Below are 56,018 nucleotides of genomic sequence, written 5' to 3'. Positions count from 1 at the left end.
AATGTCATGGCGAGACTCAACACGAGCCGCGCGTCCGTCGTGGTGCGCGCCCTGGAAATCAGAACGACCAAGAAGGGAATGCGTACGAACAGCGTTCCCGGGAGGAGTCGGTCGTGAAGAAGGAATCCGCTCCCGGCGGCATACCGGACACGGCCGGACAGCTCCGGCTCCAGCGCGTCGCCTCCGAGATGGACGACGAACTGGTCGTGCAGATCTATCAATACGCCCTGGCGCACGAGCCCGTCACCATCTCCCAGGTGGCGATCGCGCAGCGGATACCACCGACCGACGTCGAGCAGGCCATGAGCCTGCTGCGCAACCTGCGGCTGCTCCGTTACTCCGAAGACTCGGACAGCTACCGGGCCATCTGCCCGGAAGCCGCGCAGAACGAACTGGTCATCCCTCTGCAACGGGCGGTCAACGACAAAAGACGTGAACTTGCCAGCATCCACGAGCGATTGCACACGCTCTCGGGTATTTTCAGCAGCCTGCGCCACACACAGCGGCACAATGACAAAGTGGTCACCCTGCTCGACCCTCAGCAGGCATGGCTCCACCTGACCGATTCCCTGCGGAACTGCACCTCGGAAGTCCTGGCCATGCAGCTCTTCGACGGCGGGCCGAGCCAGACCTTTCCCCCGTTCGAGCTGCCCATGCCGTCGAGCGGCGTACCGATCCGGCTGGTGTGCCCGCACTCCGCACGGGCCAGGACGACCACCAGGGCCCGACTGCGCCAGATGATCGACTCGGGTGCCCAGGTCCGTACGACCAACCACATCTTCGACAACGTGGTCCTGGTCGGCTCCGAGGTGGCGTTCGTGGCCCACCAGGAGTCCGAGGAGGACGTCCCCAGCGTCATCGCCGTCTACGAGCCGCTGATCATCTCCCTGCTGCACCGCCTGTACGAGTTCGCCTGGCAGGCCGGCACGGACTTCGACGCCGATGCCGTCTCCTACGGGGAGACCCTGACCGATCTCAACGCCGGCATCCTCAACCTGATGGCCCAGGGCCTCAAGGACGAGGTCGTCGCCCGCCGCATCGGCGTGGGCTCCCGGACCTTCCGCCGCCACATCTCCAGCATCATGGACAGGCTGGGCGCCTCGACCCGGTTCCAGGCCGGGGTCGTCGCGGCCCGGGCCGGACTCATCGACGGCAGACCCGTCACAGCCCCGGCGCAGGCCCCCCAACGACCCCCGCAGGCCGTGGAAGAGCGCCGCCGGCCGAGATTCGCGGACCGGGGCGCGGAGGCCTAGCTCCGGCCCACCGACCCGCAGAGCACCCGGTCCGGCCGGACCGGTACCCTGCGGCCCGCGAACCCCGGAAACCCCACACGGACACGGTCCCGCGTGGACGCCGCCGGCACACCTGGACCCGGCCCTGCCCCGACAGTTCCCGCGCCACCCTGAAGCCCCGGCTCCTCCCGGCTCGGTGCCACCGCCGAGCCGGGGGACCGGCGTCGGGCCACGACGTCGTACGGCGTGCGAACCCGTCGGCGTTCCGGACCGGTCGGTGCTCCGGGGCATCCTGTGCTGCCGCACACCGGGATCGCCTGGGCGCAGTCCCGGGACAGGAACGACTGACGTCGACGGCCCCGTGGCCGGCCTCAGGCCGGCTTGCGCCACACGGAGATGTGCTGGGCGGAGTCCTGGGTGAACGGTGCCCCGTGCCAGTCCGCGACACGACGTTCCGGCTCGAGCCCGGCGATCCGCGCCATCAGATCGAGCTCCGCCGGCCAGGCGTACCGGTGCCGGGAGTCGCCGCGGCGGTAGTGGCCGTCGTCGCCGTCGCGGGTGAAGTGGTGCGAGACGAGGATCTGCTCGACCAGGTCGAAGGTGTCGAAGCCGAGATGCCGCTCAGAGACGTCGAACGGCACCGCGACCTGGCCGGGCGGGAGGAGCCGCAGCGGCGGCACGCCCAGCTCGATGACGAAACGGCCGCCGGGTCCCAGATGACGTGCGGCGTTGCGGAAGCACTCGATCTGCTCGTCCTGCGTGAGCAGGTTCGTGATGGTGTTGTAGACGAGATAGACCAGGGTGAACTCGCCGGGGACGACGGTCGTGGCCATGTCCCCGATGACCACCGGGAGCGTGTCCTCGTCGATCTTGCGCCGCAGGACCGCGGCCATGTGCTCGGAGAGTTCGATACCCACCACCGGCACGCCGCGTTCCCGGAGGGGGACGCCCACGCGTCCGGTTCCGATGGCGAACTCCAGTGCCGGGCCGTCTCCGGCCAGCTCGGCGAGGAAGGCGAGAGTCGGTCCGAGAACAGCAGCCGAGGACATCTCGCTCTCCTCGGCGTCGTAGCGGTCGGCGGTCGCACGGGTCCACAGCTCACTGCTCGTCACGGGCGGCCACTCTGCCGGTGGCGGAGGGTCGCTGTCGACGCATTTACCGCCGTGCCCGCTGATGGTCGGGGGCGCCTTGGCCCGGCTGCACCGGGGCGAGCGGCTACGCGTCCGCCACGAACGACGCGCCGGCCGCCACCGGGGCCTGCTATGCGTCCGGGTCCCAGGCCAGGAGCTGGTCGAAGAGGTGTCGGTCGCCGTCGAGCTTCAGGGAGTCCACCGGAACGCGCCCGTACAGGGCCAGAACCAGGTCACTGGCCGTGCCCCGGAGGGAGGCGTCGGCCGGGTCCGGGTCCTGGCCGGCCGCCGTGGCGGGCAGCGTGCCGGACGTGGGAAGACGGGTGCTCCGTACACCGTCGGCGGAGAGCGTGAGGCGCCAGGAGCGGCCCTCGGTGGCGTGGTAGTCGACGACAGAGGGCTTGTGCGGCCAGGCGTACGGCCCTGCGCAGGAGGTGGACAGGAACTCGTCGACACCGTCCAGTGCCGCCTGGTCCGGCAGCGGCTGCGGGGCCCCCAGGGCGAGCCGGGCGTCGTAGGTGTGCACCGCGACCTCAAGGACGAGGGTGATGGCCGGGGCCGGGTATCTCGCCGCTCGCGTCACGGGTTGCGGGCGCGCAGCGCCGCGGAGCCGCCAGGCGGTCGGAGCGGCGTGCTGTGGACGGTGGGTCACGGCGGGGTGCGGCGATGGGTGGTCACTCGGCGTCCCGCGGACGGTGTTCATGTCAGCGTGCGGTGGAGCTTCACGGGATGAGCGGGATGACGGAGCGGGCGTGCCGCCAGACGCCGTGGAGCTGCTCGAAGGGACGCTGCTGTTCGCCGTGCAGGGCGTTGAGCACGACGAGGCTTCCGGTGAGGGCCGGTACCACCCACTGGACGCAGGCGAGGTGCCGCGCGGCCTTCTCCTCGTCCTGCGGGTCGGGGGAGGCGGCCAGCTCGGTCTTCTTGCCGAGGACGCGCGCGTAGGCGGTCGCGGCCAGCGCCGCCGCGGTGACGATCGTCTTGGCGGTGGTGGAGGCGGCCACACCCTGCTGCGTGGTGACCCGGTGGGCGTTCGCGGCGAGCAGTCCGCCGCCGCCGAAGAGGTGGGCGCCGATGGCCGCGGCGTTGACGGGGGTCCACTTCGCCCAGCCGGAAGAGGAGATCCGTGCGGTCGACGTGTCTGTGGTGCCCTCGTCCTTGGCGGCCCCGTCGAGGCCGACCGCGCCCATGAGTGAGCCGCCGAACCACGCTGCGAGGCCCACGTCGTGCAGGCTGCGGACAAGGGTGTTGCGTCCGGACATGGGCGTGCTCCTTCGTGCGCGGGCGTGGGGTGGGCCGACAAGAGGCCCCGCCATCACTGCTGACCCGGACAGGCCTACGGCCGGGGCCGGGGCCGGCCGACGAAGGCCGGCAGCTCAGGGCGGCGCCGAGGTGGGGCGTCGGCTGCCTCGCGTTCCACCGACGGTGCGCGATGCGGTGAGCGGGGAAAGGGGCGCCCGCGGCCCCGGCCTCATGGCTGCGCCTGCTTCGGCAAGGTGAGGATCTCGGCTCCCTCGTCGGTGATGGCGATCGTGTGCTCGGTGTGTGCTGTCCGGCAGCCTGTCGCGCTCCGGAGCGTCCACCCGTCCGCGTCGGTGACGAGTTCGGCGGTGTCCGCCATGACCCACGGTTCCAGTGCCAGCAGCAGCCCGGGGCGCAGTTTGTATCCCCGGCCGGGCCGTCCGGTGTTCGGGACGTGCGGGTCCTGGTGCATCGTCGAGCCGATGCCATGACCTCCGAACTCGGTGTTGATCGGGTATCCCGCCTCGCTGAGGACCGTGCCGATGGCGTGGGAGATGTCGCCGATGCGAGCCCCGGGCCCTGCGGCGGCGATCCCCGCGGCGAGCGCGCGTTCGGTCGCACTGATCATCGCGACGCTCTCCGGGTGCTTCGCGTCGCCCACGATGAAGCTGAGGGCGGCGTCCGCGGCGACTCCGCCCCTGGAGACGGCGAGGTCGAGTGTCAGCAGATCGCCGTCGGCGAGCGCGTAGTCGTACGGTCGTCCGTGGAGCACGGCGTCGTTGACGGCCGTGCAGATGTAGTGGCCGAACGGGCCGCGTCCGAAGGACGGCTCGTAGTCGACGTAACAGGACTGCGCTCCCGCCTCGACGATCATGGCCTTGGCCCACCGGTCGATGTCCAGCAGGTTCGTGCCGATCACGCTACGGCTCTTCAGCGTCTGCAGGATGTCGGCGACCAGTGCGCCCGTGTCTCTCGCCCGGGCCAGCAGGGTGGGATTCAGGATCTCGATCATGCGGCGTCCTTATCGCGCGAACCAATAACTATACCGGCCATACTATACCGGTACTAGAATCGGAGCCATGGTCAGGTTGCCGCTCACTCCCGCAGAGGTCGAACGCGGACAGCGCCTCGGCGCTCTGCTACGTCGGGCCAGGGGAGAGCGCTCGATGCTCGAGACCGCGCTCGACGCACGTGTCTCACCGGAGACCCTCCGGAAGATCGAGTCGGGCCGCGTGGCCACCCCCGCCTTCCCGACCGTCGCGGCGATCGCCGATGTCCTCGGCCTCTCCCTCGACGCGGTGTGGGCCGAGATCAGCCGGCCCGAACGCGGCGTCGGACCGACCGACTCCGGTCACCGCGCACGTGAGCAGTTGACCTTGTGAGTCGTGATCCGGAGCAGGCGGCCCCATCGTGTCGACGGGACACGACAGGGCGGTACCCGCGGTAACGGCCGGGACGGCGAGGTCAGCGCGGCCGGCCGGTCTCCGCCGTGGGGGACGGGGTGGCGGCCAGGCTGGCCAGGAGCCTGAGGCGGTCCGCGGAGGTGCTGCCGGGCTCGGCGGTGTAGAGGGTCAGGTCGTGCACGGCCCGGTTGTGTCCAGCCGACGAAGAAGTCCCGGGCACCGGGATCGAGGAAGATGTAGCGGGCCACGTCGGGGCGGCCGTGCTTGTCGATGGTGTCGCTGTCGGACAACGGTGCGTGCCGGGCCCTGGCGAGGGCCTGGGCGACACCCGCCCGCACGCGACGACGATCGTCGCCGCCGCGGGAGCCACCCTCCTGCTCCTGGCGATCTGCCTGTTCGCCACGCCGCTGTCACCGGGGTCCTGGTCACCCTGCTGGGATTCTTCCGCCGTCGGCTCCTGGATCGCCGGCCTCACCCTGGGCTCGTCCCTGGGCACCACCGGGCCCGCCGTGGTCGGCACCCTCATCGCGGCGCTGACCGTGGTCATCAACCTCGCCCTCACCCTCGTCCGCCGCCGCTCCACGGCCTTCACCGGCCAGGCCCCCGAAGATGCCGCGGATGCCGTGGGCACGCAGGCTTGAGGACGACGGGCCTCAGTACCACGTCCCTTCGGCGTGCGTCCGAGACAACCACACCCGATCTGGAGAACCCCTGATGCGTGCAACGCTCATGTACGGTGCCGGCGACGTCCGTGTCGAGAACGTCCCCGACCCCGTCATCAAGCACCCCACCGACGCTCTGGTCCGCATCACCGCCTCCTGTGTGTGCGGCAGCGACCTGCACCCCTACGGCCAGATGAAGCCGCAGGACGGCCCGGCCCGCATGGGGCACGAGTTCATCGGCGTCGTCGAGGACACCGGCCCCGAGGTGACCACCGTCAAGCGCGGCGACCTGGTCGTGGCCCCGTTCGCGATCTCCGACAACACCTGCGTGTTCTGCCGCGAGGGCCTGCACACCTCCTGCAGCCACCCGCAGGCCAACTTCTGGGACGGCGAGCCCGAGGAAGGCGGCCAGGCCGAAGCCGTCCGCGTCCCCCTCGCCGACGGCACTCTCGTCAAGCTCCCCGTCGCACCGGACTCCGCGCTCGTCCCGTCGCTGCTGACGCTGTCCGACGTGTTCGGCACCGGGTACCACGCCGCCGTGTCCGGCGGCGTCAACGAGCGCACCGGCGTCACGGTCATCGGCGACGGCGCCGTGGGCCTGCTCGCGGTGCTGTCGGCCAAGCGGCTCGGCGCGGAGCAGATCATCCTGATGGGCCGCCATCGGGCGCGCACCGACCTGGGCCGTGAGTTCGGTGCCACCGACGTCGTCCCCGCCCGTGGCGAGGAAGGCATCGCCGCGGTCCGTGACCTGACCGGCGGACAAGGCACTCACGTGGTCCTGGAGGCGGTCGGCCACATGCCCGCCTACGAGCAGGCCGTCGGCATCCTCCGTCCCGGCGGCGTCATCAGTCGCGTCGGCGTCCCGCAGTACGAAGAGGCACCGATCGGTTTCGGCAGCCTCTTCCGTCACAACCTGCGCCTGGCCGGCGGCCCCGCACCGGTCCGTGCCCACATCGAGGAGCTGATGCCCGACATCCTCGACGGCGCCATCGACCCGGGCAAGGTCTTCGACGCCACCACCGACCTCGATGGTGTCCCGGCCGCCTACCAGGACATGGCCGACCGCAAGAGCCTCAAGGTGCTCATCAAGCCCTGAGTCGGGCAGCCGCCCCCTGCGCCGGCCACCACCGACGTGGGCGGCCTAGCCGAAGGGGAAGTCGGCCTGGAGGTCACTGGCGGGCGAGGTGCGCCGGGGCTCATCGCCGGCTCCGCCGTGGAAGGGTGGGGAGGTTCCAGGTGTGCACGGGGTCGGCTCCCTCGGCGAGCCGTGCGTAGCGCACCGTCAACTCCCGCAAGCCGCTGTCAGGCCGACCGGTGCCGACGGCGCGTGCGTCCGTCGTACCGGTCCGCTCGGCCTGTCCGTCCGGCCGTACCCCGGTGGTGCTCTCCCGTCCGGGCGGGATCATCCCGCGTTCCGGTGGTGTGGCGGTCGGGCCGGTCGTCTCCCGGCTCTCGTGCTGCGCGCGCCGCCCTCGCCGGCGCAGCACCTCCAGCGTCCGCTGCTGCCACCACGCTCCGGTACGGCCCGACGCGACCCGGCGGTCGACCAGGTCCAGCATGGTGTCCGCCTCGGCGGCGTCCACCCCGGCCGTGACCAGTCCCTCCCGGGCCCGCGGCAGCAACTCTTCGACCAGGGCGCCGGCCTCGTACTCCCGTGGCGCGGACCCGGGCGAGGGCCACCACAGGGTTGCCCGCAGACCGTCGCGCGCGGCCCGGTAGAAGTTCTCCCTGGCGTGGGCGAACGGCAGCTCCCGCGCCACGTCGCGTCCCTCGGCCGCCAGGGACAGGGTGAGACCGACCAGGAAGGCCGTGTTCGCCGCCATGTCCAGCGGTGTCGGTCCGGAGGGGAGCGCCCTGAACTCGATCCGCACGTGCCCGAGCGGGTCGTACACCGGACGGTTCCACGGCCACACGGTGCTCAGGTGCAGGCGCAACTCCTCCAGCGCCGGCCAGCCGTCGAGCGGGCCGTCGTCCTCCTCGGCCGGAGAAGTCGCCGGAAGCAGGATGTCGTAGCGGTGTACGGCTTCCTCGAAGGCGGCGAGCGGACCACCGTGCAGCCAGGCGTGCCCGAAACCGACCCGCGGCCGTGAGGTCCCGCGGCCGGGCGCGCCACCCTCGCCGAAACCCTGTTCGTACAGCGGAATCCGGGCCTCCTGCCATCCGTACCGGCCCAGCGGGAAGGGCGAGTTGCCTGCGGCGGCCAGGGCCGGTCCGGTGGCGAGCTGGGCGGCGTTGTAGGTGGGGCAGAAGAGGTCCGGGGCCACCGTCAGGTGCACCTGCCAGGAGCAGGCCGCCCCCTGGACGGCCACGGACTCGGCTCGGAAGAGTCCCTGCTCCCCCTCCCCCGCGCGCAGGGGGAACGGCGTGGGGCGCCGGCGGGCCCAGGCGCGTTCCAGCGCGTGGTAGCGCGGCAGGTCGGTCAGCGCCCGCGCCGTCAGGTCTGCCGGTGTCAGCGTGGGCAGCGTCCCGATCGGCACCGCCCGGGCCCCGTGGTGCGGCAGCGACCACGCGGTGATCTGCGTCAGTGCCCGAGAGGCCTGCCCGGCCAGCTCCGTGAACGGGCGTCCCCGAACGGGAACCGGTTCCAAGTTGGCCTCAAGGTTGAATCGAGCCACTTCCAGGGTGAGACGGTCGTCGCCCAGCCCCTCGCGAACGGCCGCGTTCACCGGGACGGGACGACCGTCCGGCCCGACGAGTGACACCTCCAACTCCGCGCCCAATGTGCTCGGCACCTGTCCGAACCCGGACTGGGTCACCACCTTCCCCAGCATGGAGAGGCAGTGCGTCAGGCGAGCGTGGAACCGTGCGTACTCCTCTTCCGTGAACGTCACCCGTCCGACGCCGCGGCCCATATCCGCTCCCTCCCGTACGTGACCTCACCCGGCTCTGCTCCCCGGCCGCTCTCACCCGGGCGTGGCGACCGCAGGCCACCAGAACCGCAGCGCCGGCTCCATCCGCACCGCACCGCGGGTGCTCCTCTCATCCGGTTCATGGACCGCCCGGCCGTATTCGATGACGTCCGGCACGCCGTCCGCCACCTCCGGGGGGTTCTGGCGGTAGGCGCTGATGTACTCGACCGCGGCCTCGGACACCTGCTCGGCCTCGTCCAGCCCGTCGGCCGGAACGGCGCAGGTCTTGCACCACAGAGTGAAGTCGCTGCGTGCCACAAGGGCCGCTTCCGCCGCTCCGGCGTGCAGAGCGGTCCAGGAGATGAACTCGGTGAAGCGCCGCACCGGTTCCAGGCGAGGCGCACGGCGCATATCGTCGGGCGACATGCCCGGCGTCGGCGCGAGACCGTGGACCATCCGGTGCCCGGCCCGCATCAGTTCGTGTGCGACGGAGAACAACCCGCCGGGCACCTCGTGCGAATACCGGGCGCCCGGCCGTAATCCGTGTACACGGCCTTCTGTGCCTGGAACTCGGCGAGAACGAAACTCCGCGGGCGCTTTTCCTCGATCGTCCCCTCGCGGGCCTGGGGCGGGAACTCGTCGGCACTGAGATGGCCGGGGAATCCGATCCCCATGGTGTCGAGGAACTCAGTGGCAGGCATGGAGAAGCCTCCTTGGATCAGGAAATGTCGTGACCGGCATCAGCCGCACCGCGGCGAACTGTGCGGACACGGGGGACGCCAGGCGGTGAGCTCGCCCCCGACGCGGCCCTCGAGGCGCTCGACTCGCGTAAATACTGGAGTACCCGTCGAGCAGGCGTTAGGCAAACCGATGCCACGGCCACGGCGGGGGACTTCGCTCGCCGCGGCCATTACCCAGCGCGGTGCACTGCCCGCTTTACGCCCGTGACCTGCACGTGTCCGGATCACCTTCCCTCCGGCACGGCTACCTGTGGCCGAACTGGAAAGCGGACGGAACATGACCGGATCGTGCACGGCACAACCCGATGACGAGGACTCCGGTGCCCCTCCGCGTGTTTCCCTCACCTCCGGAAACAGGGAACACCCTGCATTCCGGCCGATTTAGGCGACCGGCGGCCTTGTTCGGTAAGTCTGCGGCAGCAGTCCGCCCGAGGGCGGCTCCCGTGGCCCGGCCGCGTCGAACGGAGGGGACGGATGAGGCGGGTGAGGCCCAGGTCAGTGGGGGGGGAGCCGTGATCCGGCGCCGGCATGCCGGGGCGAGCTGCCGGACGTCACCCTTCTTCCTGAGACCTCGCACCCGAGTCGATCAAATATCTGTTTCCGTGGGATGAGAGTTCGATGGACCGGGCCGTGCGTTTTTTTGCCGTAATGAGTGGAGCGATATTCTTCAGCGTGCGCAGGCCGTTCCAGCGTGCTACTGTCGATCTCAGTTGCAGTTGTGGTTCCCGAAACTTCAAGTGCCCTCACCAGGCTTCTCCCGGTGGGAGCACTTTTGTATTTCCGGTCATTTTCCGGGCGGGGTGATCATCGCGGCGACACGGCGCCCGCACAGTGCGGGTTCCGGTGCACTGCCCCAAAGGAGATATGACATGGCTGCTGGTACCGTGAAGTGGTTCAACGCGGAAAAGGGCTTCGGCTTCATCGAGCAGGACGGTGGCGGCGCCGACGTGTTCGCCCACTACTCGAACATCGCCGCGCAGGGCTTCCGCGAGCTGCTCGAAGGCCAGAAGGTGACCTTCGACATCGCGCAGGGCCAGAAGGGCCCGACGGCCGAGAACATCGTTCCGGCCTGACGCTGACGCGCACCGTGTGGCTGGGGCCCGCATCCTTCGGGATGCGGGCCCCAGCCACATGCGTCTCCCGCAGTGGGTCACCCGGGGGGCGACGGCGGAGCAGCCGCAGCCGTCCGGCTCGCTGTCGGCGGTCTTCTGTACAGCGCGGGCGCCGTCGCCCACGCCCCACAGCGGCCCACCCCTCACCCCGCCGGTTCGGCGGTGTGCCTCGTCCGCGACGGGGCGGAGGCGTCGGCGAGGTCGGCGCCGGTGTCGGCGTCCCGCAGGGAGTGGTCGGTGCCGTGCCAGTCCAGGCACATGACGGTCGCGTCGTCCTGCAGGTGACCCTGGTTGGCGTCGACGACCGCCGCGATGAGGGTGCGAGCGGCCTCACGGGGATGCAGCGCACGGGTGCGCACGATCAGGTCCGACAGATCGAGACTGCCTGCGTTGCGCTCCAGCATGCCGTCGGTCAGCATCACCAGCCGGTCGCCCGGACGCAGGTCCAGCGACTGGACCCGGTAGCTGTGAGGGACACGGAAGCCGAACGGCATATCGACCTGCGGGGTGATCTCCCGCACCTGGCCGTCCCGCATCCGCAGCGGCCAGGGGTGCCCGGCGTTGACGAACTCGGTCTTGCCGTCGATCAGGCTGATACGCAGGAGCTGGCCGGTGACATAGCTCTGGCGGCCGTGCTCGCGCATGGCCTGGCGGGCCTGTTCGGCGAGGTCGGCACCGGCGCGCCGGGCCCGGCGCAGGGCGCCCACCGCGAGGGTGGCCAGCAGCGCGGCGTCGACATTGTGACCCATGGCGTCGGTGACGGAGAGCTGGACGGTGTCCCGGTCGATCGCGTAGTCGAAGGTGTCACCGCCGACGTGGTCGGCCGGCTCCAGCGCCCCGGCCACCGCGAACTGCGCCGCCTCGCACGCCAGCGACGCCGGCAGCAGCCGGTGCTGGATCTCCGCGGCCAGGCTCAGCGGGACGGTGCGCCGTCCCCACTGGTACACGTCGGTGTAGGACCGGTTGGCGATGACGATGTACGCCAGGGCGTGCGCGGTCTCGCCGATCGCCCGCATCACCTCCGCGTCCGGCGCCGCGGGCAGGAACAGTTCGAGGAGCCCGATGGCGTCCCCGCGGTTGGTCACCGGGGCGACGACCCGCACCAGTTCGCCCTCGCCCTTGCCCTCCACGCCCGGCCGCTGGGTGCGGATCACGTCGTCGTACAGGGTGCCCCGCAGCGTGATGCGCCGGGCGGGTTCATCGGTGTCGACGCTGCCCGCCGCCCCCAGCCGTACGACGGAACTGCCGGTGAAGTCGGTGATCAGGAACGACACCGACACGGCCCCGAGGTGCTCCTGGAGCATGTGCGCGATCACGTCGAGCGACTCCACGGGCGCCGCGGTCTCCGCCGCCGCCAGCGTCCCCGCCAAGGTCATCGCCCTGCCCCGGCCGTCCCCGTCCTCCGGAGTACGAGCGGTCGGCCCACCGTCCCCGTCAGGCCCGCATACGCTCACAGTGACTCCTCGCCGCTCGCTGGTGGTCAGGGGTGCGCCCCGGGTGCGCGAGGAGCCCGTGCCGAGCCCGGTGCCGGGCAGATGCTATGGCACCGCAGAACCCGTGAAGGGTATCCACTCGGCCGAGCCCCCGTGCCCCTCTCGTCGGCTGCTTGCTGGATCCGGTCGATGAGGTGGTGCTGTGACGCCGTCGGCGAACGTGGTCGCCTCGGTCGTGTCCGGTTGCCTTGTCGCGGGTGAAGGCCGCCTGCGGGTGGGCGAGGTCCCGCACGCCCTCGCCTGGCCCGAGCCGGCCGGTCCGGATACTCCGGAGGCTGTCCCCAAGATAGTAAGACCCCCGTTGAACTGCACGTTTTCGCGCCACCAGTCCTCGGGACGTGTTCCCGACGACTCACCATGTGGGATGCGTTGCCACCCCGGCCTTCTCGGGCCGCTGCTGACGCCCGTGCCCGGCCTCGATGCCCCCCCGGGACCGCGACCGGAACCGGGGGGCCGTGCTGCCGGGCTGTGGCTCAGGCGTCGATGATGACGGGGATGATGAGGGGCTTGCGGCGGTGGGTGCGGAACGCCCAGTTCGCCACGGCGCGGGCGAGGAGCTGTTCGAGTTGATGCGCGTCCCCGACGCCTTCCTCGGCCGCGGTGGCCAGGGTCTTCTCGATGACGGGGACGACCGACTCGAACGTGGTGTCGTCGTGAACGAAGCCGCGGGCCAGGAAGTCGGGGGCCTCGGCGAGGGCGCCGGTGTCCGCGTCGACGATCGCCACCACCGTGACCACGCCTTCGGCAGCGAGGGTGAGGCGGTCCTTGAGGGACGCCTCGGTCGCGCCACCGACTTCCATGCCGTCCACGTAGACGTTGCCGGCGGGGACCTTGCCGGTGATTGACGCGCGTCCGTCGACAAGGTCGACGACGACGCCGTCCTCGGCGATGACGACCCGGTCGGGGTCGACACCCGTACGGATGGCGAGGTCGCCGTTGGCCCGCAGGTGGCGCCATTCGCCGTGCACCGGCATGACGTTGCGGGGTTTGACGATGTTGTAGCAGTAGACGAGTTCGCCGGCGCTGGCGTGCCCGGAGACGTGCACCTTGGCGTTGCCCTTGTGGACCACATGGGCGCCCCACCGGGTGAGTCCGTTGATCACCCGGTAGATGGCGTTCTCGTTGCCGGGGATGAGGGAGCTGGCGAGCAGGACGGTGTCGCCCTTGCCGATGCGGATCATGTGGTCGCGGTTGGCCATCCGTGACAGCGCGGCCATCGGTTCGCCCTGGGAGCCGGTGCACACCAGAGTGATCTTGTGGTCCGGGAGCTTCTCCAGCTCCTTCGTGTTCACGACCAGACCGGACGGAACCTTCAGATAGCCCAGGTCACGGGCGATGCCCATGTTGCGGACCATCGACCGGCCGACGAAGGCGACCTTGCGGCCGTGCTGGTGGGCGGCGTCCAGGACCTGCTGGATGCGGTGCACATGGCTGGCGAAGCTGGAGACGATGACCCGGCGCGGCGCGGTGCGCATCACCTGCTCGATCGCCGGGTTCAGCTCACGCTCGGAGGTGGTGAAACCGGGTACTTCCGCGTTGGTGGAGTCGGTGAGGAACAGGTCCACGCCCTCCTCGCCGAGGCGGGCGAAGGCGCGCAGATCGGTGATGCGGTCGTCGAGAGGGAACTGGTCCATCTTGAAGTCGCCGGTGTGCAGCACCATCCCGGCGGCTGTGCGGATCGCGACCGCGAGGCTGTCGGGGATGGAGTGGTTGACCGCCACGAACTCGCAGTCGAAGGGCCCGAAGCCGCGCCGGTCGCCCTCCCGCACCCGCACCGTGCGCGGCCGGATGCCGTGTTCCTTGAGCTTGGCCTCCAGGAACGCCAGCGTCAGCTTGGAGCCGACGACGGGAATGTCGGACCGCTCACGCAGCAGGTAGGGGACGCCGCCGATGTGGTCCTCGTGGCCATGGGTGAGTACCACCGCCACGATGTCGTCCAGCCGGTCCCGGATCGAGGTGAAGTCCGGCAGGATCACGTCCACGCCGGGCTGGGTCTCCTCGGGGAACAGCACGCCACAGTCGACGATGAGCAGTTTGCCGGCGTGCTCGAAGACGGTCATGTTGCGGCCGATCTCACCCAGGCCGCCCAGGGCGATGACCCGCAGCCCTCCTTCGGGAAGGGGCGGGGCGGCTTTCAGTTCAGGGTGCGGATGGCTCATACCTTGACGTTACCCGGAGAGCGGGCCTGGTTGATCCATCGCCTGTGTGATCTCTTCGACGGGGCGGAGCCACCCGCGGTGGGTGCCCCGGAGCGATCGGATCACGCCGGCGCCGGGACAGGGAGTGGTGCGGGCGGTACGCCGGCGTGGCTGAACCGTGCTCCGCGCGGGCCCGGTGGAGGGCGCCCTCGGAGGAGTCGACGCCGGTGAAGTCCCTTCAGGCCCGCGGCAGCTTCGACAGACTGCTCCACAGGGTCGACGGCGTCGCGAATGCTTCCATCACCAGCATCTCGTCCGGCAGTTCCACCGAGAACCTGTCCTCCAGCTCCACAACCAGTCCGAGCAGCGTCAGCGAGTCCAGGCCCAGTTCCGTCAGACTCGTGTCCGCGTCGATGGGCGTCTCCTCGTCGAGGAAGGGCAGTGCCTGCCGGAGCGCGCCTTCGAAGTCGCTGTAGGAAAGGTCGTTCACGGGCTGCTCCTCGATGCTGTGGGCCTGCGGGCGACGGCGGCGCACCCGTGCGGGTCAGCGTAGTCCGTACACGATCAAGGAGGGGAGCCGTTGATGGCACAACGAGTTCATTTTCGGCCGACAGTTTCCGCAGCCACGTATACGACATGACGGTCATCAGGCAGGCGATTCACCGGGGCTCATCCACACTTCTGAAGTCGGTCTACGGCACATTCGATCCGGTCCGGACCTCACTGGATGCGCATTCTTCATCACCGATGAGGAACTCGTTGTCGACCGTTTCTCGGCCCTGGAGAAAGGCGTCGCGTTGCGGGTCCTCGGAGACCCCGTCCAGTCCGGGCACATACGCCTCGGCGACGGCCTGACCGCCGGCTCCGTCCGGACCCAGCCGTGTTGCCGAGGTGTCCCCAGGTGCCCTTGGCAGGAACACAACGCACCCGCCCACCCCTGCCCGGAATTTTACAGTTGTGTGGCGTGACCGCTTTGACGAGGGGTTTCTCCCTGCGCCGCGGGTAGCGTCGACAGGGTTCGAACGTCTTCTCCGAGGCAGGTCATGACGGTGACATCCCATGGGCCGGATCAGGGTCTTCCCCTCTCCTCACGCCAGGAATGGTGCTGGGAGTGGGAGAGGTGTTACGACGAGCCCTACCCCAAGGCCGTGTCCCTCGACTGCTCCACCGCTCTCCGCATGCGAGGCCACCTGGACGTGGGCGCGTTACGCGACGCACTCGCCGACGTCGCCTTACGCCATGACGCGTTGCGTCTGCGGCTGCTCGACACCGGGACGCCGATCGAACAGGTGGTCCGGCCGCGGCAGGCCCTGCGTCCGGAGCCGTTCCCCCTGGAGACGGTGAACCTGGGCGACGCGCTGCGCCGACGGGAACTGCACGAGATCCTCCTCGACCTGACCACGCGGCCTTTCGACGTCACCGACCGGCTCTCCCGGGCCACCCTGCTGCGGCTGGCCGCCGACGATCACGTCCTGCTGACGAGCTTCCACCACCTGGTCTTCGACGCGCCGAGCCATCAGGTGTACCTGCGCGACCTCGCCGACTTCTACAACCGCCGCGTGGCCGCCCCCGTCGCCGGCGAAGGCCGACCAGCCTTCTCCTACGTGGACTTCGTCCGCGCCGAGAACACCCCTCGGGCCCGCCTCGACACCGGGTCCCGCCTGGCGGACTGGGCGGACCGGCTGCGCGCCCACGGATCCGGGGACCTCCTGCCCGGCCGCGACACCGGGTTCCTCTCGCTCCAGCACCACTACGACACCGTTCCCGTGAACCTGTCGGCCGAGGAATCCCGGCTGCTGCTGCGCGCGGCCCGCAGCGAGCGGGTCTCCCTGTACGCGCTGCTCGCGGCGGCACTGGCCGGGACACTCGGCGGCTTCTACGACCGCGAGCGGCTGATCCTCTCCACGCCCTCGCACGGCCGCCTGCACCCCGGGACCCGCTCCGCCCTGGGCCTGTTCTCCAACATGATCCAGGTGCCGGTGAACCTGAGGCAGTCCTCGCCGAGCGGACTGTTCCGGCAGGTCGACGGAGTCCTCAGGGACGCTTCGGCGGCGGCCGACCTGCCGTTCGGCCGGCTCGCCGAGGCCGTACTGGGCCGTCAGGGCGACGCGGCCTTCTTCCGCCACGCCCTGGCGCACGCGGAGTTGCGCCTGTACGGGGTGACCGGCTGGATCGTCGAGCGACAGGAACACGAGCTAACGATGCACGGCCTGCGCACCGCCCTCAGCCCCTACCACCAGGACTTCTCCCGGCTCAAATACGCGACACGGCAGTCCTCCCTGGCCGGCGCGGCCACGCTGTCGGTCGGCCTGACCATGGAGATGGGCCGGCTGACCGGCACCCTGCGCTACGAGACGACGTATCACGGACGCCGTACGGCCGAAACCCTGGCGAACGGCTTCCGCGAACGGCTGACGGACCTGGCGCGGCTCGGGAGCAGACAACTGTGAATCCGCGTCATGCACGGCTCGCGTCCGGGTCGGGTCCGCCGGTGTGCGTCAGGCCGAGTCATCCGTGGGTTCGGATGAAGCACGGGGATGCTGAGCGACCCGACGGGATTCGGCGGTGACGCGGGCCCGGCCGGCCTCGGTCAGGACGGCCGCCCGCCGAACTGCCAGTTGTGCACCTCGATGGCGGCGTACCGGTCCGGGGTCAGGATGGCGCGTGCCGTGTCCGTGTCCGGCGCCCGCAGAAGCGCCGCCGTGCCCAGCCAGGTGGCGCCGTCGTCGGTCAGCAGCGGCCCGTAGGCGATCAACTCGTCGCGGTCGGGCGGCACCGCGAGGTCGGCGGCGTGCCCGGTGCCGAGGCCGAGCACCAGATACCGGTTGCCGCCGGTCCGGCCGCCGGGGAAGTCCCACATGGTGCGCCCGAGCGTGTTGCGCCACCGTCGCAGCAGCACGTCCCGGTAGGCGCCGGCCTGGTAGTTCGGCTCGTCGAAGGCGAACGCGCGGGCAGCGGCGGGATCGGTGAGGTCCAGGATGTGCACGCTCCCGGTGGGGGTGTCGTCGTCGGCGAAGGTCGGGCCCCGGGCGATCATCTCCTTCGCGTACCGATCCATGCAGGACCAGTGCTCGTGCAGCAGCTCGTCGCATTCGATTGTCGCTTTCCGGCTCACGTTGGTCTCGGACACCTCGGTAGACGTCGCCATGATCTTGCGGGACGTCATGATGCCGCTGCCCATGCGACCGGACTGGGGCGAGGAGATGGAGTGGGCCTACCCCGGGGTCCCCGGCAGCGTGATCGCGGAGTTCACTGACGGCAAGGTAGCCGGGCTGCCGTTCTTCGCCACGGAGACCGTGACCACCGACCATGGCTCGGTGTACAAGAATCACCACCTGATCGAGGTTCAGCGGGTGATCGGCGCGACGATCCGGCCGAGTCGGGTGCTTCGGCCGACCGACAAGCAGGCGGTGGAGCGGGCTTTCGGCGCGATCCAGTCCCTGCTTTTCCGGATTCTTCCGGGCTACCAGGGCATCGACAGCTCAGATCTTTCCAGTACGAGAAGAGCATCAGTCCGGCGTTGTTGACGAGGACGTCGATACGCCCGTAGGTGTCGACGGTGAAGTCGGCCAGCGCCTGCATGTCCGCGGCGTCGGTGACGTCGGTGAGCCGGGCGGTTGCGGTGCCGCCGGCCTTCTTGATGTCGGCGACCAGCTGGTCGAGGTCTTCCTGGCCGCGGGCGGCGGCGACGGTGATGACGATGACCTTGTGCTGCAGGTGGTTCACGGGGATCTCCCTGTGCGGTGGTTCAGCGCGTCTTCACTGGTGAGGGCAGAGCGGCGGAGGCTGTAAGGGGTGGGGGGCAGCGCTTGCGGCGCTGGACGACGTAGGCGTACTGGTCCGGCCAGGTCGGCTCGGCGTCGAGTGCGAGCGCGGCGTGCTGGGCCCAGTAGGCGTTGCGGAGCAGTTCGCGGCCGAGGAAGACGGCGTCGGCCCGCCCGCTGGTGAGGATCTCCTCCGCCTGCCGCGGTTCGGTGATGATGCCGACGGCTGCGGTGGGGATGCCGGTGGCTTGGCGGGCCTGGGTGGCGAAGGGGACCTGGTAGTTCGGTCCGGCGACGATCTTGGCGTCGCGGACCATGCCGCCGGTGGACACGTCAAGCAGATCGACGCCGCGGGCCTGGAGTTCCTTGGCCAGGCGCACGGTGTCGTCCCCGGTCCAGCCCTCGCGGGTGTCCTCGGGGTTCTCGGTCAGCCAGTCGGTGGCCGAGGTACGGAAGAACACCGGCAGGTCCTCGGGCCACACCGCGCGGACCGCGTCGACGACCTCCAGGGCGAAGCGGATCCGGTTCTCGAAACTGCCGCCGTAGGCGTCGGTGCGGTGGTTGGAGGCCGGGGAGAGGAAGGAGTTGATCAGGTAGCCGTGGGCGCCGTGCACCTCAACCACCTGGAACCCGGCGGCCAGCGCGCGCCGCGCGGAGTCGGCGAAGTCGCGTACGAGCTGCTGGATCTCGTCCACGGTCAGCTCGCGGGGGACAGCAAGGCCGTCGTAGGCGATCGCGCTGGGGGCGACGGGCTGCCAGCCGCCCTCGGACTCGGTCAGGTAGCGGTCGGACAGCCAGGGCTTGTCCACCGATGCCTTGCGCCCGGCGTGCGCGAGCTGGATGGCCGGGACGGCACCGTGCGCCTTGATGGCCTCGGTGATGCGGGTGAACGCCTCCTGCTGGCGGTCGTTCCACAGGCCCAGGTCCCAGGGGCTGATGCGCCCGTCGGGCCGGACGCCGGTGGCCTCGGCCATGACCAGGCCCGCTCCGCCGACGGCGCGGGAGGCCAGGTGGGTGAGGTGGAAGTCGGTGGGCGCACCGGTGTCCGGGCCCTCGGGGGCTGCGGAGTACATGCACATCGGGGACATCCAGACCCGGTTGGGTATCTCAAGGGAGCGCAGGGTGAGGGAGGTGAACAGGGAACTCATGCGCAGCAGGTCCGTGGTCACCTGCTGGGCGACGGTGTCGTCCCTGGTCAGTTCCGTGACAACCCGCACCCGTTCGGCCGGGGTGATTCGCGCCGTCCGGCGTCCACTGCCTCGCCCCCGTGCGCGGGTTGAGCGGCGCGTCCTCGATCGCCGCCCACCGCTCGTCCTCGTCCACGACCGACGCGAGGATGCGGTGGACGGTGAACGACACGCCCTCCTTGCGGCGCTCTTCCGGCCAGCGGTTGGCGGTGTATCGCCAGTCCTCCACCGTCCGGCGTTCGACGCCGATGTCGTCCGCGAACATCTGCAACGACTCCGTCATGGTGAACAGGTCGTCCGTGCCATTCGGCATCGACCCGCCCACCGCCCTCATCGGCTCGATCTCCAGCCATGTCACCCAGGGCACATTGCGAGCGGGCGATCTGCGCGATCAGTTCCTTGGCCTGGGTGACGAGCTGTTCGTAACGTTGCCGGGTGACGTTCCCGATCCGGTCGATCACGTCGGTCATGATGACCACCGCCCTCGCCCGGGTCCGGCCCAGCCACCACGACGTGACCAGTCAAGGGGGCGCCGGCCCCGGTGAGGTGACCCCCGTGGTGTGGACACTCTGACAATGGATCTTGCAGATCTGAGGGAAGGTGTCCTGGTGGGACGTAGGTCTCCGCGCGGCGGGTGGGAAGCGCACGTATGCGGCGGTCGCGGCGGATGTCGGGGTGACCGGCGGGACCCTGCGGAGCTGGGTGCGCCAGGCCGACGAGCACACGGGCCGCGATCACGGCTGTGGCGAGCAGGGCGCGGAGAGCCGGGACGAGGAACTGGCCCGGCTGCGCGCGGAGAACGGTCGGCTGCGGCGTCCAGCGGATATGCCGGGTCCTTCGGGTCTCTCGCTCGGGCTACTACCGGTGGCTCGCCGGCGCGAAGACCCGTCAAGGACGGCAGGCCGCCGACAACGACCTGCTCGTGGAGATCCGTGAAATCCATACCGAGCACAAGGGGCCGCTACGGAGTCCGGCGCATCCATGCCGAGCTGCGGGGCTTCGGGCACACGGTCAATCGCGAGCGGGTCGAGCGTCTGATGCGCATCAACCGGCTCGAGGGCCGCCACCTGCGGCGCCGCAAGCGCAGCACGGTCCCCGATCGGCTCGCGCCACGCGCCCCGGACCTCGTCCAACGCGACTTCCGTGCCGAGGAGTTGAATGAGAAGTGGTGCGGCGACATCACATACGTGCGGGTCCCGAACGAGTGATCACGTGCGTGGCAGCGTTCGAGGCCAGAGCATCACAACACGCTCAGTCATAGTTCCGGTGGCAGCGGGTATGGGCCCGGGCCCTTGAGGGTTCGGTGGATGGGCGTGGTCACTGTGTGCCGCAGTCCGGGCAGTCCGGACACAGTCTGGGTCAGGTAGCGGTACAAGAGTTGCGCCGACTCCACCTGGATGCTCGCGTACAGGTTCGTCGCGCCGGTCACCGCCGCGGCGAAGGACACCTCGGGATGCGCCGCCAGGGCCTCGCCTGCCTCGGCCAGCCGCGCGGGGTCGATCTCCAGCCAGAGCGCGATCCTGAGCTTTCGGTGCAGGACGTCGGGGTGGTAGTCCACGTCGAAGTACAGCACGCCTTCGGCGCGTAGATCGTTGATGCGGCGGCGCACTGTGGACTCGGACAGCTTGGTGGCCGCGGCCAGTTCACCCACCGGGGCCCTTCCGTCGCGGGCCAGCAGGTCGAGCAGCAGTCGGTCGCGGTCGTCCAGCACGACGGGTTCCGAGCCGGCTGTCCACCCGCCGTCCGTTGGCCGCGGGGTCAGCGCGGCGACCTGCGCGTCGGTCAGCGGTCCGCTCTTGTTGATGAAGCCGAGGTCCTGGCCGAAGAACACATGCAGGACGCAGTGCGCGGAGACGTCGACCACCCGGGGGGTGCGGGGCAGCTTCTGCACCAGGAAGGGCTCCTCCAGGCCGGGGCCGCGGGCGCGAACCACGGCCATCGTCTCCGTTCCCCCCGAGGTGAGGTTGACCCAGGTGGTGTCCGTGCGCCGGGCCAGTGCCGAGCCGATGGAGGCGGATGCGTCCGGAGTGCACCGCACGCGCACGAACCATGACAGGTCCCCCAGCCGGAACGGGTCGGTCAGACCCAGCACGCGCAGTTTCCCGGTGGTGCGCAGGCGGGTAAAGCGGCGAGCCGCGGTCTGGTCGGAGACGCCGAGCACGGCCGCGATCTCGGTGAAGGAGGCGCGGCCGTTGAGCTGGAGGGCGTGTGCCAGGGCCAGGTCTTCATCGGTGAGGTAGTGCCCCACACGGTCGGGACTGTCGAGATACGTCTTCACGACATCGATTCTAGGGAATGCGTGCAAATTTGGCCGTGCGAGATATCTGATCGCGCACATGCCGTCAACAGTTGTCGAGGACCGAGGCTTCGGTCCGTTCCCCGATCCCTGAATGGAGATGACGACATGCGTAAGTGGGGACCGCTCATAGCGGTCTGTCTCGGCGCGTGCATCCTGCTGGTGGACGTCACCATCGTGAACGTGGCGCTGCCCAGCATGGCCCGTGACCTCGGCGCGTCCTTCGCGTCGCTGCAGTGGGTCATCGACGCCTACGCGCTGGCTCTGGCGGCGCTGCTGCTCGCTGCCGGCGCTTTCGCCGACCGCTATGGGCACCGGCGAGCCTATGTGGGCGGGCTCGCACTCTTCGCCGTGGCCTCGCTCGTGTGCGGCGTCGCTCCCGATGCCGGCGTGCTCATCGCAGCCCGGGCTGTGCAGGGCATCGGCGGAGCCGCCATGTTCGCCACCGCTCCCGCTCTGCTGCTCGCCTCCTACCAGGGGCGGGACCGCGGTACGGCCTTCGGGCTGTGGGGTGCGACCAACGGGGCCGCAGCGGCGGCGGGTCCGCTGCTGGGCGGCGTCCTGACACAGCGCATCAGCTGGCCCGTGATCTTCTGGATCAACCTGCCCGTCGCGGTCGTAGCCATCGTTCTGTCCCGGCGCTTCATGGCTGCCGACCGGCCGGTCGCGGTCGGCCGGAAGAACCGCATCGACCTCCCCGGGGCCGCGACCTTCAGCGTGGCCGCCGGCGCCCTCGTTCACGGACTCATCCGCGGGTCCGACGACGGCTGGGGCTCGCCTGGCACCCTTGTCTCCTACGCTGTCGCCGCGCTCGCCCTCGTGGCCTTCGTGGTGGTGGAACACCGCACGGCCCACCGCGGCGAAACCCCGATGCTGGACCTGGCGCTGCTGCGCAACGCCTCCTTCGCCGGGCTGTTGACCGGCGCGCTTCTCCTGCAGGCCAGCGCCTTCGGCTGCCTAGCGCTCCTGTCGCTGTGGCTGCAGTCCCTGGCCGGACTCGCTCCCATCGGGGCGGGACTCGCTCTGACCCCGCTCGCGGCCGCGTCGTTCCTCGTCTCGGCTGTGACCGGCCGGCACATCCAGCGGCTCTCCCCGCGCCTGCCCATCGGGCTGGGTCTGCTGCTGGCGGCGGCGGGCATGCTCCTGCTGCGCGCCGGTATGTCGGAGGGCGCGAGCGCGACGTCGCTCACCTGGGGGCTGGTCGTCACCGGTCTCGGGGTGGGCCTGGCCACGCCCGTCCTTGTCTCCGCCGCCACCTCCGCCGTGCCGCGGCAGCGCGCCGGCATGGCGGGCGGAGCCATCAACACGGCGCGCCAACTGGGCATGACCCTGGCCATCGCGGTCCTCGGCGCCGTCTTCGCGAGCAATGCCGCCACCACGCTGACAGACGGCGAGCTGCCGCACGCCGCCGACGCCGCCGACGCCCTGGCCTCGGGCCAGGCGAACGAGGTGATCGCCTCCGCACCGGCCGGGCACCGCGAGGCGGCGGCGGACCTCGCCCACCAGGCTTTCGCCGCTGGTCTTGACCGCGTCTTCCTCCTCTCGGCCCTGGCCGCGGCCGTCGGCGCCGTGGCCGTACTGCTCCTGGTCCGTACGGCACCCGGCTCCGGCCGTACCTCCGAGGCCGCAGGCAAGGTATCCACCCCTGCGCGGACGTGACGCCAACGCCGGGACCGGCGGGAACGAGGGCGCGGCCCACGGCTCCGGAACTGGTGGGGGACAGGACGGCGAACAGGGCGCGGGCGCGGTCGCCGCCCGCGAGCTGCCGGGCTCCGGCGACGGGCTGACGCCACGGCGAAAAGGCCACGGATGCGCTGCGCGAAGTCGTCTGGCGTACTCACACGTTGCGCCGTGAGTCGGTCTTCGTCACCTCACCCGTTCAACGTCGAGAAATTGAAAGAACACCACCGTCTCGTACGTGATCGCGCCGTGTCCCGGTCTCATGTCGGAGGAACTCAAACCTCCGCCGGGCCGGCAGGAATCACTCAAGGCAGTCATGACAAAAGGAAGTGCGAAATGGGAAACGCAGTGCTGGTCCACGGTGCTTGGAGTGACGGCTCGATCTGGCAGGAGGTCATAGGCCACCTGCACGAACAGGGCCATCAAGCACTGGCCGTCCAGTTGCCGATGACCTCACTCGCGGACGACATCGCCTGGACCCGTCGGCACATCGACGCGCTGGAAGGACCGGTCACCCTCGTCGGACACTCCTACGGCGGCACCGTCATCTCCGGCGCGGCACTTGAGCATCCCAAGGTCAACTCCTTGGTCTTCGTGGCCGGCTACGTGCCTGGCGAGGGGGAGACCATCGGCATGCTGAGCGACAAGGGTGCCGAGATGCCAGGCCGCGTGGCCTTGCGGTTCGCTGCGGACGGCTGGTCGGACGTGGACCCGGAACTGTTCGGTGACGCACTCGCCCACGACCTGCCGCCCCGCCTTGCCCGGAGCCTGGCCGCCATGCAGAAGCCGACCCATGGAGCCTGCCTGGCGGCCCCGGCCTCTGCGGGCGCCTGGCACGACCTCCCCTGCGGCTACGTGCTCAGCGCCCACGACCGGATCCTCGATCCGCAACTGCAGCGATGGTTCGCCACACGTGCCGGAGCCGTCGTCACCGAGCTCCCCAGCAGCCACCTCTCGCCACTGTCGCATCCCGAGGGAGTGGCCGCGGCAATCTCGGCGATGCTTCGGCCCGAAGAGGATTCCGCAAGCTGATCCGAGCTGCGGCCCTGCCCGTCAATTCCCAGCGTGCCGGCCCGGGTCATGTCCGGTCCCGCGCGCCCGAAGCGGTCTGAGCGAGGCGGGGTACGCCGCGCTCAGACCGGCGGCATCGGCGAGATCCGCCGGCAGCCGTGCCCCGCCTGGCCCTACGTCACCGCCCTGGATCAACTGGACGCCCCTGGACGGTCCTTACGACCTGCGCCAGGTGGGACCGTCATGGCTCAGAGCGGGTGGCGACCGCTCTGCGGCTACGGCCCGCGGATTGTCGCCCTGCACCAGCGGCGCGCCTCAGTTCCAACGCCCGCACCTGGTGACCGCCCCTCGGCCCCCGGGTTCGGCAGCCCCTCACGCGACCCGGCGTCATGACGTCTGATCAGGCTGTTGACCCCCAGGAACAGAAGAGGGCGCGGCCTGGCACACCGTGCTCGAGCGGTGCGGACCAGGTGCCTTCATCGCCACTTTGGCCGTGGACGACCACATCGTCGCCACACAGCTCTGCCTGCGCCGAGGCACCCGGGCGTATTCGCTCCTCCCGGCCATGGACGTCCGGCCCGCTCTCCGCCCGTACCGTCACCGGGCCGGTCGTAGACGGGACCCGCACCGCCAGCATCGAGGTCACCCACGACGGCATCACCGCCCACGTCGACCTCGGCCAGGCCCTGCGCGGCCACCGCTACGCCCACCGACCGGCCCCAGCCGCAGGCGACACACACTCCGATGCCGCGCCCCGCACCGCAGGCTGTGTGGTCCGCACTGCGCGCACCGGGACTGGTGTGGACGCAAGCGGGCGAGGTCACCGTGGACGCCACCGGCCAGGACGACCTCGTCGTTCTGGCCCTGCTCGGCCGGCTCTACCCGGAGAACGTCACTCTGCACCCCGTCGGCCGTTCCCCTGCCCGGACAACCGCGGACGGCACCGGACCGAGCCGCCTGGTGACCCTCGTCGACCCTCCGCAGACCCACTGACACCCGCACCGCGAAGTACACCAGGAAGGTTGGAAAACATGATGTTCGACCATGACGGAACGCCCGTCCGCACGGGCCGAGCCGCCGTCAACGGAACGAGTCTGCACTACCGCACAGCCGGGTCCGGCCCTGCGGTGATGCTCCTGCACGGCGTGCCCAAGACCAGCTACCACTGGCGCCACCTCGTCCCGAAGCTGACGCCCCACTACACCGTCGTCGTGCCGGACCTTCGCGGTCTCGGCGACTCCGCCCGTCCGTCGGACGGCTACGCAGCGGCAGGGAGCCGGGCCGGTCGCGGTGGTAGCAGATGAACTCCATGACCACAGGGTCTCTTCAAGGGGGTGACAAGGGCGAGCGAATTTCACTGTGATGACTGCTCGGCGTGTGCCGGAGTGGGCGGACCAGTGGCCGAGGGCGGCGAGCTGCGGGATGCGGATCAGGCCGGTGGCGGCCGGCAGGCCCGGGGACACCGTGCTCGCCGGCAGTTCGCGCTGGTCGGCGCTGTGCCCCAGGCCCGTGTGCCCTGGATGTGCCCTCGCGGGCATCTGCCGAAGTACGTCGACGAGGGTCTTGCACAGGGCCTTGGTGTCAGCGGGGCGCGTCGGCACATGTCCTCGGTGGGTACGAGGCGCTGGCCGACCCGTGCGGCTGAACCGGGCACCCGGGCCAGGTACTGACGGGACTGCGGCGTTCGACGTGAACGACGTCCGCGCCAGCGGCCGTGACGCGGACAGTCGCGTTCACGGGCTCCGCATCCGCTCTTCGAGTGCCGCCTCCGATTCCGGCAGGGTCGAGCTGCCTACGGCTTGGGCGCGGGTTGCTCGCCCGAGCCGCGGACGATCAGCCGAGTGGGCACGGTGATGGTGCGGGCCCGGGTGCGGTCGCCGTCCAGTCGGGTCAGGGCGGTGGTCGCGGCTGCCCTGCCGAGTTCTTCCGCGTCCTGGGCGACGACGGTGAGGGCGGGTTCGAGTGCCTCGGCGAGTGCCACGTCGTCGAAGGCGACGACGGCGACGTCCTTGCGTCTGCTGCGGGCGAGTTCGGCGATTATGCCCAGCGCCATGATGTTGTTGCCGGCGAACAGGGCGGTGGGGGGAGCGGCCAGGCCGAGGAGTTGGGCGGTCGCGGTCTCGGCCCCTCGCTGGTCGTGGGCGTTGGTGACGAGCGAGCGGTCGTAGGGGACGCCTGCTTCCTGAAGCGCCGAGCGGTAGCCGGCCAGACGTTCACGGCGGGTGTACAGCTTCGGGGGCAGGTCGCCGACGAAGCCGATGCGCCGGTGTCCGTGGGCGACGAGGTGGGTGACGCCGTCGCGGGCCCCGGCACGGTTGGAGCTGACGATGCTGTCCGTGGCGAGGCCGACTCCAGGTCGGTCGAGGAAGATCACGGGCAGCCCCGCCGTGCGGTGGGACTTGAGGTGGGAGTGGTCGGCGCCGACGGACGGAACGACGATCAGGATGCTGACGCGGCGGGCGAGGAACTTGTCCGTCAGGGCGCGTTCGCGCTCGGGGTCGTCCGCGGAGGAGCCCATGAGCAGGGTCAGTCCGCGTTCGCGGACGGTGTCCTCGATGGCGCGGGCCACGGCTCCGAAGAAGGGGTTGGCGAGGTCGGGAATGACCAGGCCGATGGTGGTGTCCGGGCCGCCGACGCGGATGTTGCGGGCCATGAGGTTCGGCTGGAAGCCGAGCTTGGCCACTGCGGCGAGTACCTGTTCCCTGGTCTGCGCGGAGGCGGGTCCGTCCTCGTTGAGGACGCGGGAGACCGTCTTGGCGCTGACTCCGACTTCTCGGGCGACATCGGCCAGGGTGGGGCGTCGGTTCGCTGCCATGGAGGAAACCGTCTCCTGAGGGCTCCCGGTTCCGGCCGCGGCCTCGGCCGGAAACTGCGAGAGCTGGTTGTGCTGTCAGGTGGCCTGGACTCCGGCGGCCTTCGCGGCCTCCGAATCCGCTACGACAGTATCTCCGGCCTCGTCGATGCTGAGCGCGCCGGTCATGATGGCGACGACCTCCGCCATGGAGTAGTCGGAGGGCTTGATCACGGCGGCGCGCCGGCCGAGGCGGTGGACGTGGATCCGGTCGGCGATCTCGAAGACGTGCGGCATGTTGTGGCTGATCAGAACGACCGGCATGCCCTTGTCCCGCACGCGCCGGATGAGGTCCAGGACCTGGCCGGACTCCTTCACGCCGAGGGCGGCGGTGGGTTCGTCCATGACGACGACACTGCGGGCCCAGGCGACGGAACGGGCGACCGCGACGGCCTGCCGCTGTCCGCCGGAGAGGGTCTCCACCGACTGCGTCAGCGAGCGCAGGCCGATCTTCAGATCGGCCATGTGCTCCGCCGCCTCCTGGCGCATGCGCTTCTTGTCCAGCATGCGGAAGACACTGCCGAGAACGCCGCGGCGGCGCAGCTCGCGCCCGAGGAACATGTTCGAGGCGATGTCCATGGAGGCGGCCACGGCGAGGTCCTGGTACACCGTCTCGATGCCGTGGGAGCGGGCGCTCTGCGGACCGGAGAAGGTGATGGGCTTGCCGCCCAGCCGTATCTCGCCCGCGTCGGGGACCACCGCGCCCGTGAGCGCCTTGATCAGGCTGGTCTTGCCGGCGCCGTTGTCGCCGATGACGGCGAGGACCTCACCGGGCAGCAGGTCGAAGTCGGCGCCGTCGATGGCGGTGACCTGGCCGTACCGCTTGACCAGGCCGCGGGCCTGCAGCACGGGGGTGGGGGAGGAGGTGGCGGTCATCGGGCCTTCTTCCGGGAGAGCTGGTCGACGGTCACCGCGAGGATCACCAGGACTCCGGTGATCAGGGTCTGGTAGATGGAGGCGACGCCCATCAGTTGGAGGCCGTTGCGGAAGACGCCGACGATGAGGACGCCGATGAAGGTGCCCAGGACCGATCCGCGTCCGCCGAAGAGGCTGGTGCCGCCGAGGACCACGGCGGTGATGCTGTCGAGGTTGTCGGTCTGTCCGGCCTGCGGGTCGCCGACTCCGGTGCGGGAGATGAGCAGCAGGGCGGCGATGCCGTACAGCAGGCCCGCCACGGTGTAGATGCCGATGGTCAGGCGGGAGGTGCGGATGCCGTTGAGCCGGGCGGCCTCGGCGCTGTTGCCCAGGGCGTAGACGTGCCGGCCCCAGCCGGTGCTGCTCAGCGCGTAGGCGAGGAGGAAGAATAGGGCGATGGTGACCAGGGAGCCGTAGGTGATGTCCGTGTGGCCGAGCGGGAAGGTCTCCCCGAGGGCCGTCAGCGCGCCGGGCAGGTTGGTGACCGTCTGCTCCTCGGAGTAGATATGGGTCAGCGCGAACGCCACGTTGAGCATGCCGAGGGTGACGATGAACGGCGGCAGCGGGATCTTCTGCACCAGCAGCCCGTTGAGCAGGCCGAAGCCGCCGCAGACGACCAGGCCCAGAGCGATCGCGACGAGCGGTGGGACGGAGCCCTCGGCCGCCATCTTGGCGATCACGATGCTGCCGAAGGCCATCACCGCCCCGCACGACAGGTCGATGCCCGCGGTGAGGATGATCAGGGTCTGTCCGATGGCGAGGGTGCCGACGACCATGACCTGCTGCACGATCAGTGAGAAGTTACCGCCGGTGAGGAACTGGTCGGTCGAGAGGGAGAAGAAGGCGCAGGCCAGGAGGAGGGCGACCAGCGGGCCGGTGGTCGGCGCCGCGAGCAGTCTGCGGGCCGTAGTCGGTGCTTCGAGCTCGGCGTACGGCGTGGTCGTGGCTGTCATACGAAATCCTTGTCGGAAGACGGATGTCCTTGTCGGAGGACGAGGGCGGAAGCCCCGCCGCCGGGACAAGAGGGGCGGTCGTCCCTGGTCGGGAGGTGGGCCGACCGCCCCGCTGAGGGGAGTCGCGGTGTCGTACCGTCCTGGTGGGCGGCTCAGCCCCAGCAGTTCTCCAGGCCGTAGGCGGTGTCCTTCGACGTGACGCCGGCCTGCGCCTCGTCGGTGATCAGGGTGACGCCGGTGTCGGTGTAACCCGAAGCCTTCTTGCCGTCCTCGGCGTACGTCACGACGGCCTTGACGCCCTCGGCGGCCATCTTCAGCGGGTACTGCTGCGAAGTCGCGGCGATCTTGCCGTCCTTGACGGCCTGAGTGCCGGTGCAGCCGCCGTCGACGGAGACGATCAGCACGTCCTTCTCCCGGCCCTTGGCCTTCAGCGCGGTGTACGCGCCCAGCGCGGCCGGTTCGTTGATGGTGTAGACGACGTTGATGTCGGGCGCCTTCTGCAGGCAGTTCTCCATCGCGGTCTGGCCCTTGGCCTGGTCGCCGCCGGTGTCCTGGGCGCACACCACGTCCTTGTCGGTGGCGCCGAAGCCCTTCAGGAAACCGTTGTGCCGCTGGACACCGACAGAGACGCCCGGCGCCAGGTCGAGGGCGGCTATCTTCGCGTTCTTGCCCTTCATAGCGGCCTTGGCGTACTCGCCGATCAACTGGCCGGCCTTGAGGTTGTCGGTGGCGAAGAGGGCGTCGACCGCGCTCTCCGGGTCGGTCGGGGTGTCCAGGGCGATGACCAGGACACCCTTGGCACGGGCCTTCTGAATCGCGGGCACGATCGCCTTGGAGTCGCTCGGAGTGATCAGGATGCCCTTCACCCCGGCGGCGACCATGTTCTCGATGGCGGTGACCTGCCCGGCGTTGTCCCCGTCGAACTTGCCTGCGGCGGTCGACAGTTGTGCACCGTTCTCCTTGGCGGCCTTCTCCGCGCCCTCCTTCATCTTCACGAAGAACGGGTTGGTGTCGGTCTTGGTGATCAGACCGACCTTGACACTGCCCGAGCCGGAGCTCGAGGAGCCCGAACCGGAGCCGGATCCGCAGGCCGTCAGGGTGAGGGCCGCGACGCCCGTGACCGCGGCGGATCTGAGGAGGGAGGAGGGCAGGCGAGTGGCGCGAGACATGATCGACTCCTGTGGGATAGCGGGCGGCACGGGGTTGGGATCAGAGCATGCCGCCCGGGGTGTCATCGTTGACTTATGTCATCGTTGACACTTCCTGGCGAGGATGATGGACTCCGTTTCCCGGAAACGTCAATGCCTTGCACTCGTCACAAATCGGCAAACACCCGCGGCCGGCCGCCCCCACCGTGGCTGTCCGGCAGCCGCCCTCCGACGTGACCGGTCGGCCCGTACGTTCGTCAGAGAAGAGCAGCCCATGAGCCCGCGTCAGATCACCGTTCTGGGGGAGTGCGTCGCGGACGCGTTCGCCGAACCCGCGAGCACCTCCAGTGAACTCGCCCTACGTGTACTGCCGGGCGGCGGACCTGCGAATACGGCAGTGTCCCTGGCCCGTCTCGGCACCCCGACCCGGTTCCTCGCGCGCCTGTCCGGCGACGTGTTCGGCCGTCTGTTCCGCGCCCATCTGGAGGCGTCGGGGGTGGACCTGTCGGATGCCGTCCGAGCTGCGGAGCCCAGCACGCTCGCCGTGGCGGAACTGGACGCCACCGGGCAGGCCGCGTTCTCCTTCCACGCGCAGAACACGGCCGACTGGCAGTGGACGACCGAGGAGCTGGCACGGGTCGACCTGTCCGACACCGCCTGCCTGCACACCGGATCTCTGGCTCTGGTCCGGCAGCCCGGCACGACGGTGGTCGAGGACTTCCTGGCGGCCGCCGCCCCTCACGCGACCATCAGCGTCGACCCCAACGTCCGGCCGCTGCTGGTGCATCCGGACGTCTACCGGGCCCGGTTGGCGCACTGGTGCATGCTCGCCGACGTGCTGCGGCTCAGCGAGGACGACCTGGAACTCCTGCTGCCGGGCACCCCGCCCGAGCAGGCGTGCGACATCTGGCACGCGGCAGGGGCGCGGCTCGTCGTGATCACGCTCGGTGCCGACGGCGCCCTGGCCTCGCTCGACGGCGAACGGGTCCAGGTGCCCGCCGTCCCGACGAGCGTCGCCGACACGGTGGGGGCGGGGGACTCCTTCACCGCCGGACTACTGCACCACCTCGGCGCTCGCGGGCTTCTGGGCGGCCGGCTGACGGAACTCCGCCTGGACGACGTCACGGAAGCCTGCCGCTTCGGTACCCGCGTCGCGGCCCTGACCTGCTCCGTTGCCGGTCCCAACCCGCCGTGGCAGAGCGAGCTGGCGCAGCTCGCCACGGCCGACCGCGCACAACGGGCGGGCAGGCCGCCCAGCGGCACATCGCGGCCGAACCGTTGACGCCTGGGAGGGATTTGCCCCATCATCGGGCACCCGATGTCATCGATGACACAAGTCAACGATGACACCCCGTCAACGATGACACCCCTTGCCGATGCCGTGGACGACGGCGACGGCTGGGCGTCACTCTTCCGGCCGGATCCGAGCCCGGGCAGCAGGCTTCGCTGCGCGGACGGCCGCAGCACAGGAGACACCATGAGCTCTGGACGCGTATCCCGGCATGCCCGCACACGGATGATCGCGGCGGTGACCACCGTCTGCGCCTTGTCCGCGGCCCCGCTGGCCCCCCAGGCCGCCGCCGCCGACAGCCCGACCTACTCCGAGACCTACCGGCCCCAGTTCCACTTCACGCCGGAGAAGAACTGGATGAACGACCCCAACGGCCTTGTCCACTACAAGGGCGAGTACCACCTCTTCTACCAGTACAACCCCAACGGCAATTCCTGGGGTGACATGTCCTGGGGCCACGCGGTGAGCAAGGACCTCGTGCACTGGAAGCAACTGCCGCTCGCCCTGTCGTACGACGACAACGAGATGGTGTTCTCCGGCAGCGCGGTCGTCGACTGGAACAACACCACCGGGTTCGGCACGAAGAAGAACCCGCCCATGGTGGCGATCTACACCAGCTACAACAGGATGACGGGCATACAGGCCCAGTCGATCGCCCACAGCACCGACCGCGGCCGCACCTGGACCAAGTACCAGGGCAACCCGGTCCTCGACATCGGCTCCAAGGAGTTCCGCGACCCCAAGGTCCAGTGGTATGCGCCGACCAAGAGCTGGCTGATGACGGTGTCGCTGTCCACCGAGCACAAGGTGCGGTTCTACTCGTCCAAGAACCTCAAGGACTGGAAGCTGCTCAGCGAGTTCGGGCCGTCCGGCGCGACGGGCGGCGTGTGGGAGTGCCCCGACCTGTTCCCGCTCGCGGTCGACGGGGACGAGAAGAAGATCAAGTGGGTTCTGGTCGTCAATATCAACCCCGGTGGCATCACCGGCGGTTCGGGCGCCCAGTACTTCGTCGGCGACTTCGACGGCGAGAAGTTCACCGCCGAGCCCTGGCGCAGCGCGCAGAGCATCCCCCGGGAGATGGCCCTGCGCACCGTCGACGGCCGGATCCGGCTGACCGGCCAGCCGGTCGACAGCCTGGCGTCCCTCCGGGAGAAGCACCCGGCGACGGCGTCCGGTGTCACTGTCAAAAGCACCTCGCAGACCCTGATCGGTCCTGCCGCCAAGGGCGAGGCGCTCGACATCGAGGCGACCTTCTCCCTCAAGGACGCCGACCACTTCGGCCTGAAGGTGCGCACCGGCGCCGACGGCGAGGAGACCGTCATCGGCTACGACACCACGACCCAGGAGCTGTACGTCGACCGCACCAACTCCGGCGCCGTGGACTTCAGCGACGCCTTCCCCGGCGTCCAGCGAGCCCCGCTCAAGGCCAAGAACGGCAAGGTCAAGCTGCGCATCCTCGTCGACCGGTCGTCCGTCGAGGTCTTCGGCGGCAGCGGCGAAGCCGTCATCACCGACCAGATCTTCCCCGACTCCGCAAGCCAGGGAGTGCAGGTCTTCGCCGAGAACGGCTCGGTGAAGCTGGACCGGGCCCGCGTCTGGCATCTCGACTCCTACCGCGACCGACCCCGACCGACTTCGACCACGGAGGACACCGCACCGTGAACAAGACCCTGCTCGCCGAGTTCACCGCCCGCGAGGGAGCGGAGGACGAGGTCGCCCACCTGATAGTGGAGTACGCGAAGAAGGTGCGCGTGGAAGAAGGCAACCTCGCCTTCGACGTCTACACGAGGTCGGCCAACCCGCGCGCCTACCGGATCTTGGAGGTGTACCGCGACGAGGACGCCTTCCAAGCGCACCTGAAGGCACCGTACGGCGGCCCGTTCAACGCGGCGCTCGTCCCGCTGATCGAGGAAGACGGCTCGGTGCTGACGTTCCTCGATCCGGTGACCTGACCTCTCCCGATCCGGTGACTGACGTCGGCCGGGCCCGCAGCGCGGGCCCGGTACCGGCGTATCGTCATGCCGCAGGGGGCGTGGCGTAGGCGTAGGCGTAGGCGCGCGGGCGGACGAAGGCTTCTTCGGCACTGACTCCGAGCTGGTCCGTGAGCATGCCCGTGGCCTGGCCGATCTCCCGCCCGGTACGCGCCAAGGTCCTCGTAGTGGCCCTGCGCTATGCCCTTCCACTCGCCGTGCGCCTGCTGATCGAGGAGCCGCTGCTCGACGCCTGCTTCTACGAGGGCGACCTGCCGCTCGCCGCCGTCGATGCCCCTGCCTCGGCTGCCGGAGTTCGGCGCGCGGCTGCGGACCGTCCTCACGACATCGCCGGAGATGTCGGTCGCCGGCCTGCCACGCGGTGCCTCAGCGGAGCCGGCCCGCTCTGCGCGCTGCGAGGTCACGGCGGCGTGCAGTGTCCGGCGGGGACACCCGTGTGCTCCGGCTCTCCGCGGGATCCGGCCCCCGGCATGTCGATACGAGCTGCTGGACCCCTTCGAAGAGGCGTCTCACGGATAGTCGCGTACGTCGTCGCGCCCCTGGGAGCCCTGGCGCCATCGGCGACTTCTCCTGAGACGTTGCACTCCGAGGGCATCAATATCTTCCCCCGGGAGATCAGAGTTTGACGGACCACGCAGTACGAGTTTTTGCCGCGACGAGCAGAGTAGGATTATTCAACGCACACGGGCCGTTCCGGCGTGCTACTGTCTATCTCAGTTGCAGTTGTGGTTCCCAAGACTTCAAGTGCCCCCACCAGGCTTCTGCCGGTCGGGAGCGCTTTTGTATTTCCGGTCATTTCCGGGCGGGGTAATCATCGCGGCGACACGGCGCCCGCACAGTGCGGGTTCCGGTGCACTGCCCCAAAGGAGATATGACATGGCTGCTGGTACCGTGAAGTGGTTCAACGCGGAAAAGGGCTTCGGCTTCATCGAGCAGGACGGTGGCGGCGCCGACGTGTTCGCCCACTACTCGAACATCGCCGCGCAGGGCTTCCGCGAGCTGCTCGAGGGCCAGAAGGTGACCTTCGACATCGCGCAGGGCCAGAAGGGCCCGACGGCCGAGAACATCGTTCCGGCCTGACGCTGACGCGCAAATCCGTAGCTGGGGCCCGCATCCTTCGGGGTGCGGGCCCCTGCTGCAAGCATCTCCCGCAGCGGTTTCACCCTCGGGACGACTCGGGACGACTCGGAGGAATCCGCAGTCCCACCACACGTGGTCGCTCCTTCAGGATGCAGGCGCATCCTGAAGCGCTGCACCGCAGCCGACGCCCGGACCTCAAGGTCCCCATAACGTCGCCCATTTCAGCACCTGTGCCCGCGGGGATTTCCGCCGGCCAGATGTGTTTTCTTTTGCCACCGGTTCATACTTGTGATTCTCCGTGCCATTCATCGCAGCGGGAATTCCTTGATATGTGCCACATCGAGGAAGGTTCCGCATGAACCGCACGTACACGAACGACCGCTCCGCCCGCAGCCGTAACGGCAGTGCCGGCGCCCGTTCCGGCGGTTACGGCCGTCGGCCCGCCGCGGTGCAGGGCGAGTTCGCGCTGCCCAGGACGCTCACCCCCGCGCTGCCCGCCGTCGAGGGCTTCGCCGATCTCGACATGCCCGAGCAACTGCTGGCCGAACTCGGCAGGCAAGGGGTGACCGCACCGTTCCCGATCCAGGGAGCGACGCTGCCGAACACCTTGGCGGGCCGTGATGTTCTGGGCCGCGGACGCACCGGTTCCGGCAAGACCCTCGCCTTCGGCCTCGCCCTGCTCGCCCGCACCGCTGGACAGCGCGCTGAGCCCCGCCAGCCCCTGGGGCTGATCCTCGTACCGACGCGTGAGCTGGCCCAGCAGGTGACCGACGCGCTCACGCCGTACGCCCGCTCCGTCAGGCTGCGGCTCGCCACGGTCGTCGGCGGCATGTCGATCGGCCGCCAGGCCGCCGCGCTGCGCGGCGGGGCCGAGGTTGTCGTCGCGACCCCGGGCCGGCTCAAGGACCTCATCGACCGCGGCGACTGCCGGCTGAACCATGTGGGCATCACGGTGCTGGACGAGGCCGACCAGATGGCCGACATGGGGTTCATGCCCCAGGTCACCGCGCTGCTCGACCAGGTCCGTCCGGAGGGGCAGCGGATGCTGTTCTCCGCCACCCTGGACCGCAACGTCGACCTGCTGGTCCGCCGCTACCTGACCGACCCCGTCGTGCATTCCGTCGACCCGTCGGCCGGCGCGGTCACGACGATGGAGCACCACGTGCTGCACGTCCACGGCGCCGACAAGCAGGCCACCACGACGGAGATCGCCGCCCGCGACGGCCGCGTGATCATGTTCCTGGACACCAAGCACGCGGTCGACCGGCTGACCCAGGACCTGCTCAACAGCGGAGTGCGGGCCGCCGCGCTGCACGGCGGCAAGTCGCAGCCCCAGCGCACCCGGACGCTGACGCAGTTCAAGACCGGGCACGTCACCGTCCTCGTCGCCACGAACGTCGCCGCCCGCGGCATCCATGTCGACAACCTCGACCTCGTGGTCAACGTCGACCCGCCGACCGACCACAAGGACTACCTCCACCGCGGCGGTCGTACGGCCCGGGCCGGCGAGTCCGGCAGCGTCGTCACCCTCGTCACACCGAGCCAACGCCGAGGCATGGTCCGCCTGATGTCGGACGCCGGAATCCGGCCGCAGACCACCCAGATCCACTCGGGCGACGAGGCTCTGAGCCGGATCACCGGTGCCCAGGCCCCGTCCGGCATCCCGGTCGTCATCACCGCGCCGGTGGCCGAACGCCCCAAGCGCAGCTCCTCCTCACGCGGCCGACGCCGCCCCGCTTCGGCGAGCCGGCGCGCCCCCGTACGCCAGTCCGTCTTCGGCGCGGCGGCCTAGAGGTTTCGTGATCAGGAAGCCGGCCCGTCTCCGCAGAAGCCTTTGACGCTGGTTCAGACGCAGCCCCGCCCGGCGGACGCCAATCACGTGCACAGGACGGTGGCTGAGGTCATGGACGCGGCTGGCCGCCGTCCGCGACAGCTCCGACTACACGGACCGTGTCCGCCTGCGCGACATCCTCGGCGACCACGGCTCGTTCACTCACCCGCGACCACGATGGCCGAAGCCGAGCACGCGATGCGCACCCGCCGGCTCGGTGTCCCGACGGTGGTCGACGAGCAAGGCAGCGCCCTGGGCATCCCCGCCCTCTCCCGCTGAAACGCCTCACCCCTGGTCAGACCGTTCTCCCCTTCTCCCTGTGAGGCCACATGCGCTGCGTCATCGCCCGCTTCCCCTTCGAGCTCACCAAGATCGGCGTGCTGGAATCGATGAAGGGCATCAAGCCCGAACCGGTCACCGCCGAGTCCGTGATCATCGGCCGTCGTCACTATCCCGTCAAGCAGGTCGGCCAGGTCATCACGCGCCAGGACCGCCGTGACTTCAGCGCCGCAGAAGTCCTCCGGGCCATGGCTCGGCTCGGCTTCACCTGCCGCGACCTCCCCAAGGCCGCGCCTCTGGGCATCCTCGGCTCGCTGCAGCATGCCTCCGCGATGCTCGGTACCCCCGTGACGATCTGACCGGGTAAACAGGCACTAGCCGACACCTGACCAGCAGTGTGGGCCCAACCGGTACGCCGGTTGGGCCCACACTGCGTGCAGCCGGTTCCCGTCGCCGTCGCTCAGTGGCCGGAATAGCTTCCTCCACACCGCTTCGGGAGCCAGGCGGCCGGTGATGACCGCGCCACCGGTGACCACGGTCAGGGACATCTGATTGCTCCGCGCGGACTGCACCAGGGCGGCGACGTCAACGAGCAGCTCGTCAGGCTTCGACATGAAGCGGACTGTATTCGCCGGCCATCCGGCTGCTTGAGCGGTGCCGCTACCGGGCAAGGCAGGCGCTCACGGTCTTGCCGCCGGCGGCCCGGCGAGTGACCGCCGTGGCGTGGGCCAGGCGGGTGACCATGGGCCAGCCGAAGCCCCCGGTGCCGCCGTTCAGGTCAGGGGTGCGCATGCGCGGCACATGCCGGCTGGGGTCGTGAACGGCGACCTCGATGATGTCAGGGTGCGCAGTCAGTTCCAGTGTGCAGCGGCCCCCGCCGTGGCGCAGGGCATTGGTGACGAGTTCGGACACGACCAGGACCACAGTGTCCGCTGCGTCAGGGGTCATGGCCGGCTGCCGCAAACCTTCGAGGAAGGCCCGTGCCGTATCGCGTGCGTCGGCAATGGCTGTTTCGGGACGGACGGCTGCGGCGCTGGCAATCGTCGTGATCATCAGGGTCACCCTGGTCTCTGGATCGTCCATGCCCTGCCCGTGCCTACCCAACCCCTGTGCCCCGCCCCTCCACCCGCCAACCCCGCAGAGTCACAGTGCTTGCCTGAAGGGGACTGAGGACCACAGCCGACGCGTGACGGCACCTGCTGCCGTGAGCCCGTGTCCCGGCGGCCCACGGTCTGCTCGAGTCAGGGGCCGTGCCGGTTCGAGCAAGCGGCCCATCCACGGCGATGCCAGCGGCAGGGCGAGCAGGACGGAGTGGCCGCGGGACGAGGAAGCAGATCCTCGTCACGCACCGGCGGTGGGTCACTGCGAGCGCCGGACCGAGCCTCAGAGCTGTTTGGACCACCCATGGACCGGTCGAGGCGGAACCTCATCTCCGAGCACGCGGAAATCTATGCCAGCCGGAGTAGACATTGCGCGGTGGTGTGGTTATGGTTTCTCTCGTAGCCGAGATCGAGCGAGGCCCGGCAGAGATGAACTGCCGGGCAGTAGTACACGCAGTTGCAGTTGGCAGGACGGTGCGGTGGTGGAGTTCCGAAGCCAGAGCGGTTGCAGGACGGCAACGGGACTGACGACCGGACCGGGTGGCCCGCAGTGATCAGGGGCCGCCATGAGCAGTACCGCAGTGGCAGTACCAGTAGGTGAAGGTCGGCAGTACCCAGCAGCGAAGTCGGTTGAGCAGTACCTCGGTGAAGGCGTCGGCTGCGGGCGCGCGCACCGGGAGGTTCGGCAGTGGGGTTCCAAGCCGGAGCAGACGCAGGACGGGCGACGGGGCTGGCTGCCGAAGAGTGGCGCTGTTCTGGGCCACCAGCAGTTCGCGGTACCAGCAGTACGCAGTTTCCGCTAGTGAGTAGTTGATCAAGAGGGAAGAACGGAGGAGCCGAGCGCCATCAGGATCGCCCGGGCGGAAGTCTTGGACCCGGGTACCGCAGGACATCGATAGTGAGGTGGTCTCCGGTCGAGCAACCGCGATCCCCGCGCCCCCGACAGCGTCTCGGTCGGGTCCGCGGAAACAGAGGACCGGCGCAGTATCAGGGCCGGCAGATGGTGTAGCAGTTCCTTCGGGGCCCTGGTGCCGGTACGGCGCCGGGGCCCCTCCACGCGTTCCACAGAGAGGTGCGATGACAGCGGACGACACGTTCGGCCGTCTCGACGACGACGACTACCCCGCCTACACCATGGGCCGGGCCGCCGAGATGCTCGGCACCACCCAGGGCTTCCTCCGCGCCATCGGCGAACACCGCCTGATCACCCCGCTGCGCTCCGCGGGCGGCCACCGCCGCTACTCCCGCTACCAGCTACGCATCGCCGCCCGCGCCCGGGAACTCGTCGACCACGGGACCCCCGTCGAGGCCGCCTGCCGGATCATCATCCTCGAGGACCAACTCGAGGAAGCCCAGCGCCTCAACGCCGAATACCGCCGTGCCGCCGAATCAGCGAACCCAACGGCAGCAGCATGAGATGAGCGTGCCCGTCAGCGTCGGCGGGCACCGCACGCACGGTCTCGGTGTGCGGTGTGATCATTTCCTGTGGTGACGCGGTGTGTGAGCGTGTAGCGTCTGCGTTAGCTGTCGTGGTTCGGAATTCCCTCTTGCCCACGCCTCTGGTGTGGGCGTTTTGCTGTGCTGTGCCGCAGGGACCAGGGCGATCACCTCCGTCTGCCACTGGAGTGGGAGGCGTTCATCGACTGGAAGGCATGAGACATGGCTACGGGAACTGTGAAGTGGTTCAACGCGGAGAAGGGCTTCGGCTTCATCGCCCAGGACGGCGGCGGCCCGGATGTCTTCGCGCACTACTCCGCGATCAACTCCACGGGCTTTCGTGAGCTCCAGAAGGGCCAGGCCGTGACGTTCGACGTCACCCAGGGCCAGAAGGGTCCGCAGGCCGAGAACATCAACCTGGCCTGACCTCGCATGCCTGCCCGAGGCAACGCGCACGCCGCGTCCGGTTGCCGCCGCCCGTGCGGGCCCTGCCGCCCACCCGGACGAAGGCGCCTGCTCTCGTGCCGGGCCGGCACAGGATCAGGGCCGCGCAGCCATTGCTGCGCGGCCCTGAGCTGTAGAGGCCCGGGGCTGGTGCGACTTCGGCCCGGAACCTCCCGACCTCAGTCGCTGCAAGCGCCGTCGGGCACGGGAGCCGCGTGTCCTGCGCGGCTGCCGTGCAGCTCGGAGGAGCCGACGTTCAGACGCTCGTCCAGGCGTCCAGGAAGGCTTTCCGTCCAGCCGGATCGTCAGACCTGCGGTCTGCGTGCAGGACGCGCCAGGCGGTGAGCTCGAGATCTCGGAGCCACAGTTCCCCGATGACCTGTGTCTTGAGGTCGGGCAGATGGTCGGACTCGACGAGGGCCTGACCGATCACCTCCCCGGCCGCGCCGCGCTGGGGCGGGGTCATCTCATCGACGGCCGAGAGGACCTGCCGGGCCAGGGCGGTTCCCTCTCCTGCCAGCGAACGCAGCACCAGATCCTTGATGTTGACGGGCAACAGGTACGCGGTGCCCGACGACCTCCACAGGTCCGACCAGAAGCGTTCTCCTGCCTTGGTGGGGGCAGGCAGCGCGGCCAGCAGCCCGAGGAGATGGCCGGTGGCCGCATAGCCGTCGCTGTGGGCGGCTGCGACGACTGCGACGCCGGCGACGCCCTCCACATCGAGCCGGCCGGCCTCGAGATGCGGAGCCAGGTCCAGTTGGTGTTCCAACTGGTCTGCGAGGCCGGTGGATACGTGGGGGCGGACCTCAGGAAGCATCGGCGATCCTTGCGCGTAGGCGAGCGGAGATGCCCGTTCGGAAGCCCTGATCGTTCCCATCACAAGCCGGATCTACTCGGCTTCGGCAGGCCCAATCGGCGGTAGCGGCAACGGGGCTTCGGTTTACACGGTGGCGAACCGGCCCGGGCCCGGCGACGTGGCTCCGGGGTTCTGGACCGACCTCCCGTCAGGTGTCCGGGTGAGGTTTTCTAGCATGACCGCATGGTTGCCAGTGACACCCAGGAGCCCGGGGCAGGACGAGAAGCTGTGTCCCGCGACGCCGCTGCATTCGAATGTGGTCACGTCGTGTCAGCGCATGGAGAGCGCTGTGCAGACGGGCTACCCGACCAATCACCGCGCGACCATGCGGGGAAGGGGGCTCACTCGGCCGCTGCTCCGGTGGAGCGGGCGGCCGACCTGGCCGAACCGATCAAGCCGAGGCTGCGTGGCTGGCTCCATGCCGGAATGGTCCCTGCCGCACTGATCGCAGGCGTCGTGCTCATCTGCCTGGCCCGTACTCCGCAGGCGGTCCTGGCCTGCGCCGTGTATGCGGTCACCGCCTGGCTGCTGTTCGCGACGAGCGCCATCTACCACCGCGGCACCTGGGGGCCGCTCGGCGAGGCTCTGCTGCGACGCCTCGACCACGCCAACATCTTCCTGATCATCGCCGGCACCTGTACCCCCCTGGCCGTGCTCCTCCTCCCGCCGGACCAGCGGTCCGTGCTGCTGTGGACCGTGTGGACGGGAGCGTTGGCCGGCATCGCGTTCCGGGTCCTGTGGGTCGGAGCTCCGCGCTGGCTGTACACCCCGTGCTACCTGGCGCTGGGGTGGGCACCGGTGAGCTACCTGCCTGACTTCCTGCACACCGGCGGAGCGGCCGTGGTCGTCCTGATCGTGGTCGGCGGTCTCCTCTACAGCGCGGGCGCGGTGGTCTACGCCCTCCAGCGGCCCGACCCCGCACCCCGCTGGTTCGGCTTCCACGAGGTCTTCCACGCGCTGACCGTGGTGGCCTTCACCGCGCACTACACCGCCATCTCCCTCGCCGCCTACTGACGCCGCGACAGTGTTCCGGTCCGCCGCTCATCGCCCACGTCGCCGCGTGCCGGACCGCGACGGGCCGGGCGGTCGCCGACGCAATCGCCCCGCGCGTGAAAGTCGAGGCGGAAGACATCAGGGGGATGGTATTCCTGGGGCAGGTGAGCCGGGTCGCCCGGGACGGTGATCTGTGCGGTGATCGGCCGGGACGTGCCTGCGGCAAGAAACTGGTCGTTCTCGGATTCCAGGTATGCCTTGTCACGCTCACCTACGCCGCACACAACTGCTGGCCCGATGCCCGCGTGACCGTGCTGATCGCCGAGGTCGAGCCGGAGCGGCTGTGGCAGCGGCTCCTGCAGAACCGGCGGGGTGGGGTGGTCGCGCACGCCGTACGCCGGGACACGGAGGCGGTGATCTGCCGATTGAGGTTCCGGGTCTGCTGATCTCAGCGTCTCCGCGTTTCCAAGGCACCTGACGTCCCATGACGGCCCGCCCCTGCCCGAGCCGGGCCGTCGGCGTGTTCAAGCGGACGGGGGCATTCGTTGCCGCAGGTGGAGGAGGCAGCCGTAAGAGTTCCGTCAAAGCGGGACCCGTTGCCGTAAGGGAGGTGTCAACGACGACCGAATCCGGCCACGGAGGCGGTTTCCTCGAATCGTCCGTTCAATCCGAACCTCCTCTAGGAGCTCGCGATGGCCGACCTGGCCTTCGTCGTCACCACGCTCGCCGTCTTCGCGCTGGTGGCCCTCGTCGCCAAGGGGGTGACCAAGCTGTGACCGCCGAGAACATCGTCGGCCTCGTCGTGGCCGTCGCCCTGCTGGGCTATCTCGTCCTCGCCCTGATCTTCCCGGAGAGGTTCTGAGAAGCATGAGTCCCGTCCTCGCCGGCATCCTTCAGTTGCTCGCTCTGATAGTGGCTCTGGGGCTCACCTACTCTCCGCTCCCTACTCTCCTCTCCTCTCTGCAAGACTGGCGCGTCGAGAAGTGGATCTACAAGGGCATCGGAGCCAACCCGAACACCGAGATGCGCTGGCCCGCCTATCTGCGCGGTGTCCTAGCCTTCTCGGCGGTCGGCGTCCTCTTCCTGTACCTGCTGCAGCGGCTTCAGGGCCACCTGCCCGGCTCGCTGGGATTTCAGGCCATCGACCCGGACCAGGCGTTCAACACCGCCGCGTCCTTCGTCACGAACACCAACTGGCAGTCGTACTACGGCGAACAGGCCATGGGCCATGTGGTGCAGACCGGTGGTCTGGCCGTGCAGAACTTCGTCTCCGCGGCCGTCGGCATCGCCGTCGCGGTGGCGCTGGTGCGGGGCTTCGCCCGGTCCCGCGCCGGTGAACTGGGCAACTTCTGGTCCGACATGGTGCGCGGTGTCATCCGCATCCTCGTGCCGTTCTCGGTGGTCGCGGCGATCGTCCTCGTGGCGTGCGGCGCGATCCAGAACTTCTCCGGGATCCACGAGGTCGGCCAGTTCATGGGCGGCTCGCAGGAGTGGAACGGCGGGGCTGTCGCCTCGCAGGAGGCCATCAAGGAGCTGGGCACCAACGGCGGCGGCTACTTCAACGCCAACTCCGCTCACCCCTTCGAGAACCCCACCCCGTTCACGAACCTCTTCGAGATCTTCCTGCTGCTGGTCATCCCCTTCGCCCTGACCCGAACCTTCGGCCGCATGGTCGGCAGCCTCAAGCAGGGCTACGCGATCCTGGCGACGATGGCCACGATCTGGGCCGGCTTCATCGCGCTGATGATGTGGACCGAGTTCGCCCACCACGGCCCGGCGTTCGACATCGCGGGCGGGGCTATGGAGGGCAAGGAGCAGCGCATCGGCGTCGGCGCGTCGTCGATCTTCGCGGTGTCGACCACGCTGACCTCGACGGGTGCCGTGGACTCCTTCCACTCCTCCTTCACCGGTCTGGGCGGCGGCATCACGATGCTCGGCATGCAGCTCGGCGAGATCGCCCCGGGTGGTACCGGCTCGGGCCTCTACGGCATGCTGATCATGGCCATCATCGCGGTGTTCATCGCGGGTCTCATGGTCGGCCGTACGCCCGAGTACCTGGGCAAGAAGATCGGCACCCGCGAGATCAAGTTCGCGGCCTGCTACATCCTCATCACCCCGGCCCTGGTGCTCATCTTCACCGCTGCGGCGATGGCCCTGCCGACGCCGGGCAACTCGATGACCAACAGCGGCGCGCACGGGTTCTCCGAAATCCTCTACGCCTACAGCTCGGCCGCCAACAACAACGGCTCGGCCTTCGCCGGTCTGAACGCCGACACCCAGTGGTTCAACACCACGCTGGGTCTCGCGATGGTCCTCGGCCGTTTCCTGCCGATGGTGTTCGTGCTGGCGCTGGCCGGCTCGCTCGCCGAGCAGAAGCCGGTGCCGGCCACTGCGGGCACCCTGCGCACCGAGAAGCCCCTGTTCACGGGCCTGCTCGTGGGCGCGATTTTGATCATCACCGGTCTGACGTACTTCCCGGCGCTGGCGCTGGGTCCGCTGGCCGAGGGGCTGGCGTCATGACCACTCGCACAGAGAAGCAAGAGGACTCGATGTCCACAGCCACCCCGACCCGGGCACCGCACAGCGATGTGCCGACCGGCCACAAGGACGAAGGACGCGTCGGCGCCGGTCTGTTCGACCCGAAACAGCTGCTGAAGTCGTTGCCGGACGCCTTCCGCAAGCTCGACCCGCGGGTGATGATCAAGTCGCCTGTGATGTTCGTGGTGTGGATCGGCTCCCTGCTGACCACGGTCTTCTCGTTCAAGGACCCGGGGGACTGGTTCGGCTGGACCATCAGCTCCTGGCTGTGGCTGACCGTCGTCTTCGCCAACCTCGCGGAGGCGGTCGCCGAAGGGCGTGGCAAGGCGCAGGCCGACACCCTGCGCAAGGCCAAGACCGACACCGTCGCCCGCCGGCTCGTGGGTGACCGCGAGGAGCAGGTGCCCGGCACCGAGCTGCGCATCGGCGACCTGGTCGTCTGCGAGGCGGGCGACATCATTCCCGGCGACGGTGACGTCGTCGAGGGCGTCGCGTCCGTCGACGAGTCGGCGATCACCGGCGAGTCGGCGCCCGTCATCCGGGAGTCCGGCGGCGACCGCTCGGCCGTCACCGGCGGCACGAAGGTCCTGTCCGACCGCATCGTCATCAAGATCACGACGAAGCCCGGCGAGACCTTCATCGACCGCATGATCGCCCTGGTCGAGGGCGCGGCCCGGCAGAAGACGCCCAACGAGATCGCGCTGAACATCCTGCTCGCCTCGCTCACGATCGTCTTCCTGCTGGCGGTCGCCACGCTGCCGCCGTTCGCGGACTACGCGGGCACGCATCTGACGATGGTCGTGCTGGTGGCCTTGCTGGTCTGCCTCATCCCCACCACCATCGGCGCCCTGCTGTCCGCGATCGGCATCGCGGGCATGGACCGGCTCGTGCAGCGCAACGTGCTGGCCATGTCGGGGCGCGCGGTCGAGGCCGCCGGTGACGTCTCCACGCTGCTGCTCGACAAGACCGGCACCATCACGCTCGGCAACCGGCAGGCGTCGGAGTTCGTGCCGGTGAGCGGCACCACCGAGGCCGAACTCGCCGACGCGGCCCGGCTGTCCTCCCTGGCCGACGAGACACCCGAGGGCCGCTCCATCGTCGTCCTGGCGAAGGGGAAGTACGGGCTGCGCGAGCGCCAGCAGGGAGAGCTGGCCGGTGCCGAGTGGATCGCCTTCACCGCCCAGACCCGGATGTCGGGCGTGGACGTCGACGGGCGGAAGATCCGCAAGGGCGCGGCCGGCTCGGTCGTCACCTGGGTCCGCGAACAGGGCGGCGAGGTGTCCCAGGACGCCGGTGCGCTCACCGACCGGATCTCCGAAGCGGGCGGCACGCCGCTGCTCGTGGCCGTCGAAGACACCGAAGGCGCCCGTGTGCTGGGCGTCATCCACCTCAAGGACGTCGTCAAGGACGGCATGCGGGAGCGGTTCGACGAACTGCGCCGGATGGGCATCAAGACCGTCATGATCACGGGCGACAACCCGCTGACGGCGAAGGCGATCGCGGAGGAGGCCGGTGTCGACGACTTCCTCGCGGAGGCCACTCCCGAGGACAAGATGGCGCTCATCAAGCGGGAGCAGGCCGGCGGCAAGCTCGTCGCGATGACAGGCGACGGCACCAACGACGCGCCCGCGCTCGCCCAGGCGGACGTCGGCGTCGCGATGAACACGGGTACGTCGGCCGCGAAGGAGGCCGGCAACATGGTCGACCTCGACTCCAACCCGACCAAGCTCATCGAGATCGTCGAGATCGGCAAGCAACTCCTCATCACACGGGGGGCGTTGACGACATTCTCCATCGCCAACGACGTCGCGAAGTACTTCGCGATCATCCCGGCGCTGTTCGCGGCCGTCTACCCGGGCCTGGACAAGCTCAACATCATGGGCCTGGCCTCGCCGGACTCCGCGATCCTGTCCGCGGTGATCTTCAACGCACTGATCATCATCGCGCTGGTCCCGCTCTCCCTCAAGGGCGTGCAGTACCGGCCGGTGAGCGCGGACAGGATGCTCCGCCGCAACCTGACGATCTACGGCATCGGCGGCCTGATCGCCCCCTTCGTCGGCATCAAGCTCATCGACCTGCTCATCTCCCTCATCCCCGGAATCGGCTGATCCCATGAACAACTCGGTATCGAACACCGCCCGGTTGCTGTGGGCGGGGCTGCGCGCCCTGCTGGTGCTGACGGTGGTGACGGGCGTGATCTACCCGCTTGCCGTCACCGGTGTGGCGCAGGCGCTCTTCAACGACCAGGCGAACGGTTCGGAGGTCAAGGCGGACGGCAAGGTCGTCGGCTCGTCCCTCATCGGGCAGTCGTACAACCTGCCGCTGAAGAAGGGCCAGGAGACCCCGGAGCCCGATCTGAAATGGTTCCAGGGCCGCCCGGCCAACGGCCTCGGCACCAACAGCGTCAACACGCAGTACTCGCTGATCCTGTCCGGCGCGACGAACCGTTCCGGTGACAACAAGGACCTGATCGACTGGGTGACAGCCGCCAAGGCAGCGGTCGTCAAGGACAACTCGGTCGGCGGCTACACGGTCAAGCCCTCGGACGTGCCCGCCGACGCGGTCACCTCCTCCGGTTCCGGCCTGGACCCGGACATCTCGCCCGACTACGGGGACCTCCAGGTCCACCGGGTCGCCGAGAAGAACGGCCTGTCCGTCGGCCAGGTGCAGAAGCTGGTCGACGAGCACACCGACGGCCGCACTCTCGGCTTCATCGGCGAACCCAGGGTGAACGTCCTTGAGCTCAACATCGCGCTCAAGGAACTCGTGGCGAAGAGCTGATGGCCTTATGCGCACCACGCGGGAGTCGGCGGACCGGGGGACATCCTGAGGCGTCGACTCCCGCCGCCATGAGGCCGGTTCCGCATGGTCCGGCCCTCCGTACGAGCAGGAAGGGCGTATCCCGATGACCCGGGTACTGGTGGTGGAGGACGACCCTCAGCTCGTCCGGGCACTGGTGATCAACCTGCAGGCCCGCCGGTACGGGGTGGACCCGGCGCCCGACGGCACCACCGCGCTCCGGCTGGCCGCCGCCTGTCAGCCGGACGTGGTCCTGCTCGATCTGGGCCTGCCCGACATGGACGGCACCGACGTCATCAAGGCGCTGCGCGGCTGGACCCGCGTGCCGATCCTGGTGCTGTCGGCGCGCGGTGCCTCCGACGAGAAGGTCGCCGCGCTCGACGCGGGCGCCGACGACTACATCACCAAGCCGTTCAGCATGGACGAGCTGCTGGCCCGGCTGCGGGCCGCCGTCCGCCGTACCGAGGACGTGCCGCTCGCCCCCGAGACCGTCCTGGTGACCACCGACGACTTCAGCGTCGACCTGCGCGCCAAGAAGGCCGCCCGCGCGGGCCACGACGTCCGCCTTACCCCGACTGAATGGCACCTGCTGGAGATCCTGGTCACCAATCCCGGCCGGCTCATCACGCAAAAGCAGTTGCTCCAGGAGGTCTGGGGGGTCTCGCAGAGCAACAAGACCAACTCCCTGCGGGTCCACATGGCGCAGTTGCGCCGCAAGCTGGAGTCGGACCCCGCCCACCCCCGCTACCTCATCACCGAGCCCGGGATGGGCTACCGCTTCGAGGGCTGAACGTCTTCCCGCCCCGACCCGCACCCGCACCCGCGCCGCGGTCCCGACCGCAGAGATGAAGAGACGAGATCATGGCACGCGGCAAGCTTCGGATATACCTGGGTGCGGCACCGGGCGTCGGCAAGACGTACGCGATGCTCTCCGAGGCGCACCGCCGTGTCGAACGCGGCACCGACTGCGCGGTCGCCTTCGTCGAGCACCACCATCGGCCGCGCACCGAGGTGATGCTGCACGGTCTGGAGCAGATCCCGCGCAGGGAACTGGAGTACCGCGGCGGCACGTTCACCGAGATGGACGTGGACGCGGTACTCGCGCGCCGCCCACAGGCGGCCCTGGTCGACGAGCTCGCCCACACCAACATCCCTGGCTCCCGCAACACCAAGCGGTGGCAGGACGTGGAAGAACTGCTCGCCGCCGGGATCGACGTGGTCTCGACGGTGAACATCCAGCACCTGGAGTCGTTGGGCGACATCGTGGAGTCGATCACGGGCGTACGGCAGCAGGAGACCGTGCCGGACGAGGTGGTGCGGCGGGCGGACCAGATCGAGCTGGTCGACATGTCGCCGCAGGCGCTGCGGCGACGGATGGCGCACGGCAACATCTACAAGCCCGACAAGGTCGATGCGGCCCTGTCCAACTACTTCCGGCCCGGCAACCTCACCGCCTTGCGCGAGCTGGCCCTGCTGTGGGTGGCCGACCGGGTCGACGCGTATCTCACCGAGTACCGCAGCGAGCACCAGGTCTCGGCGATCTGGGGTTCACGTGAGCGGATCGTGGTCGGGCTGACCGGCGGTCCCGAGGGGCGCACGCTGATCCGTCGGGCGGCCCGGCTCGCGGAGAAGGGCGCGGGTGGCGAGGTCCTGGCCGTCTACATCTCCCGCAGCGACGGCCTGACCTCCGCCTCGCCCAAGGAACTCGCGGTCCAGCGGACTCTCGTCGAGGACTTGGGCGGCACCTTCCACCACGTCATCGGCGAGGACGTCTCGGTAGCGATCCTGGACTTCGCCCGCGGGGTGAACGCCACCCAGATCGTCCTCGGCGTGTCCCGTCGCAAGGGATGGCAGTACGTCTTCGGCCCGGGTGTCGGTGCCACGGTCGCCCGGGAGTCGGGCCCCGATCTGGACGTCCACCTGATCACCCATGACGAGGCGGGCAAGGGGCGCGGGCTGCCGGCGGCCCGGGGTGCGCGGCTGGGGCGGTCCCGGATCGTCTGGGGCCGGCTGGTCGGTGTGGCCGGCCCCGCCCTCCTCACGCTGCTGCTCACCAGCGTCATGCCCGAGGTCGGCCTGGCCAACGACATGCTGCTCTTCCTCACTCTGACGGTCGCCGCGGCTCTCTTGGGGGGCCTGTACCCGGCGCTGGCCTCGGCGGTGGTGGGTTCCCTCCTGCTGAACTGGTACTTCACCCCGCCCGTACACACCCTGACGATCGCCGACCCCAAGAACATCGTGGCGATCGCGATCTTCGTCGGCGTCGCCGTGTCGGTGGCGTCCGTGGTGGACCTGGCCGCCCGGCGCACGCACCAGGCGGCACGGCTGCGCGCCGAGTCGGAGATCCTCTCCTTCCTGGCCGGCAGCGTGCTGCGCGGAGAGACCAGCCTAGAGGCACTCCTTGAACGTGTCCGGGAGACGTTCGGCATGGAATCGGTGGACCTGCTGGAGCGGGAGAGCGACATGGCGCCCTGGACCTGCGCGGGACGCGCGGGTACGGGACGGCCCGTGGAGCGGCCGGAGGACGCGGACGTCGACGTGCCCGTGGGCGACCACACGGCGCTCGCGCTGACGGGCCGGGTGCTGCCGGCTGCCGACCGGCGGGTGCTGGCAGCGTTCGCCGCCCAGGCCGTCGTCGTACTTGACCGGCAGCGGCTGCAGTCCGAGGCCGACCAGTCCCGTGCGCTCGCCGAGGGCAACCGCATCCGCACGGCCCTGCTGGCCGCCGTCAGCCACGACCTTCGTACACCCTTGGCCGGCATCAAGGCGGCGGTCTCCTCGCTGCGCTCCGACGACGTGGCCTGGTCGGAGGAGGACCAGGCGGAGCTGCTCGAGGGCATCGAGGAGGGCGCCGACCGCCTCGATCACCTGGTGGGCAACCTGCTGGACATGTCGCGCCTCCAGACCGGCACGGTCACGCCGATCATCCGGGAGATGGACCTGGACGAGGTGGTGCCGATGGCACTCGGCGGGGTGCCGGAGGACAGCGTGGATCTGGACATCCCCGAGACGCTGCCGATGGTCGCCGTCGACGCGGGGCTCCTGGAGCGGTCCGTGGCCAACCTGGTGGAGAACGCTGTGAAGTACGGTGCGCCGGGCGAGCCCGTGCTGGTGTCCGCCAGTTCCCTCGCCGACCGGGTCGAGGTGCGCGTGGTCGACCGGGGCCCGGGCGTCCCCGACGAGGCCAAGGGGCTCATCTTCGAGCCGTTCCAGCGCTATGGGGACGCGCCTCGCGGCGCGGGCGTCGGACTGGGTCTGGCGGTGGCGCGGGGTTTCGCCGAGGCCATGGGCGGCACCCTCGATGCCGAGGACACCCCGGGCGGCGGGCTCACCATGGTGCTCAGCCTGCCGGTCGCGCCCGGCGCCCAGCCGACTCGGCAACAATCCGTCATCGACGCGCCAGCAAACAATCAAGGTTTCAAGTAGGGGAATCAGGGGACCGCCAGGAGCCCCTGGAGCAAGAGAAGTCGGCGTCTAGCGTCGACAACAGCCCGGCCGGAATCTCGTCCGGACCATCCCCCACGCTCTCAAGGAGACGCCGATCCTGATGACGACCACGCCGCCCCCGAGACCACTGCCGCGCCCGTGTCCACGGACGCGGCGGATGCGATGGACAAGGACATCATGCGCTTCCGCTTGGTCTCCGGACCCGGCCTCCTCACCCGCAACGACCCGTTGGCGGCGCCTATGCGGTGGCGAAGAAGGACCTCGGGCCGAGGACGAGCTACCTCGCGACGGCCAGTCTCGTCGTCGACTACGTGGGTGCCCGGCAGCCGCCGTCGGCGTCCGTCAGTCGTTCTCCTTCGCCTTGGGATGCAGGTGTCGAGGATGTCGACGGCGAGGTCGGCGTCCTCGGCGGTGTGGTCGGTCGCGAACCTGCGGGGCGTCGCCGAGAGCGCCCGGGTGCTGATGCCGCCCACCCTGATGTTCATCATCAGCATCGGCGGAATCGTCGTGCTCGGTCTGCTGCGCGACCACCCTGCGGCGGTCGTCGGCGATGCCCAACCCGTGCCCATCACCGAGGCGTTGGGGCTGCCGCTGATCCTCAAGGCGTTCTCTTCCGGCTGCTCCGCGCTGACCGGCGTGGAGGCCACGCCAACGCCGTGCCCGCCTTCCGCGAACCGCGGGTCAGGCGGGCGCAGCGCACCGAGCTGATGCTGGGCGCGCTGCTCGGGCTGATGCTGATCGAGCTGGCCGTCCTGATCCGGCGCGACCATGTGGCTCCGCGGGAGGGTGTGACCGTGCTGGCGCAACTGACGGCGGGCTCGTACGGGACGGGGTGGGCGTACTACGCGGCCAATCTCGTCGTCACCGGGGTCCTGCTGTTCGCCGCGAACACCAGCTTCGGCGGCCTGCCCGTGCTGATGAGCCTGCTGGCCAAGGACCACCGGCTGCCGCATCAGCCAGGTCGGGCTCGTGCGGCACTGGGCGGGCCGGCGGCCGCCCGGCTGGCTGCCGCGTGCGGCGCTCAACGGGTTCGGCGCGGTGCTGACCAGCGTGGCCTGCGCGGTTCTGCTGACCACCAAGTTCCTCGAAGGCGCCTGGGTCATGGTCGCCCGCGGTGCCGCTGCTGTGCTGCTGTTCGCCCGCGTCCAGCGGTACCACACCGCCGTCGGCCCGGAACTCGGCCTCGGTGAGATCCCGCCGCCGCTGCGGCGTACCGACTCCCTCGTCATCGTGCCGGTCGGGGAGGTCAGCAAGCTCACCCGGCACGCCCTGACCGCCGCCCGCGCCCTCGGCCACGAGGTTGTCGCGGTCGCCGTGCACAGCGATCCGGCCAAGGTCCGTGCGCTGGAAGAGAACTGCGACCGCTGGAATCCCGGCGTACGGCTCGACGTCATCGACAGCCCGCAGCGCTCGCTCGTCCAGCCGATCGTCGACTACGTCCAGCGTGCGGCGGAGGGAGGACGGCAGATCGCCGTGCTCATCCCCGAGGTCGAGCCCCGCCACCGCCGCTACCAGATCCTCCAGAATCAGCGCGGCCTGCTGCTCGCGGCCGCGCTGAGGGCCCGTACCGATGTCGTCGTGTGCGTGGTGCCGTACCGGCTGAGCCTATGAAGGTCCCCCCGGACCCCGGACTACAGCAGTCCTTCGGCGATGGCGACGACGGGGAGAGCTCGGTGCTACAGGCCGATGTCCCGGCGGCTCATGTCGTCCAGTGATTCGCGGCGGACGAGCGTGTGGGCGAGTCCGTCCGCGACCGCGACGACGGGCGGTCGGCCGACCATGTCGTAACCGGACGCCATGGACAGGTGGTAGGCGCCGGCCGCCGGGACGGCGAGGAGTTCGCCGGGGCGTATGTCACCCGGGAGCGCGACGTCGTCCGCGAGGACGTCGCCCGCCTCGCAGTGCCGGCCCACGACGGTGACGAGCCGTGGTGGCACCGCCGGCGGGCGGCCGATGAGCCGGGGCGCGTACCGCACTCCGTACAGCGCGGGCCTGGGGTTGTCGCTCATGCCGCCGTCCACGGCGACGAAGACGTGCTGCCCGGTGCGCTCGATGGCGAGGACCCGGTAGACGGCGACGCCCGCGGGGCCGATGACCGCCCGGCCGGGTTCCAGGGTGAGCTGCGGCACGGTCAGGCCGGCACGGACGCAGCCTTCCTCCAACTCGGCGCGGACGCGGCCGGCCGGGACGCTCACGTTCAGGAGGCGGGCCGTCGTCGCGTAACGGCCGTGTCTATGAGCCCACAGGTACTCTGCCGCGACAGCCCAGTACTACAGCCTCAGATCTTGAGGTTGTGATCGGTTCTGCTCGGGTTGCCGCCAGGGGCGGAGGCGGGCTGGGAGGGGGTCGCCGCGCCGGTTGTAGTGGCTGACGGTGGCCCGGGTCTGGTGCAGGGCTCGCCAGTGATGCTGCTGGAGGTGGTAGGCGGGCCTTGACCCAAGGCCGGATTTAAGGGCTTGGGTCAAGGCCCCACGCGGACAGCGGAGCGTCGGGGCTCGCCTGGACGAACAGCTCACCGGAAGATCAGCGGGGTGCGCGCCGTATCGAAGGGCGCCCAGGGGGTTCCGCGCAGTCCACGACGAAGCCCCTGCGTACCCCGGAGTTCGGCGAGCGTCACGGTCAGACCGAACGCCGCCCGGTCGAACGCAGAGGGACGGCAAGACGGCGCGGGTTTAAGCTGCTCTTCCGAGGTGGCTGTGTATGTCTTGGAGCCCTTCTACCGCGACATTGCCGGATAATTATTCGGGTTATCCCGGTATGGGGCCAGAAACGTGGTGAGGGCGGCCAGCATCGCTTCCGGTGCCTCTTCCGGCGGGTAGTGGCCGCACTCGGGAATGATGAGGCTTTGCACGTCGTCGGCCGCGAGCCTCATGGTGTTGCCGACCATTTCGCCCGAGTTGTCCGCTCCTGCAATCGTCAGGATGGGGAGGGTGAGCGGTCGTGACTTGCGCCGCTGGTTCTGCGCGATGGTCGTGTCGAGCGCGCGGTAGAACTCGAAGCTGGCACGCAGGGCGTCCGGGTCAGCCGCGAGGATGTCGACGTAGTGCTTGACGGCGTAGTCGGGCAGCTTCTTCGTGGCTTTGGTCGCGAACTGGTGGCCGAAGTAGAGGTGTTCACGCCCCTTGACCAGTCGTTCATTGATCTCGCTGAGCCGGTTGAAGCCGAAGTGCCAGAGTCGGTCGTTGGACTCCGCACTGCCGAACAGAGGTGGTGACGGGGACAAGCCTGGGATCGCGGCTTCGGCGACGGCCAGACGATCGAGCCGGTCGGGGTGATCCGCGGCCAGGGCATAGCCGGTCCACATTCCGATATCGTGGCCGACCATGGCGAATCGTTGGTGTCCCAGCGCGGTCATCAGCGCGGCGAGGTCGTCGGCGAGGGTGCCGGTGTCGTACCCGTCGCAGGGCTTGTCGGACAGTCCGACGCCGCGTGGGTCGACCGCGACGACACGGAAGTCTCTGGCCAGCGCGGGCATGAGAAGGCGCCAGGCGTACCAGGTCTGGGGCCAGCCGGCCAGCAGCAGCAGGGCGGGTCCTTCACCGCCGATGACCGCGTGCAGGCGCAGTTCGCCGGTGTCGATGTAACGGCTCGTGAACGTATCGCTGAATCGGGCCGCGAGCTTCGGTGCCTGCGACACGGAGCCAGGGCCGTCGGGTGGGGGCAGGTCGATCGTGGACCGGCTCATGATTGTTCCTTTCGTGGATGCAGCAAGTACGGTGCTGCGGGTCGCCTTCGGGCGGTGGCGAGCGTTGTGGCGGCCACGGCGACAGGCGGCAGCGAGGTCGCGATGCCCTGGCCGAGGATCTGGTCAAGCGGTCCCAGGGCCAGGGTGGGCACGATCGTGCCGGCATATGCGGCGAGGAAATCGTCGACAGCAGATCCGCCCAGGCCGACGCCGGTGCCCGCCAGCAGGGGGCCGATCACGAATAGCGGCAGCGACCGTACCCACTGCCCGGTTTGGAAGACCGCGATGCCCGCGACAAGGAAAGCAGTCGAAAGCCGGCCGTCGCGCAGCCAGCGCCCGGGGGCGGCCACTTGGGCGATCAGGGCGATGAGGAACAGCAGCGCAGCTCTGCGCCGATCGCGGCGAGGTTGCGAACGTGCAGTTGTTCGCGCAGGAATGAGGGCACCAGCGAGGAGAACATCCGCTGACGGCGAAGGCGGCCAGGACGGCCGCCGTGGCGGCGCTCGCAAATTCCGGCCGATCTGCCCGCCGGTCGGGCAGGGTCGGTCGGCGCACGGACAGGACGGGGCGTCGCCGAACGGCAACGGTCTCCGGGACGACGGCGAGGGCGGGAAACGCCAGTGCCCGGGTGCCCGGATACGCCCAGAACACCAGGCGCGTGGGGTCCGCGCCGTACTGGGCGAACAGACCCGCCGTGACGGTGCCCAGCCCTAGTCCGCCCATGCTCGCGGCAGTGGACACGATCGACGTTCGCCGTGCGCGAGGTTCTCCGGCCAGCTCATTGAGTGCTGCGGTAGCGGTTGCGGTGAACACACCGGTGGCCAATCCGCACAGGAACCGCGCCACCAGCAACGTTCCGACGTCGCATGCAAACAAAACCAAGGCGGTGCTCGCAGTCGCGGCGGCCAGGGCGCCGACCAGGAGCGGGCGACGCCCCGTATGGTCGGACAGGGATGCGAACATCATCAAAGCCAGCGCCGTTCCCCATGCGTAGACGGCGAACACCAGCGTCGTGGTGAACGGTCCGAAGCCCATTCGCGGCGCCCGGAGCGCGTACAGCGGAATCGGCAGCGTCCACCCCAGCATGACCAGGGCGTACACCGCAGCTACGCGCCAAAATCCGGTACGCGCCCGCGAGCCCCCTTCGGGCGTGAGGGCCTTGGCCAAAACCTCGCGTGCCCTCTCAACGATCACGGCGGCACCTTCCAACTTCGGTACGAGTGCCTTCACGCCAGCCATCTTGGAACGATCGGTAAAGATATCTTGGATCGATCGGTACAGCAAGTGTGTAGAATCACGAGGGAATGCAGGAGGAACATGTCAGGCCGCAAGCAGTTCGACGTTGACACGGCTCTGGACCAGGCGATGCGCGTGTTCTGGGAACGCGGGTACACAGACGCCTCGCTGGACGTCCTGGGGTCCGCCACGGGTCTCGGCCGCGGCTCCCTCTACGGCACCTTCGGCGGCAAGGACGCGCTCTTCCGCCAGTGCCTCGACCGCTACGCCTCGACCTACGGCACTCGATACGAGCAGGCCCTCACCACCCATGCCGGCGACCCGGTACGCGCCATCGAGGCATTCTTCGACGTCGTCCTCGCGCGCATCGCCGATCCGTCTGTCCCTGCGGGGTGCCTCATCGCCCAGTCCGCAGCGCAGGCGCCGATACTCAAGGGGGACAACAGCGCTCACGTGCGCACCCTGCTCGACACCCAGCGCCGGCGAGTGCGCACAGCCCTGACGGGCCCCTCGGCCGCCCCTGAGGAACTGGCGGACGAACTGGCCACGTTCGTCGTCGCAGTCAATCAGTCGCTGGCCGTCCTCAGCCGCGCCGGCACCACGGACACGGAGCTACGGGCCGTGGCGCGGCTCGCCTGTCAGACGGTGGCAGACACCCTTCGCGCGACACCGGAGCATGCCGCCTGTGACTGACGGCTGACGACGCCGGCCAGCCCGCAAAGTGCTCCGCCGCAGTGATCCGGCACCGCGATCGCCGGGCATGGAATGCACCGCCTACACCTGTCGACCGTTCATCGGCGTGGCGCCGTTGCGACCGGACGTACGTCGGCCTGGCGGAAGGGCGGCAGCGGGCCGTCGGGGATTTCGACGCAGGTCGTCAGCCGAGTCAGGTCGAAGGAGGTCCACGGCCGAGGCGCCGGCCGTTCCCGGCGGCTGCACATCGCGCGGCCCGCCGCGCCCACGACGGCGTGCGGTTCTGGCCGGCCACTTCCTTACGTGCCGAGCAGCGCGGCGGTGAGGCATCGGTGCAGCCAGTCGGCGGAGCGGTCGAGCGGCCAGTGGCAGTCGTCGGTCAGGGTGAAGTAGGAGGCGTTGCCGAGGAAGTACCAGAGCACATCCGCAGCCTCGTCGACGGTGACTCCGGCGCGCAGTGCGCCCAGTTCTGCGAGCCGGGCCGCAGTGGCCCGCAATCCGCGGCGCAGGCT

General features: G+C 69.6%; 53 protein-coding genes and 7 pseudogenes (1 of these 60 running past the window's edge). 33 read left to right on the top strand and 27 right to left on the bottom strand.

The genetic code is table 11. The features are described 5' to 3' along the window. Positions 1-113: 113 nt before the first annotated feature. The gene (locus D9753_RS06590) at positions 114-1,253 is read left to right on the top strand and encodes a helix-turn-helix transcriptional regulator (RefSeq protein ID WP_121786143.1); all 1,140 of its coding nucleotides are present in this window, start codon (positions 114-116) and stop codon (positions 1,251-1,253) included. Positions 1,254-1,603: 350 nt separating this feature from the next. Here the strand turns inward: D9753_RS06590 and D9753_RS06585 are convergent, their stop codons facing one another. From D9753_RS06585 to map, 4 genes are all read right to left on the bottom strand, one after another. After that, a complete protein-coding gene (locus D9753_RS06585) occupies positions 1,604-2,344 on the bottom strand; it encodes a class I SAM-dependent DNA methyltransferase (protein WP_121786142.1) in 741 nt (246 codons plus the stop codon). 148 nt (positions 2,345-2,492) lie between these two features. Beyond that, the gene (locus D9753_RS06580; RefSeq protein WP_338057965.1) at positions 2,493-2,945 is read right to left on the bottom strand and encodes a maleylpyruvate isomerase mycothiol-dependent enzyme family protein; all 453 of its coding nucleotides are present in this window, start codon (positions 2,943-2,945) and stop codon (positions 2,493-2,495) included. A 139-nt stretch (positions 2,946-3,084) separates the two neighbouring features. Further along, positions 3,085-3,624 (bottom strand): hypothetical protein, encoded by a 540-nt coding sequence (locus D9753_RS06575; RefSeq protein WP_121786140.1) that lies wholly within the window; start codon positions 3,622-3,624, stop codon positions 3,085-3,087. Between the two features lie 209 nt (positions 3,625-3,833). Then, a complete protein-coding gene (map, locus tag D9753_RS06570; RefSeq protein WP_121786139.1) occupies positions 3,834-4,616 on the bottom strand; it encodes a type I methionyl aminopeptidase in 783 nt (260 codons plus the stop codon). A gap of 67 nt (positions 4,617-4,683) precedes the next feature. Between map and D9753_RS06565 the strand changes: the two genes are divergently transcribed. The 3 genes from D9753_RS06565 (at position 4,684) to D9753_RS06550 (ending at position 6,765) form a co-directional block, all read left to right on the top strand. Then, positions 4,684-4,986, top strand: a complete 303-nt coding sequence (locus tag D9753_RS06565; protein ID WP_121786138.1) for a helix-turn-helix domain-containing protein — start codon at positions 4,684-4,686, stop codon at positions 4,984-4,986. A 317-nt stretch (positions 4,987-5,303) separates the two neighbouring features. Then, complete coding sequence (locus tag D9753_RS06555) at positions 5,304-5,648, top strand: hypothetical protein (protein ID WP_121786137.1); 345 nt, start codon at positions 5,304-5,306, stop codon at positions 5,646-5,648. Positions 5,649-5,721: 73 nt separating this feature from the next. Then, positions 5,722-6,765: a zinc-binding dehydrogenase gene (locus tag D9753_RS06550; protein ID WP_121786136.1), complete on the top strand. Its 1,044-nt coding sequence runs from the start codon at positions 5,722-5,724 to the stop codon at positions 6,763-6,765. Between the two features lie 100 nt (positions 6,766-6,865). On the opposite strand, the gene D9753_RS06545 is transcribed toward D9753_RS06550, so the two are convergent. Genes D9753_RS06545 through D9753_RS06535 form a run of 3 tightly spaced genes read right to left on the bottom strand, consistent with a single transcriptional unit; the run spans position 6,866 to position 9,219 of the window. After that, positions 6,866-8,521: a glutamate--cysteine ligase family protein gene (locus tag D9753_RS06545; protein ID WP_121786135.1), complete on the bottom strand. Its 1,656-nt coding sequence runs from the start codon at positions 8,519-8,521 to the stop codon at positions 6,866-6,868. Positions 8,522-8,572: 51 nt separating this feature from the next. Further along, positions 8,573-9,016: a hypothetical protein gene (locus D9753_RS06540; protein WP_163010637.1), complete on the bottom strand. Its 444-nt coding sequence runs from the start codon at positions 9,014-9,016 to the stop codon at positions 8,573-8,575. Further along, positions 8,992-9,219, bottom strand: coding sequence for a hypothetical protein (locus D9753_RS06535; protein ID WP_121786133.1), 228 nt, complete (start codon positions 9,217-9,219; stop codon positions 8,992-8,994). The genes D9753_RS06540 and D9753_RS06535 overlap by 25 nt, the downstream gene beginning before the upstream one ends. Before the next feature lie 908 nt (positions 9,220-10,127). On the opposite strand from D9753_RS06535, the gene D9753_RS06530 reads away from it, so the two are divergent. After that, positions 10,128-10,331, top strand: coding sequence for a cold-shock protein (locus D9753_RS06530; RefSeq protein WP_023586116.1), 204 nt, complete (start codon positions 10,128-10,130; stop codon positions 10,329-10,331). 182 nt (positions 10,332-10,513) lie between these two features. Here D9753_RS06530 and D9753_RS06525 read toward each other — a convergent pair whose 3' ends face one another. From D9753_RS06525 to D9753_RS06515, 3 genes are all read right to left on the bottom strand, one after another. Next, positions 10,514-11,746, bottom strand: coding sequence for a PP2C family protein-serine/threonine phosphatase (locus D9753_RS06525; RefSeq protein ID WP_121786132.1), 1,233 nt, complete (start codon positions 11,744-11,746; stop codon positions 10,514-10,516). Between the two features lie 590 nt (positions 11,747-12,336). Continuing rightward, positions 12,337-14,022 (bottom strand): ribonuclease J, encoded by a 1,686-nt coding sequence (locus D9753_RS06520; RefSeq protein WP_121786131.1) that lies wholly within the window; start codon positions 14,020-14,022, stop codon positions 12,337-12,339. A gap of 217 nt (positions 14,023-14,239) precedes the next feature. After that, positions 14,240-14,491: an acyl carrier protein gene (locus D9753_RS06515; protein WP_121786130.1), complete on the bottom strand. Its 252-nt coding sequence runs from the start codon at positions 14,489-14,491 to the stop codon at positions 14,240-14,242. 553 nt (positions 14,492-15,044) lie between these two features. Here D9753_RS06515 and D9753_RS06510 point away from each other — a divergent pair. Continuing rightward, positions 15,045-16,451, top strand: a complete 1,407-nt coding sequence (locus D9753_RS06510) for a condensation domain-containing protein (RefSeq protein ID WP_121786129.1) — start codon at positions 15,045-15,047, stop codon at positions 16,449-16,451. A 140-nt stretch (positions 16,452-16,591) separates the two neighbouring features. Here D9753_RS06510 and D9753_RS06505 read toward each other — a convergent pair whose 3' ends face one another. After that, complete coding sequence (locus D9753_RS06505; protein WP_205614370.1) at positions 16,592-17,149, bottom strand: YciI family protein; 558 nt, start codon at positions 17,147-17,149, stop codon at positions 16,592-16,594. Between D9753_RS06505 and D9753_RS37705 the strand changes: the two are divergent. Then, positions 17,088-17,489 (top strand): annotated as a pseudogene (locus D9753_RS37705) (transposase); the annotation flags it as partial. The gene D9753_RS06505 and the pseudogene D9753_RS37705 overlap by 62 nt on opposite strands. A gap of 79 nt (positions 17,490-17,568) precedes the next feature. Here D9753_RS37705 and D9753_RS37700 read toward each other — a convergent pair. Further along, positions 17,569-17,727 (bottom strand): annotated as a pseudogene (locus D9753_RS37700) (SDR family oxidoreductase); the annotation flags it as partial. Between the two features lie 22 nt (positions 17,728-17,749). Then, positions 17,750-19,217, bottom strand: a pseudogene (locus tag D9753_RS06495) (DUF6192 family protein). Here D9753_RS06495 and D9753_RS37060 point away from each other — a divergent pair. Both D9753_RS37060 and D9753_RS36415 read left to right on the top strand, forming a co-directional pair. After that, a complete protein-coding gene (locus D9753_RS37060) occupies positions 19,114-19,497 on the top strand; it encodes a hypothetical protein (protein WP_205614070.1) in 384 nt (127 codons plus the stop codon). The pseudogene D9753_RS06495 and the gene D9753_RS37060 overlap by 104 nt on opposite strands. A 387-nt stretch (positions 19,498-19,884) precedes the next feature. Continuing rightward, positions 19,885-20,160, top strand: coding sequence for an IS3 family transposase (locus D9753_RS36415; RefSeq protein WP_163010636.1), 276 nt, complete (start codon positions 19,885-19,887; stop codon positions 20,158-20,160). A gap of 47 nt (positions 20,161-20,207) precedes the next feature. On the opposite strand, the gene D9753_RS06480 is transcribed toward D9753_RS36415, so the two are convergent. Next, positions 20,208-21,230 (bottom strand): Lrp/AsnC family transcriptional regulator, encoded by a 1,023-nt coding sequence (locus tag D9753_RS06480; RefSeq protein WP_121786126.1) that lies wholly within the window; start codon positions 21,228-21,230, stop codon positions 20,208-20,210. 126 nt (positions 21,231-21,356) lie between these two features. Here D9753_RS06480 and D9753_RS06475 point away from each other — a divergent pair, with 126 nt between their 5' ends. The 4 genes and pseudogenes from D9753_RS06475 to D9753_RS06460 all read left to right on the top strand — a co-directional run. Continuing rightward, positions 21,357-22,907 carry an MFS transporter gene (locus tag D9753_RS06475; protein WP_121786125.1) on the top strand — a complete coding sequence of 517 codons (1,551 nt, stop codon included), beginning with the start codon at positions 21,357-21,359 and terminating at the stop codon, positions 22,905-22,907. 357 nt (positions 22,908-23,264) lie between these two features. Further along, complete coding sequence (locus tag D9753_RS06470) at positions 23,265-23,960, top strand: alpha/beta fold hydrolase (protein ID WP_240468059.1); 696 nt, start codon at positions 23,265-23,267, stop codon at positions 23,958-23,960. A 723-nt stretch (positions 23,961-24,683) separates the two neighbouring features. After that, the gene (locus D9753_RS37690; RefSeq protein ID WP_240468058.1) at positions 24,684-24,932 is read left to right on the top strand and encodes a hypothetical protein; all 249 of its coding nucleotides are present in this window, start codon (positions 24,684-24,686) and stop codon (positions 24,930-24,932) included. A 38-nt stretch (positions 24,933-24,970) separates the two neighbouring features. Then, positions 24,971-25,210: pseudogene (locus tag D9753_RS06460) on the top strand (alpha/beta fold hydrolase); the annotation flags it as partial. Positions 25,211-25,731: 521 nt separating this feature from the next. On the opposite strand, the gene D9753_RS06455 reads toward D9753_RS06460, so the two are convergent. The 4 genes from D9753_RS06455 to D9753_RS06440 all read right to left on the bottom strand — a co-directional run bounded on the left by D9753_RS06455 (position 25,732) and on the right by D9753_RS06440 (position 29,827). Next, positions 25,732-26,754, bottom strand: coding sequence for a LacI family DNA-binding transcriptional regulator (locus D9753_RS06455; RefSeq protein ID WP_121786123.1), 1,023 nt, complete (start codon positions 26,752-26,754; stop codon positions 25,732-25,734). A 75-nt stretch (positions 26,755-26,829) separates the two neighbouring features. After that, positions 26,830-27,666, bottom strand: a complete 837-nt coding sequence (locus D9753_RS06450) for an ATP-binding cassette domain-containing protein (protein WP_121786122.1) — start codon at positions 27,664-27,666, stop codon at positions 26,830-26,832. Next, complete coding sequence (locus D9753_RS06445; RefSeq protein WP_121786121.1) at positions 27,663-28,658, bottom strand: ABC transporter permease; 996 nt, start codon at positions 28,656-28,658, stop codon at positions 27,663-27,665. Before D9753_RS06445 ends, D9753_RS06450 begins: the two co-directional genes overlap by 4 nt. A 152-nt stretch (positions 28,659-28,810) precedes the next feature. Further along, entirely contained in the window at positions 28,811-29,827 is a 1,017-nt protein-coding gene (locus D9753_RS06440; protein ID WP_121786120.1) for a sugar ABC transporter substrate-binding protein, read from the bottom strand. 253 nt (positions 29,828-30,080) lie between these two features. Here D9753_RS06440 and D9753_RS06435 point away from each other — a divergent pair, with 253 nt between their 5' ends. The 3 genes from D9753_RS06435 to D9753_RS06425 all read left to right on the top strand — a co-directional run bounded on the left by D9753_RS06435 (position 30,081) and on the right by D9753_RS06425 (position 33,049). After that, entirely contained in the window at positions 30,081-31,088 is a 1,008-nt protein-coding gene (locus D9753_RS06435; protein ID WP_121786119.1) for a carbohydrate kinase family protein, read from the top strand. A 195-nt stretch (positions 31,089-31,283) separates the two neighbouring features. Beyond that, entirely contained in the window at positions 31,284-32,759 is a 1,476-nt protein-coding gene (locus D9753_RS06430; RefSeq protein WP_121786118.1) for a glycoside hydrolase family 32 protein, read from the top strand. Then, a complete protein-coding gene (locus tag D9753_RS06425) occupies positions 32,756-33,049 on the top strand; it encodes a putative quinol monooxygenase (protein ID WP_121786117.1) in 294 nt (97 codons plus the stop codon). The genes D9753_RS06430 and D9753_RS06425 overlap by 4 nt, the downstream gene beginning before the upstream one ends. A 64-nt stretch (positions 33,050-33,113) precedes the next feature. Here the strand turns inward: D9753_RS06425 and D9753_RS38645 are convergent, their stop codons facing one another. Beyond that, positions 33,114-33,245 (bottom strand): hypothetical protein, encoded by a 132-nt coding sequence (locus tag D9753_RS38645; protein ID WP_276209420.1) that lies wholly within the window; start codon positions 33,243-33,245, stop codon positions 33,114-33,116. 719 nt (positions 33,246-33,964) lie between these two features. On the opposite strand from D9753_RS38645, the gene D9753_RS06415 reads away from it, so the two are divergent. The 4 genes and pseudogenes from D9753_RS06415 (at position 33,965) to D9753_RS06400 (ending at position 36,637) form a co-directional block, all read left to right on the top strand. Next, positions 33,965-34,168 (top strand): cold-shock protein, encoded by a 204-nt coding sequence (locus tag D9753_RS06415; RefSeq protein WP_023586116.1) that lies wholly within the window; start codon positions 33,965-33,967, stop codon positions 34,166-34,168. 355 nt (positions 34,169-34,523) lie between these two features. Further along, positions 34,524-35,960, top strand: coding sequence for a DEAD/DEAH box helicase (locus D9753_RS06410; RefSeq protein ID WP_121786116.1), 1,437 nt, complete (start codon positions 34,524-34,526; stop codon positions 35,958-35,960). Positions 35,961-36,048: 88 nt separating this feature from the next. After that, positions 36,049-36,278 (top strand): annotated as a pseudogene (locus D9753_RS06405) (CBS domain-containing protein); the annotation flags it as partial. A gap of 50 nt (positions 36,279-36,328) precedes the next feature. Then, positions 36,329-36,637: an SCO5918 family protein gene (locus D9753_RS06400; protein ID WP_121786115.1), complete on the top strand. Its 309-nt coding sequence runs from the start codon at positions 36,329-36,331 to the stop codon at positions 36,635-36,637. A 15-nt stretch (positions 36,638-36,652) separates the two neighbouring features. Here the strand turns inward: D9753_RS06400 and D9753_RS06395 are convergent, their stop codons facing one another. Continuing rightward, positions 36,653-36,892 carry a hypothetical protein gene (locus D9753_RS06395; RefSeq protein ID WP_121786114.1) on the bottom strand — a complete coding sequence of 80 codons (240 nt, stop codon included), beginning with the start codon at positions 36,890-36,892 and terminating at the stop codon, positions 36,653-36,655. Between the two features lie 46 nt (positions 36,893-36,938). Next, positions 36,939-37,331, bottom strand: coding sequence for an ATP-binding protein (locus tag D9753_RS06390; RefSeq protein WP_121790932.1), 393 nt, complete (start codon positions 37,329-37,331; stop codon positions 36,939-36,941). A 1,124-nt stretch (positions 37,332-38,455) separates the two neighbouring features. On the opposite strand from D9753_RS06390, the gene D9753_RS06385 reads away from it, so the two are divergent. Beyond that, positions 38,456-38,794: a MerR family transcriptional regulator gene (locus D9753_RS06385; RefSeq protein ID WP_121786113.1), complete on the top strand. Its 339-nt coding sequence runs from the start codon at positions 38,456-38,458 to the stop codon at positions 38,792-38,794. Between the two features lie 243 nt (positions 38,795-39,037). Continuing rightward, complete coding sequence (locus D9753_RS06380; RefSeq protein WP_121786112.1) at positions 39,038-39,241, top strand: cold-shock protein; 204 nt, start codon at positions 39,038-39,040, stop codon at positions 39,239-39,241. Positions 39,242-39,515: 274 nt separating this feature from the next. Here the strand turns inward: D9753_RS06380 and D9753_RS06375 are convergent, their stop codons facing one another. Continuing rightward, positions 39,516-40,076 (bottom strand): hypothetical protein, encoded by a 561-nt coding sequence (locus D9753_RS06375; protein WP_205614069.1) that lies wholly within the window; start codon positions 40,074-40,076, stop codon positions 39,516-39,518. A gap of 267 nt (positions 40,077-40,343) precedes the next feature. Between D9753_RS06375 and trhA the strand changes: the two genes are divergently transcribed. The 10 genes from trhA to D9753_RS37050 all read left to right on the top strand — a co-directional run bounded on the left by trhA (position 40,344) and on the right by D9753_RS37050 (position 51,503). Next, on the top strand, positions 40,344-41,129 hold the full coding sequence (gene trhA, locus D9753_RS06370; protein WP_394346799.1) for a PAQR family membrane homeostasis protein TrhA: 786 nt from the start codon (positions 40,344-40,346) through the stop codon (positions 41,127-41,129). Positions 41,130-41,224: 95 nt separating this feature from the next. Next, the gene (locus D9753_RS06365; protein ID WP_163010542.1) at positions 41,225-41,554 is read left to right on the top strand and encodes a hypothetical protein; all 330 of its coding nucleotides are present in this window, start codon (positions 41,225-41,227) and stop codon (positions 41,552-41,554) included. Between the two features lie 326 nt (positions 41,555-41,880). Then, on the top strand, positions 41,881-41,970 hold the full coding sequence (kdpF, locus tag D9753_RS06360; protein ID WP_016434100.1) for a K(+)-transporting ATPase subunit F: 90 nt from the start codon (positions 41,881-41,883) through the stop codon (positions 41,968-41,970). A 5-nt stretch (positions 41,971-41,975) separates the two neighbouring features. Continuing rightward, positions 41,976-43,628: a potassium-transporting ATPase subunit KdpA gene (kdpA, locus tag D9753_RS06355; RefSeq protein ID WP_121786109.1), complete on the top strand. Its 1,653-nt coding sequence runs from the start codon at positions 41,976-41,978 to the stop codon at positions 43,626-43,628. After that, entirely contained in the window at positions 43,625-45,754 is a 2,130-nt protein-coding gene (kdpB, locus tag D9753_RS06350; protein ID WP_205614068.1) for a potassium-transporting ATPase subunit KdpB, read from the top strand. Before kdpA ends, kdpB begins: the two co-directional genes overlap by 4 nt. A 4-nt stretch (positions 45,755-45,758) precedes the next feature. Next, a complete protein-coding gene (locus tag D9753_RS06345) occupies positions 45,759-46,427 on the top strand; it encodes a potassium-transporting ATPase subunit C (RefSeq protein WP_121786107.1) in 669 nt (222 codons plus the stop codon). Between the two features lie 124 nt (positions 46,428-46,551). Beyond that, complete coding sequence (locus D9753_RS06340) at positions 46,552-47,235, top strand: response regulator (protein ID WP_121786106.1); 684 nt, start codon at positions 46,552-46,554, stop codon at positions 47,233-47,235. Positions 47,236-47,306: 71 nt separating this feature from the next. Beyond that, the gene (locus tag D9753_RS06335) at positions 47,307-49,871 is read left to right on the top strand and encodes a sensor histidine kinase (RefSeq protein WP_121786105.1); all 2,565 of its coding nucleotides are present in this window, start codon (positions 47,307-47,309) and stop codon (positions 49,869-49,871) included. A 402-nt stretch (positions 49,872-50,273) separates the two neighbouring features. After that, a complete protein-coding gene (locus tag D9753_RS37055; RefSeq protein WP_205614067.1) occupies positions 50,274-50,600 on the top strand; it encodes a hypothetical protein in 327 nt (108 codons plus the stop codon). 261 nt (positions 50,601-50,861) lie between these two features. Beyond that, a complete protein-coding gene (locus D9753_RS37050; protein ID WP_205614066.1) occupies positions 50,862-51,503 on the top strand; it encodes a hypothetical protein in 642 nt (213 codons plus the stop codon). A 65-nt stretch (positions 51,504-51,568) separates the two neighbouring features. Here D9753_RS37050 and D9753_RS06325 read toward each other — a convergent pair. From D9753_RS06325 to D9753_RS39295, 4 genes and pseudogenes are all read right to left on the bottom strand, one after another. Next, positions 51,569-52,093 (bottom strand): annotated as a pseudogene (locus D9753_RS06325) (diaminopimelate decarboxylase family protein); the annotation flags it as partial. 515 nt (positions 52,094-52,608) lie between these two features. Continuing rightward, a complete protein-coding gene (locus tag D9753_RS06320; RefSeq protein WP_121786104.1) occupies positions 52,609-53,577 on the bottom strand; it encodes an alpha/beta fold hydrolase in 969 nt (322 codons plus the stop codon). Next, entirely contained in the window at positions 53,574-53,927 is a 354-nt protein-coding gene (locus tag D9753_RS37685) for a hypothetical protein (protein ID WP_240468057.1), read from the bottom strand. Before D9753_RS37685 ends, D9753_RS06320 begins: the two co-directional genes overlap by 4 nt. 172 nt (positions 53,928-54,099) lie before the next feature. Continuing rightward, positions 54,100-54,663 (bottom strand): annotated as a pseudogene (locus D9753_RS39295) (MFS transporter); the annotation flags it as partial. A 231-nt stretch (positions 54,664-54,894) separates the two neighbouring features. Here D9753_RS39295 and D9753_RS06310 point away from each other — a divergent pair. After that, entirely contained in the window at positions 54,895-55,506 is a 612-nt protein-coding gene (locus tag D9753_RS06310; RefSeq protein WP_121786103.1) for a TetR/AcrR family transcriptional regulator, read from the top strand. A 299-nt stretch (positions 55,507-55,805) separates the two neighbouring features. Here the strand turns inward: D9753_RS06310 and D9753_RS06305 are convergent, their stop codons facing one another. Continuing rightward, positions 55,806-56,018, bottom strand: partial view of a TetR/AcrR family transcriptional regulator gene (locus tag D9753_RS06305; RefSeq protein WP_240468056.1) — the final stretch only. The gene runs 399 nt beyond the window's last position; 213 of the gene's 612 nt are visible here — the last part of the coding sequence; its start codon lies off the right edge, out of view; it ends in the stop codon at positions 55,806-55,808.

This window comes from Streptomyces dangxiongensis (assembly GCF_003675325.1).
Classification (GTDB): domain Bacteria; phylum Actinomycetota; class Actinomycetes; order Streptomycetales; family Streptomycetaceae; genus Streptomyces; species Streptomyces dangxiongensis.
This window is presented reverse-complemented; position numbering and strand designations above follow the sequence as displayed.

What these genes read in the sequence shown, in the direction of transcription:
- D9753_RS06310 (WP_121786103.1), top strand. Translation starts at nt 54,895, where the DNA reads ATGTCAGGCCGCAAGCAGTTCGACGTTGACACGGCTCTGGACCAGGCG.
- D9753_RS06395 (WP_121786114.1), bottom strand. Translation starts at nt 36,892, where the DNA reads ATGTCGAAGCCTGACGAGCTGCTCGTTGACGTCGCCGCCCTGGTGCAG.
- D9753_RS06385 (WP_121786113.1), top strand. Translation starts at nt 38,456, where the DNA reads ATGACAGCGGACGACACGTTCGGCCGTCTCGACGACGACGACTACCCC.
- D9753_RS37055 (WP_205614067.1), top strand. Translation starts at nt 50,274, where the DNA reads ATGTCGACGGCGAGGTCGGCGTCCTCGGCGGTGTGGTCGGTCGCGAAC.
- D9753_RS06475 (WP_121786125.1), top strand. Translation starts at nt 21,357, where the DNA reads ATGCGTAAGTGGGGACCGCTCATAGCGGTCTGTCTCGGCGCGTGCATC.
- D9753_RS06380 (WP_121786112.1), top strand. Translation starts at nt 39,038, where the DNA reads ATGGCTACGGGAACTGTGAAGTGGTTCAACGCGGAGAAGGGCTTCGGC.
- D9753_RS06510 (WP_121786129.1), top strand. Translation starts at nt 15,045, where the DNA reads ATGACGGTGACATCCCATGGGCCGGATCAGGGTCTTCCCCTCTCCTCA.
- D9753_RS06320 (WP_121786104.1), bottom strand. Translation starts at nt 53,577, where the DNA reads ATGAGCCGGTCCACGATCGACCTGCCCCCACCCGACGGCCCTGGCTCC.
- D9753_RS06525 (WP_121786132.1), bottom strand. Translation starts at nt 11,746, where the DNA reads ATGACCTTGGCGGGGACGCTGGCGGCGGCGGAGACCGCGGCGCCCGTG.
- D9753_RS06375 (WP_205614069.1), bottom strand. Translation starts at nt 40,076, where the DNA reads ATGCTTCCTGAGGTCCGCCCCCACGTATCCACCGGCCTCGCAGACCAG.
- D9753_RS06545 (WP_121786135.1), bottom strand. Translation starts at nt 8,521, where the DNA reads ATGGGCCGCGGCGTCGGACGGGTGACGTTCACGGAAGAGGAGTACGCA.
- D9753_RS06435 (WP_121786119.1), top strand. Translation starts at nt 30,081, where the DNA reads ATGAGCCCGCGTCAGATCACCGTTCTGGGGGAGTGCGTCGCGGACGCG.
- D9753_RS37690 (WP_240468058.1), top strand. Translation starts at nt 24,684, where the DNA reads ATGCCGCGCCCCGCACCGCAGGCTGTGTGGTCCGCACTGCGCGCACCG.
- D9753_RS06415 (WP_023586116.1), top strand. Translation starts at nt 33,965, where the DNA reads ATGGCTGCTGGTACCGTGAAGTGGTTCAACGCGGAAAAGGGCTTCGGC.
- D9753_RS06440 (WP_121786120.1), bottom strand. Translation starts at nt 29,827, where the DNA reads ATGTCTCGCGCCACTCGCCTGCCCTCCTCCCTCCTCAGATCCGCCGCG.
- D9753_RS06335 (WP_121786105.1), top strand. Translation starts at nt 47,307, where the DNA reads ATGGCACGCGGCAAGCTTCGGATATACCTGGGTGCGGCACCGGGCGTC.
- D9753_RS06345 (WP_121786107.1), top strand. Translation starts at nt 45,759, where the DNA reads ATGAACAACTCGGTATCGAACACCGCCCGGTTGCTGTGGGCGGGGCTG.
- D9753_RS06390 (WP_121790932.1), bottom strand. Translation starts at nt 37,331, where the DNA reads ATGATCACGACGATTGCCAGCGCCGCAGCCGTCCGTCCCGAAACAGCC.
- D9753_RS06455 (WP_121786123.1), bottom strand. Translation starts at nt 26,754, where the DNA reads ATGGCAGCGAACCGACGCCCCACCCTGGCCGATGTCGCCCGAGAAGTC.
- D9753_RS06410 (WP_121786116.1), top strand. Translation starts at nt 34,524, where the DNA reads ATGAACCGCACGTACACGAACGACCGCTCCGCCCGCAGCCGTAACGGC.
- D9753_RS06470 (WP_240468059.1), top strand. Translation starts at nt 23,265, where the DNA reads ATGGGAAACGCAGTGCTGGTCCACGGTGCTTGGAGTGACGGCTCGATC.
- D9753_RS06340 (WP_121786106.1), top strand. Translation starts at nt 46,552, where the DNA reads ATGACCCGGGTACTGGTGGTGGAGGACGACCCTCAGCTCGTCCGGGCA.
- D9753_RS06520 (WP_121786131.1), bottom strand. Translation starts at nt 14,022, where the DNA reads ATGAGCCATCCGCACCCTGAACTGAAAGCCGCCCCGCCCCTTCCCGAA.
- kdpA (WP_121786109.1), top strand. Translation starts at nt 41,976, where the DNA reads ATGAGTCCCGTCCTCGCCGGCATCCTTCAGTTGCTCGCTCTGATAGTG.
- map (WP_121786139.1), bottom strand. Translation starts at nt 4,616, where the DNA reads ATGATCGAGATCCTGAATCCCACCCTGCTGGCCCGGGCGAGAGACACG.
- kdpB (WP_205614068.1), top strand. Translation starts at nt 43,625, where the DNA reads ATGACCACTCGCACAGAGAAGCAAGAGGACTCGATGTCCACAGCCACC.
- D9753_RS06445 (WP_121786121.1), bottom strand. Translation starts at nt 28,658, where the DNA reads ATGACAGCCACGACCACGCCGTACGCCGAGCTCGAAGCACCGACTACG.
- D9753_RS06505 (WP_205614370.1), bottom strand. Translation starts at nt 17,149, where the DNA reads ATGGCGACGTCTACCGAGGTGTCCGAGACCAACGTGAGCCGGAAAGCG.
- D9753_RS06430 (WP_121786118.1), top strand. Translation starts at nt 31,284, where the DNA reads ATGAGCTCTGGACGCGTATCCCGGCATGCCCGCACACGGATGATCGCG.
- D9753_RS06550 (WP_121786136.1), top strand. Translation starts at nt 5,722, where the DNA reads ATGCGTGCAACGCTCATGTACGGTGCCGGCGACGTCCGTGTCGAGAAC.
- D9753_RS06535 (WP_121786133.1), bottom strand. Translation starts at nt 9,219, where the DNA reads ATGCCTGCCACTGAGTTCCTCGACACCATGGGGATCGGATTCCCCGGC.
- D9753_RS06565 (WP_121786138.1), top strand. Translation starts at nt 4,684, where the DNA reads ATGGTCAGGTTGCCGCTCACTCCCGCAGAGGTCGAACGCGGACAGCGC.
- D9753_RS06575 (WP_121786140.1), bottom strand. Translation starts at nt 3,624, where the DNA reads ATGTCCGGACGCAACACCCTTGTCCGCAGCCTGCACGACGTGGGCCTC.
- D9753_RS06530 (WP_023586116.1), top strand. Translation starts at nt 10,128, where the DNA reads ATGGCTGCTGGTACCGTGAAGTGGTTCAACGCGGAAAAGGGCTTCGGC.
- D9753_RS06400 (WP_121786115.1), top strand. Translation starts at nt 36,329, where the DNA reads ATGCGCTGCGTCATCGCCCGCTTCCCCTTCGAGCTCACCAAGATCGGC.
- D9753_RS06450 (WP_121786122.1), bottom strand. Translation starts at nt 27,666, where the DNA reads ATGACCGCCACCTCCTCCCCCACCCCCGTGCTGCAGGCCCGCGGCCTG.